Origin of the sequence: Candidatus Competibacter phosphatis, assembly GCF_012939995.1 — a bacterium.
In the GTDB taxonomy this organism is placed as follows: Bacteria; Pseudomonadota; Gammaproteobacteria; order Competibacterales; family Competibacteraceae; genus Competibacter; species Competibacter phosphatis.
The window spans coordinates 1-55,979 of the sequence record NZ_SPMZ01000030.1 but is presented as its reverse complement, the minus strand read 5'-3'; the positions used below and the strand labels follow the sequence as shown (position 1 = coordinate 55,979).

Below are 55,979 nucleotides of genomic sequence, written 5' to 3'. Positions count from 1 at the left end.
ATCAGGGACGCCGAACGGGGACGGGTATTTTGGGCCATGGCGAGGAATCCGTAATCGCTGTTTGAATCACGGTAACGCCCAAACGGATTGGGGCAAGATCGGAAACCCGCCGTCTCATTCCGCCCCTTTTTCCCGTTCTCCGGCCATAAGAAACCCCGCCATTCGGCGGGGTCTGATTGAGAAAATGAGCCGTGGTTCAGGCATGGCACTGGGCTTAAACAATTGGATTGACCCTAGTGTCGAATCGTTGGGTGAGTTCTACTGGGGTGATGAAAACGCTGACGATGCTGGTTTGCCCGGTCTGTGGTTCCCGTGACACCACCGGCCACGGTCGCTATGAGACGGTTCACAACGGAACCCGAAGCCTCCACGCCTGTACGAGCTGTGGAGAGGTCTTTTCGGAGACGACGGGCACCCCGATGCAGGGCATCAAGACGCCGATCAGCAAGGTGGCGGCGGCACTGCGGTTGCGCGGAGAAGGGCTGGGACTGCGCGCGACGGCCCGGATTCTGGGTACCCACAAGAATACCCTCGCCGCGTGGGAACGCCGTTTTGCTGGGATGAAACCCACCTTGATGCTCTACGGGTGGTGCCATGTCTTCATCCAATTGACGTTTGAAGGGGATGAGATTTACACGGTGGTCGGCCAACGGGTTCACCCATCGGACTCGACCGGATGGACGGCCATCATCCTGGAACGGGCCAGCCGGTTTTTGGTGGAGCAGCAGTGCGGTCGCAAAGACGCCATCTTGTTTAAAAAGGTCATGCGCTCGGTGGCCATGTACATGAAGCGGACCCAGGACACCACTTTTCTCTCCGACGGAGAGCGCCACTATGGCAACGCCTTGTTCGAACTCTGTGCCCAGACGGTGCGGACCGGGAAGCGGGGCCGTCCCCGCAAGACGTTGCCAAAAGGCTGTCGGGTACGCCTCAAAAACAAAGGCAGTCAACGGCATCGGCGCGGTCCCAAGCGCCCGAAATATCAAGCCCCCCAACCCGAACATCCCGACACCCCACGCGATATTCCCAAGGCGCTCATCCACGCCAATCATCTGGAAGGCCACAACGCGGCCTTACGGCGGCGCAACAGTGCCTTTCGGCGCAGAACCAACACCTATGCCAAGAACGCCGACGCGCTGCAACGCACTCTGGACGTGCATCTGTTGCAACACAACTTCATCCGTCCACACTGGACCACCGGCGAGGTACCGGCCGTGCGATTGGGCATCATGGCGACCCCCTTGCGCCTTGAAGCGGTCCTGATGATGCCAAAGGCTGCATGATACCCAAGCGACAATAGGTCAGTCTTTCTCTTCCCTTCCCGCCTTATCCAGAGAGGCGGCTTACAACAGTGGCTTGAGCCCAGTGCCCTATTCCCAACGGATTGGGAAATTCCCGCGTTGTCGAAAAAACCCATCCTGGATCGGACCGTTCATCTTGAACCGCATGGACGATGCAATCACCCGTGAAGTTTCTCTCGCAACAACGCCGTGAAGGCGTCCCGCGCCGGATGACGCGACCGATCATGCCGCCAGACCAGCAAGGTTTCGGTGCGGGCGACTGCGGGCGGCGTGGGGTGCGCGCGGATCGTGCCGGCGACCAGATGCGAATCGAGTACCGAGCGCGGCAACAAGCTAAAACCCATACCGGCGGCGACGCACCCGATGATCGCTTCAAAAGCGCCAAACTCGTTGATTCGGTTGACGGTGATTCCCGCGCCGCGCAGCCAGTCGATCAATCGCTGGCGGTAGCTGCATCCCTCGCGAAAGGTGCAGATCGACACGGTATCGAGCTGGCGTGGGTCGGCGACGGTCGGGTGATCGGCGGCGCTCACCAGAATCAGCTCCTCGATCACCGCAACAGCCACGGCCAGTTCCGGGTGATGCACCGGCGCGGCCACCAATGCCAAGTCGATGCGATGATGCAGCACGTCCTGCAAAAGTTGCTGGGTCGGCGCCGCTTGCAGGCGCAAATCCACCTCTGGGTAACGGCGGCGAAACGCCGCCAATAACAGCGGCAGACGGGCAGCGGCGGTGGTCTCCATGGAACCCAGACGCAGCAATCCCTTGGGGGTATCAAAGGCGCGAATCGCCTCCCGTGCTTCCTCGGCCAGCACCAGCAAGCGTTCGGCATAGTCCAACAATAGGCGGCCCGCCGGAGTGATGACTAGTCGGCGGTTGATGCGGTCGAACAGCGCGATATCCAGCAGTTCCTCCAACTGGCGGATGCGGGTGGTGACGTTGGATTGCACGGTATGCAAACGCTCGGCGGCGCGAGTCACACTCCCTTCTTCGGCGACGGCGCGGAAAACACGCAGGGCAGCGAGATCCATGATGTTCTCTTCAAGAGATGAATTTGATCAAATCAATTCATTTTACGCGAATAGTGATCAGGCGCTACCTTAGACGGCATCGTCAACGCAGCTCGGAAGGCGCCGCCATGAATAGCCAGTGTTTGCCTTTGATCCCTGACCGTGCCCCGTCACCGGCCATGATCGCGGTCGCCGGGTTGTCCGTGCTGGCCTTGGCCATGGGCATTGGCCGTTTCGCCTTCACCGCCCTGTTGCCTTTGGCTAAAGAACAGGGTTTGCTGACTTTGAGTTCGGCGGGCTGGTTGGCGGCAAGCAACTATGGCGGCTATCTGGTGGGGGCTTTGTGGGTCGTGCGCAGTCGCTCGGCACACGCGGCACGACGCTTGGGTATTGGACTGGTGTTCAGCGTCGTGACGACGCTGGCGATGGGTTGGGAGCTTGGCTCGGCGGGGTGGATGGCGGTGCGGTTCGTCGCCGGCGTAGCCAGCGCCTGGGTCTATATCTATGCGACCGGAATCATGTTGCGCGCCCTGGTTCATGCCCACGCCAGCGGTTGGAGTGCCCTGCATTATCCAGGGGTCGGCGCGGGCATCGTCTTTTCCGCGTGCGTCGCTCAGTTTTTGCTCAATCGGGGCGCGGCGACCGCTTGGGGCTGGTGGACGCTTGGCGGTTTTGCCGCGCTGGTGGCGCTGCCAGCCGCCGCCGTGCTGATTCGAGCCGAATTGTCCATCACGGCGACGCATTCCGCGCCGACCAGCGCGGCTCATGGCGTGACAGTTCATCCGCCCTTGGGCTGGATGGCGGCGGCTTATGGTTTGGCCGGGTTTGGCTACATCGTCAACGCCACTTTCTTGCCGACCCTGCTGCGCACGCAACCCGGCGTGGCCGATGCGGCGTTGACCGGTTGGCTGGTGGTCGGGTTGGCCACGTTACCGGCAACGGCGCTGTGGATTCGTCTCGGGTTATGGATCGGCGCTTATCCGGCCTTGATCGCATGCACTTTGCTTGAAGCCGCCGGTGTCGCGTTGCCGGTCCTCTGGCCGGGACAACATCTGACCGCCTTGGCCGGCGCGGCGTTGCTGGGCGGCACGTTCATGGGGATCGCCGGCTTGGCCCAGTGGTTGGTGCGAGTGCCCGATCCGCAAGCGACCAGTCGGCGCATCGGTTTCGTCACCGCCTGTTATGGCATCGGCCAAATCGCCGGCCCGCTAGCAACCTCTGGATTGGCCCAAGGCAACGATCTGACGGTACCCGTGTTGCTGGCGGCGGGCGCCCTGGTCCTCAGCGCCGGCCTGTTCGAAGTCTCCCGGCGCGTCGAGCGTCTGGTCTAAATCGCTGTTTGGAGGAAAACGACATGCCTTACGTCAATATCAAGATCACCCGAGAAGGCGTCACGGCGGAGCGGAAAGCCCGGCTGATCGCCGGTGTGACCGAGTTGCTGCGCGAGGTGCTGGACAAGAATCCGGCCACCACGGTGGTGGTAATCGACGAGGTGGACACCGACAACTGGGGGATCGGTGGCGAAACGGTGACGGTGCGGCGCGCGCGTGGATTTTGAATCCGACTTCGGCCAGATTTTTCCTTCGGCATGCTGGGCCGTGGCAAAGATTGGGGGCAACGCCCGCACCTAGCGGTGACCAGCCGGCGAACGCTGAAACGCCGGCATCTTCGCGAGGATTTCACGCCGGATACAATTCCGGCAATACCTGCCCTTTCGGTCCGTCCTTCATACGCGCTGCCTTCGCCTGCAACACATCTGAAACATCACGATAAAACGTCTCGCCATTCCAAGAACGCCCACCGTCCTGATACAAGCAGCGATCGAATGTCGTCAACGCATGACGCACGTCGTGATGATCGATCCGCTCGGCGATGCCCAGCACTGATCGCGGTGGCTGATCCGGCCATTGCATTCTTGCCCAGTGTAGAAGAGCGTTTTTTCGTCCGCTCCACGTCATTGGCCTGACAGGCTTTTTTTGAGTTCACGCAGGGCCTCCCGTTGAGATAGACCCATTTCTTGTGCATCCGCCGACGGTGAAACAGTTCGCACCTGGCTGCGCGCCCGCCACCAGAGCAGCAACGTCGCAATCCAGGCGACCAATAACGCCAGCGCGATCCAAAACCAATAGGAAGCACCGCTGGATAATGTGTCCGACAAACGTGGTGACGGTGTCTTGACGGTCGGCGGTGGTGATTTTTGAGGCGCGGGCTTAGCGTCCGCGCTCGGTTCCACGGGAACGGCCGGCGTTTTTTGTCGCTTGTTGTTGTACTGGAGCCGACTGGGCTGGTGTCGATGGAGCCGGAACGCCGGTGACGGTGATCTTACGGGCGGGGACGATGGCTTCGCGTGGCGCATCGGCTTGGGTATCCCACCAGGGAATGCGAATCTCCGGCAACTGGAACGTACCGGGGCGCGTGGGGACGAGAGCGATCTTCTGTTCGCGCTGTCCCACTACAACACCGGTATTGGCTTGGGTATCGGTCGCTGACCGATCTGGATAGAGCTTCAAATCCGCCGATGACGGCAACGGCAACTCCGGAAGCTGGGCACCGGTCAACCCGCGAGCTTTCAGCGTCAAGGTGCGGGTGACCGGTTCGCCGACCCGGAAAGTCGGCGGATCGGACGACCAGGACTCGGTGGCAGTCAGATTTTCCGCCGGCAACCAGGCACCACCACCGGAATTTGATGGGCGCGGCTTCACCGTAATCTGGAACGGCTGACCACGGACTTGTACCGGGCGGACGGTCTGGAACAGGGAGTTGAATGGGTCTGGACCAATAAAACCACCTTGCCCGAAGAAATTATTGCTGTTCGATTGCTGGTGGGTGTCAGGAATCTGAGCGGAGAAAATCGGCGATTCGATGCTGAGCGTGCCGCTACTCTGCGGAAAGATGGCGTATTGCCGTTCGATGACCCCATAACGTCGATCACCACGCTGAGTCGTGTACTGCCGATCATCCCCCAAACGTTCGACGAGCGCATCCGCCGCCTTGGGGTCGCTGAGCTGAGGACCATGCGGCGTCACCGCATAATAAATCCGCAACACATAAGTCAATTGTTGCTGCACGTAAGCAGTATCCGGCTTGACTTCCGACTCGATGAAGATGTCGGGGGTTGCACCGGTCGTGGAAGCCGCACCCGCTTCGGTGACCTTGATCACGATCGCTTGGGTTTGTTGATCGCCCACCGTCAAGGCTGGAATGGTGAGCGATCCGGTTTTTTGCGGTGCCAGCGTCACGATCCAGCGGGTCTTGGCTTCCATGGTGCCGTTCGTGATGTTGACCTGATTGCTCTTGTCCGTACCTAGCACCTGGAAATCTTGCGACAGCAGCGACCAATCGGGGTCACTACTGGGACCGCGTCCAGATACTTCGATGACCAACCGCAAGGTTTCGCCTTCGGCGACCGTATCGCGATCCACGAAGGCATTGACGCCCTGGGCCAAGGCCGGATACACCCATAAACCCTGGACCAAACCCAGCAACAGGATACAAACCCAGCGCTTCATCATCATTCTCCTCTTTGCGCGGCCTGTTGTTGGCGACGTAGATGCTCCAGCATGAATTTTCGCCGCAACAAGCCAGCCGGATCGTCCGGTATGCGCCGCAACCACTGATCCATGGCTTGCCGGTCCTCCGATTGCTCTGGGGATTCCGAGGTGTGGGCGGCCGCGACTTGCCGATCGGCATCCTCCGAATGGTCCGCTGCGGCCTGGGCGGTCGCGTACGCTTGTTCCCGCGATTTCTCATCCGCGTCCGGCGGTTTCGGAGAGGCGGCCGCTTGTTTCAACAGGCTGTCGTCGTCTTCCCGTGATTTCGATTGTGTGGTGGACGGAGTGGAATCGGCCGGCTTCTCCTGAGCTTGGGACGGATTTTGTTCCGACTGTTTCGGCTCGGATTGAGGCTGATGGGCATTGGCTTGGTTCTCCGACGAATTGCCGTCTGTGGATTTTCCACTTTTCGAGTCTGCTTGCTGACCAGACTGTTGCTTATCGTCCTGAGATTCCTGATCATTTTTCTTGTCCGCCGACGATGGCTTGGACGAATCAGCGGATGAGTCCTTCGCGCTTTGCTGGTCTTTCTCGCCATTCTGGTTTTGCTGATTCCGCGAATCATTCTTCGATTGCTGCTGTTGCTGTTGCTGTTGCTGTTGCTGTTGCTGTTTGCTGTTGCTTGAGCAATTTTTTCCACCAGGGTTTTGTTTTTTACGTGCGTCGGCATTGTTCGGGTCTTTTTTTCAATGCCTGATCGTAGGCTGCGTTTGCCTCTTGCAACCGTCCCAGATGAGTCAAGGCATTGCCACGGTTGTAAAGAGCATCGGCGGTGTCCGACTGACTGAAGTTTTCCAGAGCCTTTTCATAATCGCCGGCCTGATAATGCGCGGAGCCTTCCAGGCGGGATCTTGGAACAGCTCAGCCGCCTTTTTTTCCATCGCCTACCTGCAAGGCTTGAACGCCTTGCTGATCGGGACGTGCCCACCAATCCTGCCAACCAGAGGCTGAAGCCGGGTCCGGCGGCAAGGTCAACACGGCAAGCGCCACCACAGTCAACCAACCGCGTCGGAAGGCAAACGCCGCCAATGGCAACAAGACCAGCACCAGCCACGGCCCTTCCTCCCGCCAGCGATCCATCGAATGCCGGGCGGATTCGGGACGAACTTCGCGAACCTGGACTATCGGATTGGATGACAAGGCATCGATGTCGCGATCGTCCGCGCTGAGATGGACGAAATGCCCGCCACCCTGACGGGCCAGTTCGCTCAAAGCCGCCGGATCGAGTCGTGGCACGACGATGGCCCCCGTGGAGTCTTTCAGGAAACCGCCGTCGGCCAACGAAATCGGCGCACCTTCTTCCGTACCGACCGCCAGCACCGAGACTCGCCGCCCGTGGGCGCGTAACGCGGTCACCGCTTCCAAGGTTCCCGCTGGGTCGTCATAACCATCGGTGACCAGGACAATCTCCCCATGGTCCTGAATGCCTGCACGACGCAGTAATTCGTCGGCCATCCGCAATGCCGTGCGCATGTGGTCACCGGAAACCGGCATGAGTTCGGGGCTGAGCGTCGGCACCAAGGCGGCGATGGTTTTGGTGTCGTCGGTCAAGGGCGAGACGACAAAGGGTTCACCGGCAAAGACCACCAGCGCGGTTTGTCCTTCGCGATAGCGATTCAACAGGTCCAGTACCTTGAAGCGGGCACGGGCGATACGCGATGGGCGAAGATCGGATGCATTCATTGAAGGTGAGAGATCGAGCACGATGACTCGGGCCGCCTGAGTTCTATAAACCGGCTCGGGCAGTTTTTGCCAAACAGGACCGGCCAAGGCGATCACCGCCAAGACCCAAGCAACCGCCAATAACACGAGCGGCCAGCGATGGTGCCGGGCGCGACGGATCAGCAATTCCGCCAGCAGATGCGGATCGCACTGTTTTTCCCAGGCGGACAATCGACTTGTCTGACGCAGCAAACCCCAGCCGATAACGGCCAACGGCAACAACGCCCACAGCCACTCCGGGCGTAGCCAATGAAATTCCGACAACGCGTTCACCGACTCACTCCAGCACTCGTCGTTTGACTTTCAACATCGCTGCCTGGCGTCTTTCTCCACCAGGATAAACGGCTCGCGGCGATGACGATCGAAATCGCCAATGCCAAGCCCAGCGGCCAGATGAACAAGGATTGATGCGGCCGGAAATACTCAGTATCGCGAGCGGCGGGCTCCAAGCGATCCAACTCCTGATAGATCGATTCCAGGGATGCGGTGTCGGTGGCGCGGAAATAGCGGCCACCGGTGATTTCGGCGATGTCCTTCAGGGTCCCTTCGTCCAAGTCGGCCGAAGGATTGATGATTCGAGGACCGAAAAAAGTCTCTTGGCGCATCGCCTTGGCGCCGAGACCAATGGTGTAGATGCGTAAACCTTCCTTGGCCGCCAGCTCGGCGGCTTGGCGGGGCGCCACTTCCCCAGTGGTATTGGCGCCATCGGTCAATAGAATCAAGACCCGATCCTTGGCATCGGCCGCTCGCAGCCGCTTCAGCGCCAGCCCGATCGCGTCGCCGATGGCGGTTTCCTTGCCCGCCAGACCCACCACCGCCTCGTTCAACAAGGTGGCCACGGTATCGCGATCGAAGGTCAGCGGGGTTTGCTGGTAGGCTTGCGAACCGAACAGAATCAGACCCAGGCGATCACCTTTGCGCTGCTCGATGAAAGTGCTGGCGGCTGCCTTGACCACTTGCAGGCGGTTGGCCGCCTGTCCGTCGAGCATGAAATCCTCCGACGCCATGCTGCCCGAGACATCGACCGCCAACAGCAAATCGCGCCCGCTGACCGGCAAGGCGACCGGTTCACCGAGCCATTGCGGTTGGGTGGCGGCCAGCACCAACAGCAACCACGCTAGCCACGGGGCCATTTTCAGCCAACGGCGCTGCAAGGATTTTCGTCGGCCGTGCCCGTCACCGAGTACCAAAACCTCCTCAAGAAACGGAACGCGCAGTGCCGGGCCTTCGCTAGCGGGAGCAGGCGGTAGCCAACGCATCGCCAACCAAGGTAAGGGCAGGGCTAGTAACGCCCAGGGCCATTCCAGATGAATCATGAGACGGGCGCTCCTGGTTTACCGACGCGCTTGATCCAAGTTTCGGCCACATTCAGTAGCGCCTCGATCTCGAACGCTTCGGTAGGCCGATAGGGGGCTCGGATCAAGGCGCGTCCGGGTCCTGCGCTGAACGGGTTGCCGCCACCGGTTCGATCCAGAAATTGCAGCCAGGCGTCGCCGACCAGACCGGCCACCTGGGCTCTGGGAAAGTGGGCCAGTGCCAAACGGCGCAACAATGTGGAAATCCCCGCTGCAATGGCGGCTCCATCGCCATCCCGTTGGAAATCGGCTCGAAGTCGCGTCAGTTCGGCAAGCGCCACCCGTCGGGGTGTCTGCCGCCGACGATAGCGCCACAACCACAGCAACCCAGCGACGACGACCAGCGACAGCGCGGCCAACAGCCACCAACCCGGCGCGGGCGGCCACCAGGAAACCGGTTCGGGGAGATGGATATCCCGCAAGTCTGCTAAAGGGTTTGTCGCGGGCATGGAACTACGGACGAGTGGTGCGGGCGCCGGGACGCCGATGATGGACGATCAGACCACGACGCAACGTTTCGGGCACCGGTTGGCTGGTCGCCAATGTCAAGAAATGGCTCCCGTGACGATGGCACAAGGCGCGAACCGCGTCGCGATGGAATGCGAACCGATTGCGGTAAGCTTCAACCACCGTTGGATCGCCGGTGTCCAGAACGGCAAAGCGCTGACCGTCGCTCAAAGGATAACGACCGGCAGGTGGCGCGGTGGCCTCGACGGGGTCGAATACCAGAATGGAAACCACATCGTTGTGGGCGACAAGACGAGCGAACGATTGCTCAGCCTGTTGTGGTAGCCCGCGAAAATCACTCAGCAGAAAGATCAGACTGCCAGGGCGGACGATACTGGTCAGCCGCCGCAGAATTTCCACCCAGTGGCCGTTCCCTGTTTCTGCCGGCATGATACCGGTGGGTTGCATGTCGACCAGTGCCTTGAGAAAAGGCAACAGGCCCCGTTCCCGCCCGGCGGGCCGCAGTTCCCGATGCTGCTTTCCGGCAAACACGATGCCACCGATGCGATCGCCGTTGTCGCGGGCCGCCCAGGCCAGCAGTGCGGCGGCTCTGGCGGCCACCACCGACTTGAAGGCAATCCGGGTACCGAAAGCCATGTTCGGTCCCAGATCCACCAGGAACAATACCGGCCGTTCGCGTTCTTCCCGAAACAACTTGGTATGCGGCCGACCCGTGCGCGCGGTCACTCGCCAATCCATGTTGCGGATGTCGTCACCCGGTTGATAAGCACGCACTTCTTCGAATTCCATGCCGCGACCCCGATACGGTGAGACATATCCCCCCGCCTGAGTCGATAACACCCGGCGCTGGGGAGAGAAACCGAGTCCAGCCGCTTGGTCGCGCAACCGCAGCAACTCTTCGATGGAAACAGCGACTCCTCGGGTGCCGGTCGGTGAAAGTGGAGCGGGAGATTGCAAGGACGTCGAGTCGCTCGCTATGAAACCTTGCTGGATGCGTTTGCGGATTTCTTTCAACATCGGAAGTAATTAGAGGCGGGGCAGGAATATTTCAGTTTTCGACGCAGTGCCTCTCAAGGCACGGGAACGCGGTCGAGCAACTCGGTAATGAAGCGCTCGGTATCGATACCGTCGGCTTCCGCCTCGAAAGTCAGCAGCACGCGGTGACGCAGCACATCGGGCGCGATGGCCTGAATGTCCTCGGGACTGACGTAGTCGCGGCCATGCAGCCAAGCATGGGCACGAGAACAGCGATCCAAGGCGATGGTTGCTCGCGGGCTGGCGCCGTACCGAACCCAACCGGGCAGTTCCGTGCCATACGGGGCCGGATTGCGCGTGGCCATCACCAGCGCCACGATGTACGACTCCAGCGCCGGTGCCAGGTTCAGCGTCAATACCTCGCGCCGCGCCGCGAACACGCACTGTTGGGAAATGCGCACGGTTCTTTCAGCGGTGGTGCCGTTTTGTAAGGCCTGCTCGCGCACCAGTCGCAGGATAGCGTGCTCGGTTTGCGAATCGGGATAGCCGATACGCACATACAGCAGAAAGCGATCCAGTTGCGCTTCGGGCAGCGGATAGGTGCCTTCTTGCTCGATGGGATTTTGCGTGGCCATCACCAGGAATAATTCGGGCAACGGATAACTGGTGCGACCTACCGTCACCTGGCGTTCGGCCATGGCCTCCAGGAGGGCGGATTGTACTTTGGCGGGCGCCCGGTTGATCTCGTCGGCCAGCAAGAGGTTATGAAAGATGGGACCTTGCTGGAACTGAAAGGAGGCTTCTTGAGGCCGATAGATCTCGGTACCAGTCAAATCCGCCGGCAACAGATCTGGCGTGAACTGGACGCGATGAAAATCGCCCTCCAGTCCCGCAGCCAAGGTTTTGATGGCCGTCGTCTTGGCCAGCCCAGGCGCGCCTTCGACCAGCAGGTGTCCATCAGCCAGCAAGGCGATCAACAGCCGCGTATTCAACGCGTCCTGACCGAGAATCCGTTGGTTCAGATAATCGAGTAAACCTCTGATGTCTGGTAGAACCGAAGAGGTTATCGAAGTTTGCGTCGATGGATCGGCGTTCATGGCGTCCTTCGTGGTTTGAAATACGAGAGTACCTACTCGCTGAACGAGGCCGAGTCCGTTTCCAACTCGGTACGTCGAGAATGGTAGGTGGTTTGGCTTAAGCGAATCTTAAGAGAACAGTCGGTCGCGGTGTAAACTCGAAGCCGGCTCCCGACGGCATTCTTGAGAGGTTTAGAGTTTTTCGAAAGTGCCGCGCGGGGTCACCGGAAGCCCATCTGCTTCAGACTCGAACTTCGACCGCCAACCGCCGCCGCGAACCGGCCAGCCACAGGGCCAGTCCGATGACCGCGATGGGATAGGCTGCCGAGAACTGGTAGATCTGTTCCAGAGACAGCCATTCTCGCAGCGGGCCGATCACGAACGAACCGAGCCCCACGCCGACCATCAGCGCGGCGATGAGCATGGACGAAACCCAGGCCACATGCTCGGGGAATCGCTCCGAAGCCAGCGTAATGGTCAGCGGAAAGAAAGCCGAGCAGGCCAAACCCGCCAACGCGAACAACCCCAGGCCCAGCGCTGGCGTGGAGGCGCCCGGCAGCAGCAGAAACGCCGCGATCATCAGAACCGGCAACGCCAGCCAGATCGTCAGTGGCGCGATGCGGACCACCAGCACCGCAACCAGCAGCCGACCGACCACCATCGCGCCCCAGAACACCGATAGAGCCAGCGCCGCCACCACCGCCGATAGATCCTTGGCCTCGCGCAGATAAATCACCGCCCAATTACTGAAGGTCCCTTCGGCGAAGGCGTAGAGTACCGCGATGGCGGCGAAGATCCAGAACGCCCCGGAAATCAGCGGCGGATTCATCTCGACGCGGCGCTCCTCCATCTCGCCGCCGGCCTCCGACGGTAAACGCACGGTCGCAGCGGCCAACGCCAGCAACGCGCTTAACCCCAACAGCGACAGCGGAAACCCGACCCACCAGCCGGCCCGGCCGAAACCGTCGGCCAGCAGCGGCCCCACCATCAAGCCGAGCCCTAGCAGGGTATGCAAGGCGACTACGGCAGCCGGTGCTCGCCGGGGAAAGAATTGGGGCGGATAGCTGTTCAGCGGTGCACCACCCAAGCCGAAACTCCATCCCAGCAGCGCCGTTCCGGCCAAAATGACCGGAAACGCCAGTGCCGGCATGACCCAAAGGCTCGCCGCCAACGCCAGTTGCGACAAGCCGTTGCCCGCCGCCGTCAACCAGAGCAACGGCTGCAAACCCAGACGGCGGGCCAGCGTCCCGCCAGCCACCGCGCCCAGCACCGCCAGCGCGACTTGCGGTAGAAAGATCGCGCCGTACTGGGCGTCGGTGAAACCGTGCATTTGCCTCAGCACGGCGCTGCTGGCGGGGAAGCTGACCAGCGTCAAGCCCTGTAGGAATGCGATGAGATACACCGCGAGCACTGCCGGCACGTTCGGCGACGTTTGCTTGATCATGTCGATGCTCCTTACTCTTTGCCGCCGGTGATGAGCCGAGTGCCGCGCTTGTAGGTGAGATAGGCCCAGAACCACTCGATGGCGACCGACAGACGCTTGCGAGGGTCCACCAAGAAAAACATGTGCGCGACGCCCCACAACCACCACGCCAGCGCCCCGCTCAATTTGAACCAGCCGAAATCGACGACCGCCGCTTGCCGGCCGATGGTGGCGAGATTGCCGAGATGGCGATAGCGGAACGGCGGCAGGCCAGTACGTCCTTCCAGGCGAGCCTTGATCGCCCCAGCGACGTAAGCACCCTGCTGCTTGGCTGCGGGCGCCAGTCCTGGCACCGGCTTGCCATCCCAAGCTTCGCTCAGAGCGGTATCGCCGACGGCAAACACGTTGGGTAGGCCGGGCACGCTCAGATCCGGCCCCACTTTGAGGCGGCCTGCCGAATCGGCGTCGGTCTTGAGCCATTGCGCGGCGGGCGAGGCCATCACCCCAGCCGCCCAGAACACGGTGCGGGAACCGATCCGCTGGCCGGACACCAGCGCCCCTTCAGCGTCCACCTTCTCCACCCGGCTCTTGGTCAGCACTTCCACGCCCAGCGCCCGCAACGATTGCGCCGACACTTCCGAAAGCGATTCGGGAAAGCTCGGTAGCAGGCGCGGTGCCGATTGCACTAGCAACACTCGTGCTTGGGCCGGGTCGATATTGCGGAATTCCCCGGTCAACCCGTGTTGGGCCAACTCGGCGATAGCGCCGGCCAGTTCCACGCCGGTGGGACCGCCGCCGACGATGATGAAGGTCAACAGCCGTTGCCGTTCCTCGGGATCGGCGCAGTTCTCCGCCTGTTCGAAGGCCAGTAGCAGGCGGCGCCGGATAGCGGTGGCGTCGTCGATGCGCTTCAGGCCCGGTGCGTAGGGCTCCCAGTCGTCGCGTCCGAAGTAACTGTGACGCGCACCGGTCGCCAACACCAGATAGTCGTAGCCGATGTGGGTGCCATCGCTCAGGACCACCTGACGCGCGGTGGCGTCCACGTCCGTCACCTCGCCCAGCAACACCCGCACGTTGTGCTGGTCGCGGAACAGCGCCCGGATCGGGGTGGCAACATCGGCCGGCGACAGGCTGGCTGTCGCCACTTGATACAGCAGCGGTTGAAACAGATGGTAGTTGCGCTTGTCGATGACCGTGACCCGGCAGGCGGCCAGCCGCAGGCCGTGCGCTGCCTTGATTCCACCAAAACCAGCGCCGACCACCACCACATGAGGTACGTCGGTCAGTGCGGCGTCGGACCAGCTTTCCAACGGCGGGAACCAGCGGGCGAGCTGCCGTTGCAGGATGGCATCGGCAGAAATCGGTCCCGATCCGCGCAGCGCGATCAGGCCGAGCAGGAAAAGTTGATAGAGCCGGTTGATCGTCTGGATTTCGTCCGTGCCCATGACGCCGGAGCCGAGCAGCGCCAGCGCCGCGCCGATGGCGGCCAAGCGGGTTGCCAGCCCCAGCGCCAGCAGAGGACTGACGAAACCCAACACGGCCTCCAGGAACGAACGCCCTATTAGCACCGGTGCGAACCATAGGCTCGCCAGCCACAGGCGCAGCCCGAGTTGATAAACTGGGCCGAGATAGCGAGTCAGCGAAGCGTACAACCGGCCCAGCGGTTTGACCAACGGCAGTGCCGAAGATGCCAAACCGGAAGTCAGCAGCCGATCCAGGGAAATCGGTCCCGCGCCCATGACGATGTACCAACCGAACAGCGCGACCCAATAGAGGTGTTGATCCAGGGCGCGGTATTCGAATTGGATCACCAGCGTCAGGATCAACAGCGGAATCGCGGCCAGCCGGGTGGCGAGCCCGAACGCCAGCAGCATCGAACCCAGCACCTCGATGGTGACGCCCAGCACGGCAGCCTTGAACGGGTCCAACCAGGGCACCGGGTATTCGTAGGTGGCGAGCGTCAGCGCGGTATCCCAGTTGGCCAGCTTGAGCACGCCGGACACCCAGAACGCCTGCGCCAGCCATAGCCGGATTACGAGGTCTAGAAAGGGATAGAGCGTGACTTCGGCGACGCGCAGCGCTTCATCCACGCGCTTGAGGAACACCGCGATGACATTGGCCCGACGGTGCCGGACGGCGGCGACGGTTGCGGTCAGCATGGCTCAACCCTCCACTGCGCTCGTGGCTGAAACCGCCCTCACCCCCAACCCCTCTCCCTCGGGGAGAGGGGTGTTGTCGGCTGCCATTTGCTGACTCCAATAGGCCGGGATATCGCGCCGGTAGCGGCGCATCACCAGATTCGCCAGCAGGCCGGTCCAGCCGGTCTGGTGAGCGGCGCCCAGCCCTTGGCCGGTGTCGCCGTGGAAGTATTCGTAGAATTGCAGCAAATCTTGCCAGTGCGGATCGTGCTGGAACGGGCTGCCGGTGGGGAAAGCGGGCGTCCGTCCGTTCGCGTCGCGGCGGTAGATGTCCACCAGCCGCTCGGCGATCAGCGTGGCGATTTCCTTCAAGTTCAGCTCGCGATTGCCCAGGCTGGGCACGGCAATGGTGAAATTGTCGCCCAGGAAGCGGTGGAACTTCTCCAGCGCCTGCACCAGCGTGTAGTTGGTCGGTAGCCAAATCGGGCCGCGCCAATTGGAATTACCGCCGAACAGACCAGAGTTGGATTCGCCGGGCACGTACTCGATGATGGCTTCGCCGACGCCGGGCAGCGTGCCCAAGTGCTTATGCGTGGCGTGGATGCGGCTGACGCTGCGGATGCCGTGCGGCGATAGAAACTCGTCCTCGCGTAGCAACCGCTTGAGGATGCGCGGCAACATCCGGTTGGTGACCAGCGAAAGCAGATGTTCGCCCCGCTCGTTTTCCCAGTCCGGGCATTGGCAGATGATGCTGCCGTCGAACACACCGTGCCGGTGCTGGCGCAGCAGTTCGCGAAACCGGGGGACCTTGGCCAGAATGCGCTGATCCACCACCTCGCAGGCGAACAACGGAATCAATCCGACCCAGGAATAGACGTCGATGCGCTGGCTTTGGCCGTCGGGACCGGTCACCAAATCCTTGAAAAAACCGGCTTCCGGGTCCCACAGCGGCACTTCGTGGCCGGAGTGGCCGGCGATGGCGTTGGCGATGGCGAGAAACTGCTGGTAAATCTGGATGGCGATGGGTTCGTAATCCGGGTCTTCGGTGGCCAGTTCCAGCGCGATGACCGTCATGTTGAGCGCGAACATCGCCATCCAGCCGGTGGCGTCGGCCTGCTGGAGGGTATAGCCAGCCGGCAGCGGGTGAGAACGGTCGAATACCGAGATATTGTCCAGCCCCAGAAAGCCGCCCTCGAACACGTTGTTGCCATCGACATCCTTGCGGTTGATCCACCAGGCGTAATTCAGCAGCAGTTTGTGGAACACTCGCTGTAGAAAGTTATGATCACTCTGACCGCGCTGCACCCGTTCGGCCCGAAATGCCTTGAGAGCGCCCATCGCGTGCACCGGCGGATTGACATCGCCGAATGCCCATTCGTAGGCAGGAATCTGGCCGTTGGGGTGGAGGTAATTTTCCTTGAGTACTAGTTCGATCTGGTCTTTGGCGAAATCGACATCCACCAGCGACAGCGCGGCGCAGTGGTAGGCCAGATCCCAGGCCGCGAACCAGGGATACTCCCACTTGTCGGGCATGGAGATGATGTCGGATGCTTTAAGGTGCCGCCAAGCACGGTTGCGGCCTCCTTTTCGACTGTCGGGCGGCGGGAATTGGTCGCCATCGAGCCAGCGGGCCACATCGTAATGAAAGAACTGCTTGCTCCAGATCATGCCCGCCGATGCTTGGCGCAGGATGCGCCGGTCTTCGTCGGAGGCTTCGGGCAACAGGTCGCGGTAGAACGCATCCGCTTCGGATTGACGGTTGGCGAACACCGTTGCGGTAGCGGCGAAGGGTTGAGCGAGCGGCGCGGCGCTCAACACCAACTCGACCTCGGCCTGTTGACCGCCTGCCACGGTCAATACATACCAGGCAGCAAACTTGGTGCCTTCCTGCGCGGGATTGACCGCGTCTTGCTCGCAGTTGACCACTCGACGGTGGAAACTGTCCTTGACGTAGGGCGTGGCGTTGGTCAATCCCCACAGCCGCTGAACATTGTGTTCGTTCTCGGTATACAGCGGCTCGGCGGATTGCCGGCCGTACAGGTGGTACGCGCCCAGCGCTGGATATTCGGCACGCACCGCCCAAGTCGCGCCGGTTGGCGCTGGAATCGCGTACAAGATCGGTTTGGCCGGTTTCTGGTCGGGCAAAACCGGATCGCCCCGCAGTTCGGCCAGTGCCCGCTCTTTCTCCTCGTCGCCCCAAGCCCAAGTGTTGCGGAACCACAGTTGCGGCAACAGGTGCAGGGTCGCTTCTTCGGTTCCCCGGTTGGCGACCGCGATGCGGATGTGGATTTCATCCGGGCCGGCCTTGGCATAGGACACATCTACATCCCAGTAACGATTGTCCTGAAAAACGCCGGTATCCAACAGGTTGAACGGCGGGTCTAACCGGCCCCGGCGGCGGTTTTCTTCCACCAGCCTGCCGTAGGGATATTCGGCCTGCGGATATTTGTACAGATAACGCAGATAGCTGTGGCTAGGCGTGGCGTCGAGATAGAAGTAATACTCCTTCACATCCTCGCCGTGGTTGCCTTGATTGCCGGTCAGGCCGAATGCCCGTTCTTTCAAAATCGGATCGCGGCCGTTCCACAGGGCGAGCGTGAAACACAACCGCTGTTGCTCGTCGCAGATGCCGCCCAAACCGTCCTCGTTCCAGCGATAGACGCGGGAGCGGGATTGATCGTGGTCGAGATGTTCCCAAGCTTCGCCGTGGGCGCTGTAGTCCTCGCGAACCGTGCCCCAAGCCCGTTCCGCGAGATACGGCCCCCACAGCCGCCAGTTTTCCTGATCTTGGTGCTGTCGTTCCAGGCGCAAGCGCTCGGGGTTGTCGATGGGAATCGTGGCTTTCATGGGGGTTTCTCCAGAATAGGGGTTGCGGGTGTTGAGAGGTTGTTCGTGACCGATGAGCCATTACGCCATTTTTGGGCAAATTCCTTGTCAGAGAATGAAATAGCCCGATCGATCCGGTGTTCTCCACTCGAATCAGCAACACTTATGCCACTGGAGAAATTTAAAATAACTTATTGATAATTAATAATATAAATTTGGAATGCTAAACTTTGGCCGAGGACGAGGGCTGCGAAATATCATGGAGCCGCTAAATGCAGTGGCTTTGGCTGTTATTCTCGAAAAGCGGCCAAACCTCGCCCGCCCTGCTGGCGAGAGCTATATACTTGTGACAGCAGTCCAGATGAAGGCGCGGCCGCTGGCGAGAATGCGGACGTTACCTGGCTGGGATGGTTTGCAGCGCGACCGCGCCTCGTAGCGATGGGCGAGTTCTTGGGAACGGCGAGCGGGGTGGAAGTTCCGGGGTTGGAAGGCTGGCGGTGAATGTTAATTGCTGGCGGGCGCTTCACGCCGCACAACCAGCGGATCAAGCCGACTCCGGGCGAAAAACTGTGGCTTTCCCATCCTTGTGGCGTACTCGCCACCCCGTTAAGCACTAAAATCGTTGTTGGTGTAATTAGCACCATCGAAGATAAACTGTAACTGGCATTACTGTTGGATTCTACTATAGGAAAAGTATGGTGGTTATAAAAAAATGGTAGTCGTAGTTCAGATGAATTTGTGACGATGAGAAATTATACGTTAACATAATTGTTAGGTACCTATCATGTCTTTGAGAACAAAACAAGACTACTTTGATGTGGCTGAGCGACTCGGTCTCCCAAAACGCTGCCCTGTATTCGAATGGTGTGAGCGGCGGGCAGATACAGTAGCAGTATTTAATGAGCTGGACTTCGAAGTAGCGAAAAAGTCGGTCAATCTGAAAGAGCCTATCGTCAAGCGGATCGGAGAAAGTGCTGGCCGCATAGGAGGTCCGAACTACTATAGCTGCTCTGGATTATGTCCTGAAGTTTTCTCTTTTTTGAGCGGACGCTGGCTTTGCCCGATTATGCTGGGTATCCAGCGACAAGAGGAAACTATGATAAAGACCTCAACCCACACTTCGAACTCCTTGAAACGGGACACTATACGGAATGTGCTGAGTACTGTGGTTACATAGAGAGTCGTAAGATGGATAAGCGCGTTTCTTCTGGAAAATCTAGAACACCGAAAGAAACTTCTAAAAATTTGTCTGTGAGCGAATTCCACTTATGATTGGGGAACTTCGTACTCGTCATGACAATAGAAGCACCTTAGATGTGAAGGACGAATATGATGTGCAGGATTTATTGAGAGGCCTTCTGCAATTGTTCTTTGATGACGTTCGACCAGAGGAATACACACCCAGCTACGCTGGCAAGTCTACGCGAATGGATTTCCTGCTTAAAGATGAAGCTACTGTAATCGAGGTAAAGATGACTCGAAACGGGTTAGGGGCGAAGGAGCTTGGTGAACAATTGATTCTTGACATAGCTCACTACAAATCCCATCCAAATTGCCGAGAGCTCTATTGTCTTGTCTACGACCCCGAGGCACGCATCAAAAAATCCGCGTGGAATAGAAAAAAGATCTGTCCGAGAGGAGTAATGGACTACAGGTTTACATATTTATTGTGCCGAGAATGCATGAGTAGGTCTCCCAAAAGGCGGATACGGGCTACCGCCCTAACCCGCCCTACGATAATTTGCCGTTCCAAAGGGAACAGGTAGAGAAAAGCACAACCCGTCCAAGTGGGCATTGCGCCGGAGCGGATTACGATTGCCCGTCTCCAACTATTTAATTTCATTTGTAGAATTCCATGACTAATCAAACATCTATCAATATTCCAGATGATCTCGTCGCCGAGTTGTATCGGCGAGCACCCCAACCAGATGCGCGCACTGCTCTTGTAGCAGAAGCTCTCCGTTGCTTTTTCGCCACGCATGATGTCGCAAGTAGCGACCTTGAAATCTTAAACCGCTACGCGGACGAGCTAAACCAAGAAGCGGAAGATGTGCTTGATTATCAGGTGATTCCTTGAAACGCGGCGATTTATACCGGGTTCCGCATCCATCGACCCGTGATCTAAGGCGATCCAGAGTTTTCGTTGTGGTGAGTCGCCAAGTGCTGATTGACTCAAAATTTTCTACGGTGATTTGTGCGCCGGTTTACAGTGCTTATCACGGTCTTTCTACCCAAGTTCTTGTTGGAATCGAACATGGCTTGAAACATGACAGCAGCATCCATTGCGATGATTTGGTGAGTCTGCCCAAATCCGTCCTAACGGATTATGTGGGTTCATTGTCACCCGCAAAACTTGCCGAACTTAACCAAGCTCTTCGAGCAGCTTTGGATATTGGAAATGCCTAACTGGTCGTTGTATCCGACCGTGCTACGCACAGCAGGTTAACGGAATCGTTGCACGGCGCTCCGCGCCGCACAACCACGCGGATCAAGCCGACATCGGCCGTCAACGCCTTCAGAAGTTTCCGTCCTCGTGGTTTATCTTGAGCATGGCAGTTCGAAACAGTGAGGGTTCCATATGACATCCCCCCTTCAGCAGACCCTAGAGGAGCTTTTTGCCGCCAACCGGATTCTCGCCGGCGAGGGCGTCATCGACGGATTTGGTCACGTCTCGGTTCGCAGCCCGCTCCAGCCCGACCACTACTTCATGACCCGAAGTAATGCGGGCGGCCCGGTGGAGGAGTCGGGCGTGGTCGAGCTCGATGCGGAAAGCGATGTCATTCGCCCGGCCGATGTCCGACCCTCGATCGAGCGCTTCATCCACGGGGAGATTTACCGTGCTCGGCCCGACGTGATGGCCGTGGTGCATACCCACGCCCCGGCGCTCATCCCGTTCGGTGTAAGCCCGACGCCGCTGCGTCCGCTGTACCACATGTGTGGCTTCCTTGCGGCGGGCGCGCCGGTATTCGATATCCGCAAGGGTCACGGCATGACCAATCTGCTCATTACGCGGTCTGATCTTGGCCGCGCCCTCGCGGCGACGCTGGGGAACTGTGCGGTGGTGCTCATGCGCGGCCACGGCGCGACAGTGGTCGGCTCCTCTGTGAAGGAAGCAGTCTTCCGGGCCGTATACACCATGGTCAATGCCCAACTCCAGCCTATTGCAATGCAACTCGGCGAGCCCACCTATCTTGCGCCCGAGGAGGCCAGGCTGGCGGACGAGCTCCACCACGCCGTCCTCAATCGGCCCTGGGAATATTGGCTGGAAAAGCACCCAATCCACTCAAGAGAGAGACAAACATCATGACTGAAAGAACTGGTCATTGTCTTTGCGGCGCAGTGAGTTTCAAGCTTGTCACGGAACCGCTGGCCACCCGCATTTGCTGGTGCCGCGACTGCCAACACCTCGCGGCCAATGGGTCGGTGAATCTGCTGGTCCCCGCGGACGGACTCAGCTTTTCCGGGGTGCTTTCCGAGTACACGAAGATCGCCGACAGTGGCGATGAAGTCACTCGTCAATTTTGCCCGAAGTGTGGCGCGCATCTGTTCGCCAAATCCTCCAACCGCCCAGATTTCCGCGTGGTCCGTGCGGGCAACCTGGATGACCCTTCCTCTATTCAACCGAGCATGAACATTTGGGCGGCGAGCGCACCGGGTTGGGCTTGTCTGGACCCGGCGCTTGAGCGTGAGGAGCGGCAACCGATGCCACCTAAATAACAGCGTATGGGTTGGGTTGCCGTGATTTCTGGCAACCCATCCACAAGCTGGGACGTTGGCACATAAATCACATATATATGATTTTAATAAATATTATTGTTTATTCGATTTTAGGGCAACAATAAATCTTCAATTAGGCGACAATCATTCAGTCGCCAACCAGCGCCACTCTGAACCATGCATCGAGGACGGACGGATGAGTATATTTTTACTGGGACTGGTCATTTTCTTCGCCGTGCATTCCGTATCGATAGTGAACGCACCCTGGCGGGACCGCCAAGCGGCGAAACTGGGGGAGGGACCGTGGCAAGCCACCTATTCGCTGGTGGCCCTGATCGGATTCGGGCTGATCGTCTGGGGTTACGGGCTGGCCCGCCACGATCCGGTGATTCTCTACTGGTCGCCCACCTGGTTGCGCCATCTGGCGCTGTTGCTGCTGGTTCCGGTCTTTCCGCTGCTGCTCGCCGCCTACCTACCCGGACGCATCCAGACCACCGTCAAGCATCCCATGCTGGCGGCCATCAAGCTTTGGGCCGCTGCTCATCTGTTGGCTAACGGCACGCTGGCCGACGTGCTGCTGTTCGGCACTTTCCTGGTCTGGGCGGTCGCGGATCGCATCTCGTTGAAGCGCCGCGCGCCGCGGCCGGTTCCCGGCGCGCCGCCCTCCAAGGTGAATGACCTGATCGCCGTGGTCGGTGGTTTGGCGCTCTACATCGCTTTCGTGCTCTGGTTGCACCTTTGGCTGATCGGCGTCTCGCCCATCGCGCGCTGAGGCTCTCGTCGCACCGACCGTCGGCGATCCATCCCCGCCTTATGGAAACGCGGGGATGGTCGGTTCCGTGCCTTCGGGGTGCGCCTCCGGGTGGTGGGTCGACACCAGCTCGGTGATGCGCGCCACTTGGTCGCGCGGTACGTCGATCATCATGAGCAATTCGCCGCGCTCGATCGCCGCCTCGAAATGTTTCAACCGGGAATTGTCCACGCTCAGCCCCACCATCCCGCTCAGCCACGCCCCCACGCCGGCGCCGGCCAGCCCGCCGGCCAGCACGATCCCGCCTCCCGCCACCACCAGACTGATCGGCCCCAGCGCAACGGCGATCAGGCCGGCCAGCGTGCCGACCGTGCCGCCGACCGCCAAGCCTCGCTCCATCGCGGGGATGAAATCGCTCTTTTGCAGCAACGAGGCTTCGGGCAGGTCCTCCAGCGGCGTGCCGTGCTTGGCCAGAATGTGGATGTGGCGCTCCTCGATACGCGCGAGCAGCAGCTCATCGACGATGGTTTTCGCGATCTCGACCGTTGGAACCAGAAAATATATGCGTTTCATGTTGCTCTCCTTAACCGTTCGCCCTCGGTCGTCGGGGCCGGTGGGCGATGCTGGCACGAGTCGGATGCGGGATCGGTCGCACCGACGCCTCTTCCCTGTTCTTCCCACCGGTCCACACGTCTGCGTGAACCGGCGGCATCCACCGTGAATTCACTTATTGATTGTAGTTAATTGCATTGGTTCGTACCTGAGCCGCCGTGAAGCGCCATCCGCCCCTTTCCACTATGCTTGATCCGGCAAAACCACCGAGAAGGTCGATATGCGCCGGCCTGGATTCAAGCGCGAACGGAGAAATGACCCATGACTCAAGACGAACAACACGCCAGCGAACTGGTTGCCACCTGCGCCAAGGAGGCTAGCGCTCACATTCTCGCCTACGCCCGCGAGGCCGAGATGGAACCCCTTTCGTTTCTGGTGAACGTCGCCGCGGTACTGGCTTCGTCCGCCCTGGCCGCGCAACCGGAAGACCGGTTGCTGGAAGCGTCCCGCCATATCCAAAACGCCTTGGGCTTGGTGCATTGCCTGCGCGACGACGAAGCGGCGGCGTGATCGGGTCAGGCGCCAAGTCGGGTGCAGGCATCCGGCAGGCAACTTCCGCCGTCACAGGCGTCGGGACAGGCGTCGGGACAGGCGTCGGGACAGGCATCGGGTAGACAGTCGGGCACAGCCTCGCAGCCGCGTTTCTTGCGCTTCCCGTCGCGATCCCGATCGGCGCTCAACTGTCGCGCCGCCGCTCGGCAGGCCCACAACCGGTTGCGGATCGTGCTCAGGGCCGACCACAGCCCGTCGCGGGTGATCGCTTGGCGGGCAAGCGCCGAACAGGAAGGTCCGCCGTGTAAAGCCCGGTGAGCGCAGCAATACCCCTTGCGCGGAGATAGATGGCGCTGGTAGAGCGTAAGCGCGGCCAAGGCGAGACTGTCGAGCGGATTCATGGCACCAGGGGCGTGATAGCGATTCGGTCGAGGAAAACCGCGCGGTCGGTGGGAAATGTCACCGCCCCGCCAACCTGAATGCTGGCCCGCTGACCGCTACTGTTGCTTGGAAGAATCGCGCGGTACCACATATTCCAGCCGCTCGGCGGTGAGAGTCGCGGCGCTGGTGCAGACTTGAATCTGATCGAGCAGGCTGTTGATGGCATCTTCCAGTTCGGCGGCGGTATTGATGCCATCCATGCCGTAGAACTGGGAGTGGCCCATCACCTGATGCGCCTGTTCAGCCGTTTCACGCGCCGCGCGGAGCTGACGCGCCGCACTGTTCAGTAGGCGCACCAACTGGTGCCGGGTGTCTTTTGGGATCAAGTTCGGGTTCATGGCTGCTACTGGGTGCTGTCCATCACTTTCCAAGTGGTGCGAAAGCTCGGTAACCGAGGGGCAAATCGAGTATAGACAGGCGGGATTTGCCCAGCCTCTAAATCTTGCGCTCGAAGGCGGTCAGCACGCGGTTTGCCAGCCGGTAAAGTTGCGCCGGCCGGTGCGCGCCGATCCGAAACTGGCTTGGGACCGGATCGATGATGCCCTGTTCCAGGATTTTGTGGCGGAACGATGCCTTGTCGAGGCGAACGCCGATGGTCTGCTCATAGATGCGATGCAATTCGTTCATGGTAAATGTCGCCGGTAGCAGAAAGGCTGGTAAGGAGGAATAGGTTGCCTTGCCGCGCAGCCGCTCGATGGCTTTGGCGACGATCCGGTCGTGGTCGAACGGCAACGCCGGCAACGCCTCTACCGGAAAGGCTTCGGCGGTTTGACTCCGATCCAGCAGGGAAGCGGGAATCAGAGCGTAGTAGGCGACACTGACCGACCAGCCCCGAGGGTCTCGGGTGGCCCCGGAAAACGTGAATAACTGTTCGAGATAAGGCGCGTCGAATCCGATCTTGCCGCAAACCACTCTTCGGGCCGCCGCCTCCGTATCCGCGTCCTCGTCGACATGCACGAATCCACCGGGCAGCGCGAGTTTCCGCTCGAATGGTGGCTCCTTGCGCTGGGTCAGGAGCAGACACAGGCGCTCGTCGAGAATGGTGAACAGCGCTGTGTCCACCATCACCAAGGGTCGAGGAAAGGAAGGATCCATGGTCGGCATGCTCCTGACGATGCGCTTGATTGTTAATAACAATTAACAATGATTGAATATATCATGAATCCGGCCAGGGGCAACTCTTCCTGTGCGGCATCGCGCATGATTCTCGGATTCGCGCTTCAGGTGCATGCGGGGAATGGCAAACCCGGCGGCAGAGAGGACGATGTGTGTCGCCGGGCGCGAAACGGAGGATGTTTCAGACAGCCATCCGCGAAGAACTCATCTTATGCTTGCTTGAGCACGGTCATGGCCTTTGCGGCATCCTCGTCGGAATCCAGGCCAACATACAGGACGAAACGGCTCCCGAGCACTGCCGCCGAAAAGCCGCGCAGGTTGATACCCGCCGCTGCGAGTTTCAAGGCCAACGCAGCGGCGATTCCAGACTGATTCTCCCCTTCGACCCGTATCGAATGCACTCGCGTGGTGACGTTGAAGCCCAGGGTAGCGGCGGCTTCGAGTTCGGCATCGCCGTTCAAGGGAGTGACGTAGACGACCGACTTGCCGGCTTGATCCGGCTCTCGCCGGGCGAGTATGAAGTTGAGATCGGCGCCGGCTTCCCGCAAGCCGGTTAGGACATTGGCCAAACTGCCGGGCTTATCTTCGATACCGGCAGCCCATACTTCGACACGTTCGGTGATCAGTTCCATGATATCCTCCTTTGGGTTCAGAGGCATGCAACTACTTTCCGCTGTATCCCGCGACATCATGAAATTCATGATAAAGGTCTGGGCGGCGCAGCGCCCAGACGGTTTGCCTGGATCGCGGAGCCATCCGCATCGTCAAGATCCGGATAAGCTAAAGTGTAGTTCCAAACTGAGTTTTTACCGCTCCAAGCCGTTCATCCCGGTCTCGCGAAGCGGTGTTTTCCACGAGGGATTCCCTCCCCACCGTCTTGCCGCCTTCAATCCCGACCCACCCGCAAGGACAACGGCCAGGTCACCCGCCGCCGAACCGACGGATCGCCCCATGGCGACGCGAGTTCCACCGCCAGATCGTTCACCGGGTCCGTGCCGCGCGCGGCGAGGTAACGTCCCGTCGCCGACCAGCTTCGCAAGTAGCCGAGCAGTTCCGGCAAAGTCCAGGTCGCGGTCATGTGGAATTCCGGCGCCGGAATTTCGCGAAACGGGAACGGCAAGCTCCGGTAACCGCTTTCGACATGGCGGCGTTCGGGTGGCCAGTAGGGTCCCACCGTGTCCCGATAGAAGGTTTGCACACAGGCATCGACGCGAGCCTCGTCCACCGTCTGTACGCCATAGCTCCACGTCGCCAGGATGCCGCCGGGTTTCAGAACCCGACGCACTTCCGCATAGAAACAGTCCAGCTCGAACCAATGTAGGGCTTGCGCCACCGTAATCATATCCACCGTCGCTTCGGGCAAACCCGACGCCTCGGCGGGCGCAACTCGGTATTCGACGTTCGGATGGGGCGGCGCTGCGTCGATTTGCGCCCGGCTGGCGTCGGTGGCGATCACGCGAGTGAAGTGCCGAGCCAGATCGAGCGTGGCTTGGCCGCTGCCCGCCGCGCAATCCCAAGCCAGTTCCCGCGCGGGGGCGATGGTCGCCAACCAGTCGAAAAGCGCTTCGGGATAGGTGGGGCGAAACTGAGCGTAATGGGTGGTAACCGGCGTGAAGTGATCATTGAATGGAAGGTTCATGGCGATTTCCCAGAAGTATTCCACCATTTGACACCGGAGCCCGGTGTCGAAATCCGGCGGTCCGGCTACGGTTTGACGAAGGCGACGCCGGTCGGACCTGTTCCCGCTTCCTGATAGATCACCTCACCGTCTTTCGCCCAGAGGTAATGCGGGACACCCTCCGGCGCCACGTAAACCCCGCCTGTCGGCACGGCGACGACTCGCGATTCCATGAAGGTTTCGCCGAATCCAACATAGAGTGTACCCGTCAACACCGTGCTGTTGCGGGCGTCGGGGTGGGTGTGAGGCGGAATCCGGGCGCCATCAGCGAGTTTGACTCGTATCAGATAGGGCGTCGGCTGCTTGGGGTCCCCAAGGATCTGAGCAACCTGTATTCCCGACAACCCCGGTGGGCTGACGAAGGGGATACGGTCGGGCAACAAAGGCGCGGGCGCGCGGTCTTGCGCGACGGCGATGCTCGAGCCCAGGATGAATACGATCGCCCAGATGGTACCGAATTTTTTCATGATGTGACTCCCGGTGTGGAAATCCCCCAATCCCCTCCATGAAGCAACGAAATCCTCGCCACCGTGAAATATCTCGGAATCCGCCATAAAAGACATCCCAGTACAACCAAAGCCGTCTGGGACGATAAGCATATTATGGAAAGGCGTTCACGGCGCTGCACCGGAAATATCGCGTAAAGCCTGTGCCGCTTCCGGTCGCGACGGTTGGGCCAGTTGCAGTTCGATCAGCAGCGCGCGGGCAGCGACGGCATTGATGCGCCCGAGCACGGTTGCCATCCGCAACAATGGATCGTATGCGGGACGAAATTCCGGGCTGATACGTAGCACGGACAGGAGCGGTTCGCGCACCTGCGCCAACATGCGCCGCACGTCGGAGGTGGGTCGTACATCGCGGCCCAGCTCGATGAAGCGATTTCGGGCCGCCCAGTACGCGAACAGTCGCGATGCCCAAGCAGTGTCGCGAGGCGCCGCGAGCAGTTCATCCGGGCTGATCTCGACTTCGCGCAGCAAGGCAATCAGCCGATCTCGCGGCAGGGAATCGGAAACATAGGCGATGCGCGGCGCGAGATAGGCGACCACCGGATGGTCGTCGGTGTTAAGCGGCGCGTTGCCGGCGAAACGCGCCAGCGCGCGCGGACCGGCGATAAAGCTACCCAGCAACGCGAATTCGTCGGCAATCCCGAACTCGCCGGGGCCGTGCTTCATCGCCACGCGGGTCAAGCGCTCGCGCACCTGTTCGATATCGAAGCGCTCCCCGTCGCGACGCGCGACCAGACCCAGAACGGGCGTGTCCAGGCTGTTGGTGGCCAGCATCGCCCAGCCGCGCGGAAAAACGGTGAGGAAGGTCCGTACGATGCCGCGCAGGGTTTCGAGATCGAGTTGATGCAAGGGCAGCCATTGGCAGAACAGGCCGCCCGCGGCAAGCCGATCTTGCACGGCCTTGAAATGCTCGACGGTGTAGAGCGAACCGGAGCCACTGCGCGCCGGGTGGAAGTTGTCGGAGACAATCAGGTCGTAGCGCTCGCGGGTGATTCGCACAAAGCGTCTTGCGTCGGCGGTCATCAGGTGCAGGCGCGGGTTGCGCGCGTCGTCTCCGAACATGCCGGTGAAATACGTCGATGCGTCGATGACTTCCGGCAACAGTTCGACGGCATCGACCTCCAATTGCGGATCTTCAGCGGCCGAAGAGGCGGTGACGCCGGTGCCCAACCCCAGGAAGAGCGCGCGGCGCGGCGCGGGGTGGAGCAGGACTGGCAGCAGCGCTTGTCGGGCATCGGCGAACAATGTTGCGCTACTGCCTTCCTGCTGTCGGTTGTTGATATGCAGACTGGCCACGCCATTGGCGTCCTCCACCACGCTGACCGCCGCCATCGCCCCTTCCGCATAACGAACGATCCGCCCGCCCTCGGGAACATTCACGATCGCCAGGGACGGTGCCCATACGGCCAGCGCCAGCGTCGCGCCCGCCGTGATCCATTGGGTCATGGCGAACCATGCGCGTCGCGACGACAAGGCGAGATAGCCAGCGGCGACGAGCAGCAACGCGAACTTCGATCCGACCCCCGGCACGAGCACCACTCCGAACAGCCATGGTGCGACGGCGGCGCCCAAGGTATTGACGCCGAGCGCGCGCCCGAAGCCGATGCCGGCCGCGCGCGCGCTGGTGCCGAGGTGGCTGAAGAGCGCACCCATCACGATGGTGGGCAGCAGAAACGCCGCCGTCGCCAGCACCGCTTCGGCGGCCAGCGCGGCTCCCATGCCGTTTCCCAACGCATACAGCACCGACGCCTTGACGGTTTCGGCGTCCGCGAGGATCAGGACGCTGAGCAGGCAGGCCACCGCCAGCATGCGCAGTAACCGATCGCGCGGCTGTTCCACCCCATTCAGGCGATGCGACCAACGGTCATACATGGCGGCACCAAGCGCCGTACCCACCAAATACACCGCCAGCAATAGCGCGAAGGTATAGACGGTGTTCTCGGCGACCTGACTGAGAACCCGAACGACAAGCACCTCGTAGCCGATGCCCAGCAGCCCGGTGACGGCCAGCACCATCAGAACGCCGGGCGCATCCGATCGCACTGTTGCCGGTGCCTCGTTCTCGGGTTCGACGAAGAGCTTTGCCGCCGCCACGGCGCACAGGAAGTTCAGCGCCGCGCACACGCTCGCGGTGCGGGTCAGGCCCCATTCCGGGATGAGCCAGAACGCGGTGGCGAGGACTCCAAGGACGGCACCGAAGGTATTGCCCGCGTACAGCGCGGCGATGGACGCTCCTTCACGGTGCATCTTCGCCAGGACCCGCTCCATCGCCGGCAGTGTCGCGCCCATGGCCGCCGTCGCGGGCAGCAGCATCAGAAAGGTGCCGCAGAAGGCCACGGTCCATTGCCATGTCGGCGCTGGTTGCACACCGGTGAGATCGAGAATCCAACCGGTGACTGGCGCCATGAGGAACGCGAGCATCAGGCTCCATACTCCGATCACGGCTTCACAGGCCGCGTACCAGTAGGCCGGCTTGGCGCTGCGATCGATGCGGGGACCCAGCGCCAAGGCGCCTACCGCCAGGCCGCCGAAGAAACCCGCCACCACGGCGAGCACCGCCGCCGCTTCGTGGCCCAGCCACAGCGCGCTTTGTTGCGTCCAGACGATTTGGTAACCGAGGGCCGCGAAGCCCGAAGCGACCATCAGACCGAGAGCAAGACGCGTCGTGCTTCGCCAGGCCGCGATACGAGCGTTGTCTCGACGCCGGACGCCGACACGCTACCGTGTTCCATGCTCAGCCGCTGAAGGTGATTCGGTAACCCCAGGAATCCAAGTGGGTAGGAATCGCGTTGAAAGCCAGGGTGATGCGGCGTTCGCCCGGGTTTGGCGGCACCGCGTGCATGAGATAGCTGGGAAACAGCACGACATCGCCCGGTTCGGGCGCTGGGCTGATCCATTTATCGGCGTTATAGGGGCTGGTGATCACCCCGGCATGATCGTTCTTGAAGGCGAAGTCGGTTCCGCCGGGTGATTTCATGAACACCGTCCGTGCGTCCGGGTGGGTAGGGGTGAGGTACACGACCCCGGAGATGAAGCTGTTGGCGTGGTTATGCATCGCTTGGCGACCGCCGGTATCCAGCACGTTGACCCACATCTCCTTCAAGGACCATCCCAGGCGCTCGCCGAACAGCAGCGCGCCGAATTCCGCCAGCAGCGGCGTGACAAGGGCCGCCGCCTTGACGAGAAGGGGACTATCGCTGGGACGCAGCATGGCGGTGTGGGACAGATGGGCCGATGAGTTGTTTTCCTGGCGGGCCAGCGTACTGAAGTGTTCGACCAATCCGCCGACCAAGTCGCGATCCAGGGCGCCCGGTACCCGCATGAAGGGCGTGGGGAAGAGTCCGATGATTTCGGGCATGGGGGCGATTACTCGGATGGGTGACGACGGGTTGCGGCGCCACGGCAAAAGAATCAGATTACCAGCACGATGATGACAGATTCATGACCAACGCCTTCCTGACTCCAAGGGGCTCGGAAAGCAAGCGCTTTTCCTGCTAAAGCGTGAAAAAACGCCTTCCATTGGTTGTTCTCCATGGCCAAGACCCTTGTTGTATTATTTTTGTTATTTAATGCATCATAACTAAATCATTTTTGTAGAATTTTTTTACACAAAAAATCTTCATACTTAGTCATTAAAGTGTCATGTACGGTCATTACGATTCCGGCCCGGAAAACTTAGCGATTTGCTAAGGCATTAATCATCACCCATCGGTCCGGTCGGAGGAGTTTCCTGGATGAGCCACGAATTTAGCAAAAGCCAGATCGTTCTGGCCATTACCGCAGCGCTTGGTGCCGCCACCTTAGCCGCCGCGCCCGGTATCGCTGGAGCCGCGAATACCTCTGGAACCTACGTTACGGGGGACTTCCACAATCACACCACCTGCTCGGACGGTTCGATCTCCATGCAGAAGCTGGTCAAGAAATCGACCGACAAGAGTGATGGTACTTTCGGCCTGGACTGGTTCGTGCAAGCCGGCCACGGCGGTAACGGTAACCGCAACTGCACCTTGGTGGAAGACGCCACGCTGGACACACCGGCCTATCCGTATGTCGATGGCTATGGTCCGACCACGACCTGGCAGAACACGCCGGCCGAAGTGGGGGGGCCGATCGAGCCCAAGGGCGATCTTTCCTTTTCCTGCCCCTCGGGCTCTTCCGCCCCTTGCCCTCCCTACCAGAACATGTGGCGCTGGCAGGCGATCCAGCAGTACCAGTACCCGCTTCAGGAATATCTCAACGCTAAATTGGACCGGCCGCTGTTCATGGGCGTGGAGTCGGTGGTCGCCGGTCACGAGCACACCTCCATGTCGGTGATCACGGGTCAGATGCCTGCCGCCATCAATCGCCAGAAACTGCCGAAGAGCGTGGGCTACACAGCGATCGGCAATGCCGATGGTCTGGCGCAGTGGCAGTACTGCTTCGATCGCGGTAATTCCGACACCAGTCGCGGCGCCGCGAATCAGTGGGATTGCTCAGTTTCCGGCAGTCCGAACAGCGGCAGCCCGGACTGGAACACTACGGCCGCCAAGCTCAATGGCGCCAGCGGTACCTTGGGCCACACCAAGACCGTGGAAGGGCTGAAGTGGATGGACGAGTACCACCCGGACGCCAGCTACTACGTGCCTGCCCACCTGGAGCGTGCCGGACCGTTCAACCCGAACGGCAACAACGGCTTCAACGTCGAATCCCTGCGCGACTTCAACAACACCGCGCCCCAGGTGGCCTTCGGCTTCGAGACCCAGCCCGGTCACGGTGCCTCCTCCGACCGTGGCGAGTACTACCCGGTGCGCAACGACTTCAAGACCGACAACTTCCCCGAACCGCTCAAAGGGGGCACCTTGGTCAAGGTTGACTCCGTCGGCGGCACCACCTACGGCGGCACCGGCGTCTACGGCGCCCTGATCGGTGGCGTGTGGGACGCCCTGCTAGGCGAAGGCCGCGCCTGGTGGTTCTTCGCCAGCTCCGACTGGCATAACCGCGGCAGCTTCGGTCCCGATGATCGCCGCTCCACCCAGGACTTCTACCCCGGCGAATACCAGCGCGACTTCGTGATGGTTCGGCACGACGACAATAGTGGTAGAGGTGACAAGAGTGGCAAGAGCGGCAAGCTGACCCCCCAGGAGATCGTCAATGGCCTGCGCAGCGGCAACAGCTTCGTCGCCGGCGGCCAGTTGGTCGACCGCCTGGCCTTCGTCGCCTGTATCGGCAACCCCGCCCCGCACGGCCGCAACGAATCGGCGCTTGAATCGTTGGCGTTGAACGCGGCTATGGACAACACTGACCTCAACTTCGAGGGCTGCGCCACCATGGGCGAGAAGCTGGTGGTGCCGAAGGGTAAGGACATCGTCGTAGCCATCGTGGTGCGCGACCCCGCCGGTACCAACTATTCACCCTACACTTTCGAAAACCCATCCCTGCTGCAAGTCGGCATCCACCGGCCGCTCAACAAGCCGGTGCTTGACCATGTAGACGTCATTCGTGGCATGGTGACTGGTTACAAAACCTCGGGAGCAGCGGATTACGCCGGCGAGTGGCCCCGCAACACCAACTGGCTGAAGGCCGATGGCACCACCTACGACCTCTCCGTGGTTCCGGCAGCCGCCAAGAACATCACGGCGGAGCTGTACAAGACGTTCAACGACGCCACTTGGTCGACGGTCAAGCGCAATCGTGAGTTCAAGACCATGGTGTTCCGCATCTCGGCGGTCAAGGATTCCCAGTACCTGCGTCTGCGCGGCAGCAACCTGCCGCCCAGCGTGCCATACGAAACCGACGCCAACGGCAATCCGCTGTCCGACCTGTACACCAACGCCAGCGATCCGACCATGCTGCGCATCCCGTGCACGGCGTCTCACACCGCCAATAGCCAGTTCGACGGCTGCCCCGACCATTTGGAGACGGCAACCAGCGGCACCAACAAGGTTGGTCTGGCGGTGACGAACCCGATCGAAGGCCAGAAGGCCGTGTCGTATGACGTGGCGGCCTGGTCCGACCTGTGGTTCTACAGCAACCCGATCTATATCGAAGTCAACGGCTCTACAAAAGTTGCTGGCGTCGAATAGTCGCGAAGCACCGTAAACGGAGCGCCGCGCGATATCGCGCGGCGCTTTCGCATTTTTCCATCCCTTTACCCTGAGATACTCAATGTCCGCCGTGCTGCCGACACCCTTTTCGGGCGAAGCAAAATCTTCCCCTCGCGCCGCGACATGGTCCAATTGGCTGCGCGAGCCGTTACTGCACTTTCTCCTGCTGGGTGGCTTGTTGTTCGCCATCGATCATTTCATCAACGGTCGGGTCGACGATCCGCGCACGATCGTCGTGGATGCCGCCGTCGACAACCAGGCCCGGCAGGTGTTCAAGGCGGCCCGAGGCCGCGAGCCCAACGAGGACGAACTCTATGTCCTGCGCAAGGTTTGGCTGGACAACGAGGTGCTGTATCGCGAAGGTCTGGCGCTCGGAGTCGACAAGGGCGATACCGCCATCCGCGAGCGGGTGATCTTCAAGGCGCTGAGCATCATCGATGCTAACGTCAAGCTGCCGCCGGTGGACGACATGAAGCTGCGTGCCTGGTTCGAGAGTCATCGCGATAAATACGACGAGCCGGCCCGCTACGATTTTCAGGAAGCGGTGCTTTCCGGCGACAACTCCGAAACCGCCGTGCGCGCCTTCGCGGCGGCCTTGAACGCAGGCACACCGGGTGAGGCCAAGGCGGGTCTGCGTATCTTCAAGGATCGGCCGCAAAACAATATCGTCCAGAGCTATGGGGGGGGAATTCGCCGAAGCCTTGCGGCAATCACCCACCGATTTATGGCAAGCGTTGCCAACGCGCAATGGCTGGCGGGCGATACGCCTCGAATCAATCACACCGCCAAAGCCGGCCGATTTCGAAGTCTTGCGTGGCGTGGTGTTGCAGGATTGGAAAGATGCCACCGCCTCGGCATTGCGCAGCGACGCCGTGCACACCTTGGCAAAGAAATACACGATCAAGGTCGATGGAGAAGCGGAATGAAGGCTGGGCTCCGCGCATTTTTTTCTGGCGACCCTATGCTGCCTATTGACGAGTGTTGCGGTGGCGCACGAGATGAGCATGGCCGAGATGGAACTGCGCCAAATCTCGCCCACCGAATTCCAGTGGCAATGGACAGCCAGCGGCAATCGTCCGGCGAGCGAAGTCCTAAAGTTGGTGTGGCCGGAAGGCTGCCACGCCGAGGAGGATCGGGTGCGCTGCGGCAGCAACGGCATGACGGGCAAGTTGAGCGTCAAGGGGGTTGGCAAAGCCTACTCCGCAGCCATGGTGAAGGTGTTATGGCTCGACGGCCAGTCCCATGTCTACGCTCTCACCGGCAGTCAACCTTCAGTGCACTTATACGGGTCGGCTGAAGCGACCCCCAGCGGCGCCTGGTCTTATCTTTATCTGGGTATCGAACACATCCTGTTGGGGGTCGATCACTTGCTGTTCGTTCTCGGGCTGCTGCTGATCGTCCGTGACCGCTGGATGTTGATAAAGACGGTGACCGCCTTCACGGTGGCGCATAGCATCACCCTCGCCGTGGCGACGCTCGGCGTCGCCCACGTCGCGCCGGCGCCGCTCAACGCCTCGATCGCGCTCTCGATCCTGTTTCTCGGGCCGGAGATCGTGCGGAGCTGGCGCGGCGAAACCAGTTTCACCATTCGCCACCCGTGGGTCGTCGCCTTTGCCTTTGGCCTGCTGCATGGCTTCGGCTTCGCAAGCGGGCTGGCCCAGCTCGGCCTGCCCGAAAGTGAGATTCCGCTGGCGCTGCTTCTGTTCAACGTCGGTGTCGAAATCGGGCAACTCGCGTTCGTGCTCGGCATCCTGCTGCTTGAGCGCTCGTTCCGCCTGCTCGCATTCCATTGGCCAAGGCTGGTCGAGCGGTTTCCGGGTTATCTGGTCGGCACACTGGGGGCGTTCTGGACGATCCAGCGGGTTGCGATTTTGTTGCGAGGGGTTACATGACCATGAACATGAAACGGGCGGGAGGTCACATGACAACGAATACGAAACGCTGGAAGTTTCACGCGGTGCTGGGCGCGGCGATGCTCGCATTCGTGCCGGCGATCGCGTTGGCGCATCAGGAGGCGGGCCAGGCCGCCGGCTTCCTCTCTGGATTCATGCACCCGATTTCGGGCTTCGACCACGTCCTTGCGATGGTTGCCGTGGGGCTCTGGGGGGCCGTGCTCGGTTCCCCCGCGATTTGGGTGCTACCGGTGGCGTTCCCGGTGGTGATGGCGTTCGGCGGTCTCATGGGACTGCTCGGCATCCCGGTTCCCGGCGTCGAGATCGGCATCGCCGTTTCGGCGATCGTGCTCGGCGCGATGGTGCTTGCCCAGTTGCGTCCTCCGCTGTGGTTGGCGGCGACGCTCGTCGCGTTCTTCGCGATCTTCCATGGCCACGCCCACGGTCGGGAACTGCCCGAAGGCACGAGCGCGCTCCTCTACAGCCTCGGCTTCGTCGTTGCCACGGGCTTGCTCCATCTGGTCGGTATCCTACTCGGCGAAGCGCACCGTTGGGCGGCGGGACGCCAGGCGGTACGGGCCGCCGGTGGCGGCGTCGCGCTGGCGGGACTGTTCTTCCTTTGGCGGGCGATCGCATGAGGCGAGCGATACCCAAGCTCATCGTCGCGTTGACGGCGGTCGTCGCGACTCCGGCGCATGCCCACCTGGTCGAGACCGGCTTCGGTGCCTTTTACGACGGCATCGCGCACGTCGCGGTGACTCCCTCGGATCTGCTGGTCGTGGTCGCGCTCGCGCTGCTTGCCGGCCAGGGAGGGACGCGCGCGGCGCGATATGCGGTGTTCGCGCTGCCGGTCGCGTGGTTGATCGGCGGCCTCATCGGCGCGCGCTGGCCTTCCGCGGCGACGTTGCCGTTGCTCACCACCCTATCGTTCGCCATCGCCGGCGCGCTGGTCGCGCTGAACGCGCGGGTGCGCGATATCGGCGTCACCGTGTTCGCCATCGTGGCCGGGGGGGCTGCATGGCTTCGTGAATGGCGCGACCATGGCCCAGGTGGGTGTCGGCGGACTGGCGCTGGGAGGCGCGGTCAGCGCGATCTTTTTTTCTGACCGCCATTCTGTCGGCCGAAGTCACGGCGTTACCGGTTGGCCGGCCGCGAATCGCCGTGCGCGTCGCTGGAAGCTGGATCGCCGCGACCGGTCTACTGATGTTCGGTTGGTTGGCAAAATCGGTGTCATGAAACCACGCGAGTTGCGGAAAGTAATAGTGCCTGCCAACCGCCTCTCTTGATCTTGCCAGCCACGGCGCCCAACTCGATCTCAGGTCGAGCTGGGTCCAATACGCACCGGCTTTTGCCTTGGCGTCGCGATAGGTATCGCGCCGCCGTTCCCGCACGGTCTGGAGCGGCCGACCGAAAAGCCAAACCCATCACCATCGGCTGGCTCAGATGGGAAAAGCGCCTGGCGATTTCCACGCGCCATCAATCTCGCCTCTGAATAACCGGCGATTTTTCCGCCAGTATCCTCCCTGCTGCTTTTCTCCAAGCTCGCCGCGAATGGAGGCCACGTCATATCGCGGCGGCCATGAAATAACACGGCTCAGGAAAACCCTCTCGCCAGGCATCCAACCATCGATATCACATAACATATTGATTTATATCTATTAAAATAGAATTTTCGAGCTTGGCACGGGGTTTGAAACAGATCAAGCGGGTCGCCGCCACTGGTTGAAATCCCAAAACGAATCCGGGGCATCCAGTGAGCGGCACATCCCTTCTCTTGCTAATCCGTTTAACCCTGAAGGAGCCTTGTGTCATGAACAGCAAAACCCTCGTGAATTCCGCCCTGGCCAGTGTTTTTGCCCTCGGTTTGGTTGCCGTCGCCAACCAGGCGAGCAGTCAGCCGGTGCCCGAACAGAAAGGCGCCGAGAAGTGTTATGGCGTCGTCAAGGCCGGCAAGAACGATTGCCAGACCAACGCCCATGCCTGTGCTGGCCAGGCCAGCAAGGACGGTCAGGGGGATTCCTGGATCTATGTCCCCAAAGGCAGCTGCGAGAAGATCGTCGGTGGCAGCCTGAAGCCAACAGCTTAAGGATATCCCCGATGAGCGCCAAGCCGGCAACATCCCGGCTTGGTCCCAGTTCGATTCCGGTTCGCGCCGGAATCGGCCTGCGGGCCGAGCACTACGACGCGATACTGGAAACTCGGCCACCGGTGGGCTGGCTGGAAGTACACAGCGAAAATTATTTCGGAGCGGGCGGTAAGCCGCTGGATTATCTGGAGCGCATCCGGGTTCATTACCCCCTCAGCCTGCACGGTGTCGGCCTGTCGATCGGCTCGACCGATCCGCTGGACAAACCGCATTTGGCCAAGCTCAAGCATCTGATCGAGCGGTTCGAACCGGCGTTGGTGTCGGAGCATCTGTCCTGGGGTTCGGTCGGTGGGCGTTATCTGAACGATCTGCTGCCGCTACCCTACACGCAAGAAGCGCTCTATCACCTAGTTGCACGGGTCTCCCAGGTGCAAGACCTGCTTGGCCGGCAAATCCTGATCGAGAACATCTCCAGCTATCTGCAATACGTGGAATCGTCGATTCCGGAATGGGATTTCTTGGCCGAATTGATCGAACGCGCCGGTTGCGGGGTGTTGCTAGATGTCAACAACATCTACGTCAGCGCTCGCAATCACGGCTTCGACCCCGGTGCTTACCTGCGGGGGATTCCGCGCCACGCCGTCCAGGAAATCCATCTGGCTGGATTTACCGTCAACCGTTTCGAGGATGGCGAGATCCTGATCGATACCCACAATCGGCCCGTCCATCCGGCGGTCTGGATACTCTATCGCCAGGCGGTGCAACGCTTTGGCCCCATTCCCACCCTGATCGAATGGGACAGCGATTTGCCCGAATTGGCGGTGCTGGTGGGCGAGGCCCAACAAGCGGACACCATCCTGGAGGAACGCCATGCTCGCGCTGCATGAATTGCAACGACGCTTCGCCGCAGCGGTATTGGACAGCGACAGCAGCGGCTTCGAACACCACATTCGCGCGGCGGGTTTGTCCGGCGCACGGCGCTTGCGGGTCTACCGCAACAATACCCGGCTGGGCCTGACCGGTGCGCTGGAAGCGGTCTACCCGGTGGTGAGCAAGCTGGTGGGCGAGGGGTTCTTCCGCTACGCCGCCGCCGAATACATCGCCCGCCATCCGTCCCGCTTGGGCGATCTGCACGAGTACGGCGGTTTTTTTCCCGGCGTTTCTGCGTGCGTTCGAACCGGCCGCCGAGCTGGTGTATCTGCCTGATGTCGCTCGGTTGGAATGGAGTTACCACCAGGTTTTTCATGCCGCCCGCCACGCGCCGCTGGACCCAAGAGCGCTGGCGAGCGTGCCGGCCGAACGACAAGGGGAACTGCGCTTTCAGTTGCACCCCGCCGCGCGCCTGCTGGAATCGCCCTTTCCCATCCTGCGGATCTGGCAGGGCAACCAGGAAGACGCCAACGAGGCTTCGCTCATGGATTTATCCGAGGGCGGCGTCAAGCTGCTGGTGTTCCGGCGCGAGACCCTGGACATCGAATTTCAGCCCCTGCGGGACGGGGAATTCAACCTGCTGCGCGCTTTCGACGAAGGCTGTGACTTTACCGGTGCCTGCGAACGGGCCATGGCCGCGCAACCGGATTTCGACTTACCGGCCCACTTTGGCAGCCATGTCGCGCGCGGTGTCGTGACCGCCTTCGAACTGCCCGACGATCGTTTTTCCACCTGACCAAGGAAACCATCATGATGACCGCCGACGCATTCGCCAATTCCCCAGCTCAGCGTTCTTGGTGGACGAAAACCGGACCTGTGTTGTGCAAGGCTAACGCTTTGTTTCACAAGACTGCGGATTTGTTGACTCCGGTCGCCGATTTTCTAGCCCGCTACTGGGTCGCCGCCGCTTTCTTCAGCTCTGGGCTGACTAAGACCGTGAGCGGCAGCTTTACGCTGTTCGGACACAGTTTCAGCTATCCGCTGAGTCTGCTGCCGACCGAGACCACCTTCACGCTGTTCGAGTACGAGTACCACGTACCTCTGCTGCCGTCCGCGTTGGCAGCTTACATGGGTACAGCGACGGAATTGCTGCTGCCGGTGTTCCTGTTCCTGGGTCTGGGAACGCGCTACGCCGCGCTGGTGCTGTTCGTGTTCAACATCGTGGCGGTCCTGTCCTATCCGGACCTGAACGACGCTGGCTTGGCGCAACATCAGGTGTGGGGTTTGCTGCTGCTGATCACGCTTTGCCACGGTCCCGGCAAGCTGTCCCTGGATCATCTGATCGATCGATGGATCCGCCGTTGACCGACCTTACCCATCATACCGAGGAGGATTAAGCCACCATGAGCCATTTGGCCCAGGCCCCCGACGGCGAAGCGGTTGCCGTGGCCGCTCTACCTTGGTTTCCCGATCAAGACGACATCGATCTGCTCTGGCACATCGGCCTGTTTTCGGCGGACGACGCGCGCGCGCTGCGCAAGGTCTGGCGGATTCTGAAGGGGCAGACCGACGATTATCTGGACCGGCTGCTCGGCATGGTGGCGGCCTACCCGGCCTTGGCCACCGAGCTGGCCGTATTGCACGGCGAGCGCTGGCGGAAGGAAACAACCGACGATTCCGCCACCTTGCGCCGCTGGTTCCGACAGTGGTTGTTCGAAACCTGTCTGTTTCCACAAGAGCCTCCCTGGCTCCGGCAAGTCGATGCGAATTCACCGGAGCACTCAGAACCACCGTTGCTCCGATTTCGCTACATCGTTGCCTTGGCTTTTCCGTTGGCGGTGACGGTGCGCCCATTCCTTGCCACCGGTGGCAACGATCATCACGAAATTGAGCGGATGCAGCATGCCCTGCTCAAGGCCATCCTCCTGCAAGCCGCGCTGCTGAGCAAGCTCTATGTCAAGGAAGGGCTGTGGTAGCCAACCGAAACGCACGAAGCCGACGATCAGGCAGCGTGTTCAGCGCTGGCCGAGAGGATGGAGCAACGCCCCCGGACAATCGGGAAAGGTCGCCGGGGGGATCGATCAGCAGCGACCGCGATCGGAAATCCGCGGTCGTTGCGGGCGTGGGAGCGGTTGCGGCCCGCGTTTGGAGAGTTGAGCAACACTCTTTTAGCCCTGAAATTCACCTATACCTATCGATGAGGTCAATGAAGATGAAAATTTTTCGCATCATGAATGTAGCCTTGGTGTTATTGCTGAGCGCCATGGCTGTTCACGCCCAAGGGTTCAATATGAAAAGTTTCCCAAACGGCCTGGGAAAGTCGGACATGATGTACCGGTTTCTCGTGCCTGAGGGCGTCACCGTCACCAACAAGAAAGGGGAGGTCATGAAGGGAGGTTCCATCGTGACCGTGCCCGGCTCCAGCATCAAACTGCTGGAACCCGCCCAAGCCCAGAAACAGGCCAAGAACAACGCGTTCATGTCGAGCTTCATGAACGCTTCCCAATACTTCGCCATGCCGGAGGAGAAGGCGCGGGATCATGCGGTGATCGCGCTCAAGGTTCCCGAAGGCGTGACCGTTGAGGGCTATGGCAAGACGGTGAAAGGCGGGGAGGAATTGGTGCTGATGGTCGCCAATACGGGATCGGAAGCCATGCAGGACACCAACCCTCCCGGCTACTGGGACACCGCCGGTTGGGACATGAAGTAGCGGTATTCCAAAAGCCGTACCACACCTCTCTCTCCCTTGGGGGAGAGGTCGAGGCGAAAGGCTTGCCTCTCAGCGGAGTCCATGATCATGCGAATTTTCGATTTCTGGCGGTTAGTTCTGATCGGCGGCTTGTTGTTCCTGGGGGTGTACGCGCCCGCTCGCGGAACCGAGCAGCCAGCGGCCGGCGGTGAGCCCGCCAAGGCCACCTTCGCCGGCGGCTGCTTCTGGTGCATGGAACCGCCGTTCGCGTCGTTGCCCGGCGTAATCTCGGTGACCTCCGGTTACACCGGCGGTCACAAAGCGAACCCCACCTACGAAGAAGTCTCGGCCGGCGGCACCGGGCACGCCGAAGCAGTCGAGATCGTCTACGATCCCGCTCAAATCGGCTATGCGCGATTATTGGAGATCTTCTGGCATAACATCGACCCGCTCGATGCCGGGGGACAGTTTTGCGACCGGGGCCAGCAATACCGTCCGGCGATTTTCTATCACGGCGACGAACAAAAGCGCCTGGCCGAGGAATCCAAGCAGGCGCTGGAACAATCCGGGCGGTTCCAGCAACCGGTGGTGGTGGCCATCGAACCGGCATCGACCTTTTATCCGGCCGAGAATTACCACCAGGACTATTACCGGAAGAATCCCGTGCGCTATAAATTCTATCGTTATTCCTGCGGCCGGGATCAACGGCTCGAAACGCTTTGGGGCATGGCCCATTGACGCGGCTCGCGGCCGTGCCCAAGTTTTCTGGATTCGGCAGGGTCCGAGAGTATCTGTGAGGGTGTGTGTATGAATGGAACAGTCGCGCAATCCTTGAGTGAGCCCTTTGTCCTGGAGAACGATGCTAACCTGAATATGCCCGACGGGCAGGACGCCATGCAGCAGGCCCTGCGTGCCCTCGTCGAAGGGACCGCGACCGCCACCGGCACGGACTTCTTCTACGCCCTGGTGCGGGAACTCGCCCAGGCCCTCAACGTGTGCTACGCGTTTGTGTGCGAACTGCTGCCCTGCAAGAGGCGGGTGCGGACGCTAGCGTACTGGTTCAACGGGCGGTTCAAAGACAACTTCGAATTCGACTTGGACGGCAGCCCCTGCGAAGTCGTGATCCGGGGTGAGACGGTCTACTACACCTCTAAAATTTACGCGATGTTTCCCCGTGACCAAGGACTGGTGACGCTGGGCATCGAGAGCTACTTCGGCGTGCCCTTGGTGTCCGAATCGGGCAACGAGATGATGGGGCACTTGGCCATCTTCCACGATCAGCCCCTGGTCAAGGAATTTCGCGGCATGGCGCTGCTGAAGATTTTCGCGGCCCGCGCCCGTGTGGAATTGGAGCGCAAGCGGGCCGAACAGGCCCTGCGTCAAAGCGAGGAACGGCTGGCCAGCGTGCTCGCCAGCGCCATGGACGCCATCGTCACCCTCGACGCCGAACAGCGCATTACCCTGTTCAATCCAGCCGCTGAAAAAGTGTTTCGCTGCCAAGCGGCGGACGTCATCGGTCAATCGTTCGAACCGTTTCTCTCCAAGCGCTTTGGCAACCTGCTCAAGGGCTATTGCCTGGCGGTCCAGCCCGCCACGGTCAATTCCCGGCAACTGTGGGCGCCGGAAGGCTTGACGGCCCGGCGCGGCGACGGCGAGGAATTCCTGGTGGAAGCCACGCTGTCGCCGCTGGAGCTCGGCGGCCAGCACTTTTACACCCTGATCCTGCGCGACGTAACCGAGCGCTGGCATTCCGAGGAAACCCTCAAGCAGTTGCAGTTGGAAAACCTCTACCTGCACGAGGAGATCAAAACCCGGCAAACCCCCGGTCACATCGTCGGCGACTCGCCGGCCATGCGGGAGGTGTTCGCCCACGCCGAGCCGGTGGCCGGCACCGACTCCACCGTGTTGCTGACCGGAGAGACCGGCACCGGCAAGAGCGTCATCGCCCGCATGATTCACGATCTCAGCCCGCGCCGCGACAAATTGTTCGTCAACGTCAACTGCGCCGCCCTGCCCGGCGAGTTGGTGGAAAGCGAGCTGTTCGGCCACGAAAAGGGCGCGTTCACCGGTGCCACCGCTCAACGCAAGGGTCGCTTCGAGTTGGCCGATGGCGGCACCCTATTCCTGGACGAAGTCGGCGAGCTGACCGCCAGCGCCCAAGCCAAGTTGCTACGGGTGTTGCAGGATCAGGAATTCGAGCGGGTCGGCGGCACCCAGACCTTGAAGGTCAACGTCCGGCTGGTGGCCGCCACCAATCGCGATCTGGTCCGAATGGTCAAGGACAGTCAGTTCCGCGCTGACCTCTATTATCGGTTGAACGTGTTTCCCATCCGGCTGCCGTCCTTGTGCGAGCGTCCGACCGATATTCCGCTGCTGGCGCGCTATTTTCTGGACCAGTTCGCCAAAAAGATGGGCAAGACGATTCACGATCTCTCGCCCCAAGCATGTGGGCAACTGCTGCGCTATTCCTGGCCCGGCAACATCCGGGAGCTGCAAAACGTGATCGAACGGGCGACCATTCTCGCCCAGGGTCCCCTATTGGAAATTGGCAACGCGCTGGACCCGTGCTTGGAGGCACCGGACACCGCCGGGCCGGTGGCGCTGGAACCGGTGGGCTCGCTTGAAGCCATGGAACGCGCCTATATCCTCCAAGTGTTGGAGCGTACCCGCTGGGTCATCGAGGGCGAGCAGGGCGCGGCGGCGATTCTGGATCTCAATCCCAGCACCTTGCGCTCGCGGATGCAGAAACTCAATATCCGCAAGCCCAAGGCCGTGGTTTGAAACCCTGTTACGCTTCGCAACCCTCCGTATTTAGCAATTCCGCGATGTATCGCGGATGTCAGGACTTGGGCACTGACAGGGCCATCAGCACAATATTACGCATTGTCGATGCGTAAGCACCACGGACATGGAAAACAGAGGGTGCCGACACGACACGCCCAATCACCCCGACCATCATATTTAACAGTCCCTTCGACATGTCACGGCCCCGCAAGAGGATCGAATGCCAAATATATATCAATAATATGCTGATATATATCGATATTTATCTGATTTATTGATCTGGCATAGGTGTTGCTTATCCTGGTGGTATGAGGTTTTTCCATCCAGCCCACTGCCAGCACCCGAGGAATAATTTCCATGAGCGACACCCAAAAACCAGTTCTGAAAGGTCAGCGTGCCCTGGTGACTGGTGCCAGTTCCGGCATCGGCGCCGCCATCGCCAAAGCGCTGGCGGCGGCCGGCGCGAAAGTGGTCGTCAATTACGCTGGCGGCGCGGATCGGGCGCACGCTATGGTCGAGAAAATCCGAGCCGCCGGTGGTGAAGCGATGGCGATTCGCGCCGACGTCAGCCGCGAAGACGAAGTCGAGGCGATGTTCGCCGAAATGATCGAGGCTTGGGGCAGCGTCGATATCCTGGTCAACAACGCGGGCCTCCAAAAAGATGCACCGCTGGTCGAGATGAGCTTGGCCGACTGGCAACGGGTCATTGACATCAATCTGACCGGCCAATTTCTGTGCTCCCGCGCCGCCGTTCGCGAATTCCTCCGTCGCGGCGTGGTACCGGAACTGTCGCACGTCGCCGGCAAGATCATCTGCATTTCATCGGTGCACGATGTCATTCCGTGGGCGGGGCACGTCAATTACGCCACCTCCAAGGGCGGGGTGAGCATGATGATGAAAACCATGGCTCAGGAACTCGCGCCACAGCGCATCCGCGTCAACGCCATCTCGCCCGGTGCGATCAAGACCCCGATCAATACCGCCGCTTGGATGACCCCCGAGGCCGAGGCGGAACTGCTCAAGCTGATTCCCGCCCGTCGGGTCGGCGAGCCGGACGACATCGCCCGCGCCACGGTGTGGCTAGCCTCCGACGATTCCGACTACGTGACCGGCGCCACCTTGTACGTGGATGGCGGCATGACCCTCTATCCGGGTTTCGATCAGGGAGGCTGACATGAAGCGGATCGTATCGTGCCATACCATGCCCCTGCGAATGGTGCTGCTGGGCCTGTGTCTGGCTCAGCAACCCAGCGTTTGGGCTACCAGCGAAGCGGGAACGCCGACCCATTCGGATTCTCGCGCCGACCCTTCCGGCTTGCCCGCCGACGTACAGCCCTGGTGGCCGAGCCGCTATGGCGCGGACGATCAGCTCGGTACGCTCAACGAGATCACGCCTGACGTGGTGCGAGCCGCGACCGCTCTGGTGAAGACCGGCACCATCGTCGATCTGGGACGGATATTGGATGACGACACCCCGAAGTTTCCCGGCCGCTACTGGCACCAGACCGCCGACGTTTCGCCGCATTTCACCAACTTGCGCCGCCCAGATGTCGATGGCAAGGGTTGGGGCAAGAACCAGATCAACTGGATCACCGAGATTCAGGTGGGAACCTTCCAGGTCGGCACTCAGTTGGATTCCATTGGCCACATCCAGATCGGCGACCGGTTCTACAACGGTTGGACCACACGTGACGTGGTGGAGTCGTGGGGCTTGAACCGCTTCGGCACTGAAACCGTGCCGCCCATCGTCACCCGGGGCGTGTTGATCGACATCGCCGCCTACAAGGGTGTGGAGCGCTTGGCCAAGGGCTACGTGATCGGCTTGGCCGACGTGCAAGGCGCGTTGAAGAAGCAGGGCGTTACGCTGCGACCCGGCGACGCAGTGCTGTTTCACACCGGCTGGGGCGGGCTGTGGGGCAAGGATAATGCCGAGTTTCTTTCCGGCGAGCCCGGTCCCAGCTTGGATGTCGTGAACTGGTTGTACGCCCAGCGCATCGCGTTGACCGGCGCCGATACCTGGAGCTACGGTCCGGTGCCCGGCGAAGACCCGGAACGCCCCTTTCTGGTTCCTCAAACCATGTACGTGAAAATGGGAATGTTCGGTCTGGAGAATCTAGCGACCGAAGAGTTGGCGCGGCACGGCGTCCACGAATTCCTGTTCACTGTCACCCACGCCAAGACCCGCGGCTCCACGGCGGCGGTCATCGCCCCGGCGGCGGTTTTTTGAGAAGGCCACACCATCATGAACGAACGTTATGACACTCTCATCGTCGGTTCCGGCGCGGGCGGATCGGCGGCGGCTTATGCCTTGGCGCACGCCGGTCGCCGGGTGCTGCTGCTGGAGAAGGGTCAGGAACTCCCGCGCGACGGCAGCACCCTGGATGTGGATAAGGTGATCCGGCAGGGGATTTTCAAGAGCAAGGAGCACTGGCTGGACAAGAACGATCGAATCTTCGAGCCGGAGGAATATTTCAATCTGGGCGGCAAGACCAAGTGGTATGGCGCGGCCCTGGCGCGATTCGAACCGCACGAATTCGAGGCTGAACCGGCGCATCAATGCTTGCCTTGGCCGATTGCGTATCGGGAATTGCTGCCTTACTACGAGCAAGCGGAAATCTTGCTGGGCGTCCATCGATTCGAACCGGAACCGGATCTGCGAGCCATCGTCGGCAAGCTGACTCGCAATAGTGCCGGTTGGAACGCCCGGCCCCTGACGCTGGCCTTGGACCCCAACATCGTCGAACATCCCGAAGAAGCCGCGCACTTCGACGCTTTCGCTTCGGTCAAGAACCTGAAGGCTGACGGCCAGCACGCTTTGCTGGAGCGAGTTCAACATCTGCCCAACCTCACCATACTGACTGGGCAGGCAGTTCGCGATTTCGTCGCCGATCCCGATCGGCCCGAGCGACTGCTCGGGGTTCACACTGAAGACGGCGGCAAATTCCGGGCCGACGCGGTGCTGCTGGCGGCGGGCGCGCTGCACTCGCCGCGTTTATTGCAAGGCTATCTGGCCGATAGTGGTTTGGCCGAGCGGCTGCCGTGCGCGGATGCAGTGGGACGAAATTACAAATCCCACCTGCTCAGCGCCGTGTTGGCGTTTTCCGCCACGCCCAAAACCGATCTGCTGCGGAAAACCCTGCTGCTGTTGAACGAACGGCTGCCGCACAGCAGCATCCAGCCCTTGGGTTTCGACGGCGAATTGCTCAGCACCTTGATTCCGGGCTTCGTGCCGCGCGGGTTCGCCCGTGCGCTCGGTCATCGCGCCTACGGCTTCTTCTTGCAGACCGAGGACGGTTCCGATCCCGCCAACCGTGTCGTCGCCCAACGCAATGGCGCGCAGTATCCCCAGCTCGACTACGACCCGGCGCGCTTGCCGGCGGCACGGGAGGAACATCGCCGGCTGGTGCGTGACTTCAATCGCTCGCTGTGGAAAATCGGCCTGCCGGCGGCGGCCAAGGCGATTCCGTTGGCTGGTACCGCGCACGCCTGCGGTACACTGGTCGCGGGCAGCGATCCCCGCACCTCGGTGGTGGATGCCGACGGCAAGGTGCATGGTCTGGACAATCTGTACGTGGTCGACGGCAGCGTCCTGCCGCGCTCCAGCCGGGTCAATCCCTCGCTGACCATCTACGCCTGGGCGTTGCGGGTGGCGGAACGGCTGCAACAAGGGGAGCGGTCGGCATGAATGGCGCGCTACCCAGCTTTATCCGATATTGTCAACGTATCAAAAGGAGGGGTAGTGGCTCAGTTTGCCTCCTTTCGATAAGCTGACAATACCCCCGAGTGACTTCTCCAGAAGGGGAAAACGTGACCGAACAGAGTGTTCGGCTGCTGGTATTCGCCGTCCGGCGCCGGGTCGTGCTGAAATATCTCGGCGTGCTGTTGCTGTCGATGGCACCGATGGCGGCCGTGCCGGTGCTGGTCGCTCTGCACGGCGAGGCATATGAGAGCGCGAACCGTTTTGCCCTGGTCGCCCTGCTGCTGGTGATCGGCGGAGGCGGACTGGCGCGGATCGCCGCGCCGCAAAAAATCCAGATCAACGAAGCGCTGGTGGTCACGGCGCTGGCCTTTCTGATCGCGGCGGCTTCGATGGTTTGGCCCTTGATGGCGGACGGCTTGGCCCCTCTCGATGCCCTGTTCGAGGCCACCTCCGGCGTGACCACCACCGGCCTGTCGGTTCTGCCGACCGTCGAGGGTCACAGCTCCACCTTCCTGTTCGCCCGCGCCTGGTTACAGTGGTATGGCGGGCTGGCTATCACGGTGCTGGCGCTCGCCTTCATCTTGGCGCCCAGCGTGGCCACCCGTCGGCTGGCCGGTATCGAAACCGACGCGGCGGAACTGGTGACCGGCACCCGTTGGCGTGCCCGGCAGGTGCTGGCCGTGTACGTCGCACTGACCCTCGCCGGGGTGGCCTTGCTGTGGCTGGCCGGGGCGGCGCCGTTCGATGCGCTGATTCACATACTGGCGGCGGTATCCACCGGCGGTTTTTCCGGTTACGACCGCTTGAGCAGTCTTGGTCCTTGGCCCACCCTGGCGGTATTGGCGCTGATCATGTTGTTCGGCGCGACTTCCTTTTCCCTGCAATACCGTGCCTGGAGCATGGGGTCGCGTCTGTTGTACGCCGATCTGGAAGTGCGGGCGCTGTGGCTCGGTTGCCTGATCACCTTCGCGGCACTGGTGGCCTGCTTTGCCTTCGCCGGTCCAGTCCGGCTGGCGGACGCCGCGTTTCTGGCCATCTCAGCCCAGACCACCACCGGCTTTGCCAACACCCCGGTGTCCGAATTGCCGGCGGCGGCCCAATTGGTGTTGATCGTCAGCATGGGCATCGGCGGCGACATGGGCTCGACCGCCGGCGGCATCAAGATTCTGCGCTGGCTGGTGCTGATCCGATTGCTGCGATTGCTGTTCGCCCGCACCGCCGTGCCGCGTCACGCCGTCATCGAACCGTATGTCGCGGGGCGCCGTCTCAACGACGTGGAATTGGAGGCGGCGATCGGCATCGTGACCGCCTACGCGCTGGCCGCGCTGCTGTCCTGGCTGCCCTTCCTGCTGTACGGCGTCGATCCGCTGGCAGCTCTGTTCGAAGTGGTATCCGCGCTATCGACCTGTGGCCTGAGTGCCGGGGTCGCCAGTCCCGAGCTACACCCGCTACTGAAAATCGTGCTGTGCGCGGATATGCTGATGGGGCGGGTGGAGGTGATGGCTTTCCTCATTTTGGTTTACCCGCGAACCTGGTGGGGCAGAACGACGGAAGAAACATGAGAATCGCGTTGATCGGAGCGGGCCTGACCACGGTCGGCGCGGCGGAAATTTTGATCCGCCGCCGAGCGGAGGTGGTAATTGTCGAGCAGGACAAGGAGCGTATCGAAGCGCTGGTGGATACGCTCGACTGCGGTTTCATTCATGGCGATGGTTCGAAGCCGGCGGTGCTTCGGGAGGTCGGACCCCAGCACACCGACGTGTTGTGCTGTTTCACCGACAACGATCAATCCAACATTTTGGCCAGTCTGGTCGGGCGCTCGCTTGGCTTTCGTCGGATTTTCACCAAGATCGACGACGCGGAATTCCAACCGATCTGCATCGAACTGGGCCTGACCGATCTGATCATTCCGCACCTGCAGGCCGCCCGCGCGCTAGCCGATCTGGCGTTCGGCACCCTGCCCGAAGATTTCGCCGAGTTTTTCAAATGCGGGTCGCGGCTGTTTTCCCTGATCGTCCGCGAGGAGGAGGTGGGTCCGGTCGAGGACCTGTCGCTACCGAAACGCTGCGCGGCCATCTGCGTCTACCGCCACGATGAGATGCTGCTGCCCAAGGCGGGTTTCGCGCTCAAGCTCAAGGACGAGGTGGTGGTGCTAGCGCACGAAGACAGTTTGCCCGAGCTGCGGGAGCGTTGGGCGGTGCCACCTCCCTCGCCGGCGGCCGAGCCGGAATAGGGACGCACGGCGCGCGCCGGCAGGGTGCGATCCGGCGTGGGATCGTGGACTAGATTTCGTCGCCCCACATGGCGGCATCCCGACTGTTCACCGGAATGTCGCTCACGTCGCGCTTGTCGACCAGTAAGTAAAGCCAATTTTTGGCCGGCGATCCGCTCACGTCGTTGCCGCAGCGCAGCACCCGGTTGGTGGCCTTGTTGACGACGCCGCCCCGGAACTGAGCCACGGCGGTGGCTTCCAGGTTGTGAAAACTGTCCGAGACGATGTTGATCTCTTCCTTGTAGATGGCGCACATCAGAGTGTACTCGGGCCGCTCGCGCTCATGTTCGCGCCGCCGTCGCTTCAGGTCGTTGGTGATGCCGATGTAGAATTTGTTGCAATCGGCCTTGCTCGCGAACACGTTCAGCACTTCCCGCAAGTGACCGATCACGGCGGCGTGGTTGGTGACGCTAGCCGGCAGGCGATAGTGGTAGGTGAGTTTCAACGCCATGAGTGTTTCTCCCCTGGTAGGCCGCGCCAAGCGTCATGCGGGATACCGCCGTGGTGGTGGTCTCCAGTTCGTCGATGGTGGTGAGTACCGATAAATGATAGACAACGTCAACGCGGGAACCCAGCGCCCCACCGATCCAGACCGCCGCTTTCAGGGTGGCGTGGAGTCCGAGCGTCCCTGAGCATACTCACGGCACGCCCGATGCAAAAAATCCAGTTGCTTGCGGAAATTATTGCAGCCCGCGCACATCAGCAGGTGCAGTTTGAGCGGGAGGCGTTCTCGCCACTGGAGTTCGCGTTCCTGCATCTCGGACAGCAGGTGCGTGACTTGCTTGCAGTTCAACATCGATCAGCCCTCCGATCCGAACCAGCGTTGGTCCAGGCAGAGTCGGAGCCCCATGCGGGCGCGGTGCAGAATGACGTGGCAATTGCTGGTGGCGATGCCCAGCTCCCGACAGATTTCAGCAGTGTCGAAACCGAGAAATTCGCGCATCATGAACACGCGGGCGGTGTTGTCGGGCAACTGCGTCAGACAGATTTCGAAGACCGCCCAGAACTGATGCTGGGCAAAAGTGGATTCCGGGTTGCCCCAGTCGTCGGGATGCTCGTCCGGTCGCCAGAAGCCCTTGCGGTCAAACAGGTGCTCGTCGAAATCCGCCTCGTCGGCGGCTTCCCGCGCCAAGCTGGCCGCGTCCACGATGCGCCGGCGCTGGCGCAGGTGGTCCGCGATCTTGTTCTTGAGGATGGCGAACACCCAGGTTTTCAGGGCGGCGCGGCCGGAAAAACGCGCCTGGCCGCTGACGGCGGCGGCAAGCGCTTCCTGGGTCATGTCTTCGGCGGCGGCCGGGTCGCGTAGTTGCAGTTCCGCAAAACGAAGCATGTCGCGGCGCAAACCCATTAGGAATCTCTCGTCCCTCAGTAGCTGCGAAGGATCGTTCCCGCTGACTGAAGAGTTGCTGGCAACGCTCATTCCCCTTTCTCCGGCGTCGAAGGACCCGCGAACGCGGGCCATCGGGCCAGATGATGGCGTCATGACCGGAGAGTTGCAACAACCGGGTCGGGTGCTCTCGATCCTTGTTTTCCCCGGAGTCGCGGCTTGCTTGGTCGGTTCTTGTCAGACCGTGGCTTTGGCCTTTTGGGTGACCGGTTCCGCCATACGTCCGTCAGGACCGCGCCGCCAGGTGTGAAAGCGCTCCACCCAAGCCAGCAGTTTCTCGGGTGCATGGGCTTTCTTCCAGACGCCGGCCGCGTACTTGTTGGCTTCCGCCAGGGTCGGGTAGATGTGGATGGTGCCGAGCATCTGGTTCAGGCCGATGCCGTGGCGCATGGCCAGCACATACTCGGCCAGCAGATCGCCGGCATGTTCGCCGACGATGGTCGCGCCCAGAATCCGATCCTTGCCCGGCACGGTCAGTACCTTGACGAAACCGTGGGCCTCGCCGTCGGCGATGGCGCGGTCCAGATCGTCGATGCCGTACACCGTGACCTCGTGAGGGATACCCCGCGCCTTGGCTTCCTGCTCGTTCAGGCCGACCCGAGCGACTTCGGGATCGACGAAGGTGGACCAGGGAATCACCGAATAATCAGCCTTAAACTTTTTCAGCGGATCAAACAGGGCGTTGACCGAAGCGTACCAAGCTTGATGAGCGGCGGTGTGAGTGAACTGGAACGGTCCGGCCACATCGCCGGCGGCGTAGATGTTGGGGTAGAGGGTTTGCAGATATTCGTTGGTTTCCACCGTGCGGGCGGGTGTGGTGGGGATGCCGAGTTCCTCCAGTCCATAGCCCCGAGTATTGGCCACCCGACCGACCGCGACCAGCACCTGATCGAAAGGGATGCGCACGTCCTGACCATCGTGCTCGGCGATCAGCACCTTTTCGCCGTTGTCGATTTTGAACCGTTTGGCCTTGTGGTTGACCAGCACTTCGATGCCTTCCTCGCGGAAGCGCCGGGTCACCAGTTCCGAGACTTCCGGGTCTTCCCGGATCATGATGCGCGGCGCCATTTCCACCTGGGTGACCTGGGCACCAAGACGGGCGAAGGTTTGGGTCAGTTCCGAGCCAATCGGCCCGCCGCCTAGCACCACCAGCCGCCGGGGCAGTTCGCGCAGTGCCCAGACATTGTCCGAAGTGAGGTAGCCCGACCTGTTCCAGCCCCGNAATCGGCGGCACGAAGGGCCGGGCNCCGGCGGCGATGACGATGGCGCGGGTGCTCAGGGTCCGTGTCCCGTCCGCCGTGGCCACATCCACCGTCCACGGCGAGGTGATCGTCGCCGTGCCTTCGATGACTTCCACACCCAGGCCGGTATAGCGCTCCACCGAGTCGTGCGGTTCGACCGCCTTGACCACTCGTTGTACCCGCTCCATGACTTCGGCGAACTCGAATTCGGCCTCGGCCTTGCGGATGCCGAATTCCTGGGAGCGGCGCATGTGGGACAACAGCTTGGCGGAACGGATCAGCGCCTTGGAAGGCACGCAGCCGGTGTTCAGGCAGTCGCCGCCCATCTGGTGCTTCTCGATTAGGGTCACCTTGGCCTTGACCGCCGCGGCGATGTAGGCGGTGACCAGTCCGGCGCTGCCGGCGCCGATGACGATCAGGTTGCGATCGAAGCGGGCGGGTTTGGACCAGTTGGCGTAGACGCGCCGTGCCTGGATCGTCGCGACGATTTTCTTGGCGATCAGCGGAAACACCCCGAGCAGAACGAAGGAGGCCAGCAGACCCGGCGACAGAATGCCTTGCAGGGAGTCGATTTGCGCCAGTTGGGTACCGGCGTTCACATAGACCAGGGTACCGGCCAGCATGCCGACCTGACTGACCCAATAGAAGGTCCCGGTGCGAATCGGGGTCAGGCCCATCACCAGGTTGATGACGAAGAAGGGGAAGATCGGCACCAGCCGCAGGGTGAACAGATAGAAACCGCCTTCCTTTTCCACCCCGGCGTTGATGGTTTTCAGCCGCTCGCCGAACTGGTCCTGCACCCAGTCGCGCAGCACGAAACGCGAGGCGAGGAAGGCCAGGGTGGCGCCGATGGTGGAGGCGAAGGAGACGATGAGCGTGCCCCACCACAAGCCAAAGATGGCGCCCGCGACCAAGGTCATGATCGCCGCGCCCGGCAGCGACAGGCCGGTCACCGCCACGTAAATCGCGAAGAAGAGCCCGGCGGTCAGGGCCGGTTGCGCCGCGCGATAGGCTTCGATGGCGGCCTGCTGGGATTTGAAGAAATCCAGGCTGAGGTAGCGGCCCAGATCGAAGGCGAAGAAGGCGCCGACCAGCAGAACAAGTGCCGCGATCAGCAGAAGCTTACGAAGGTTCATGTGGGCTCCGGTTCCCGTGGTGCGGGTGGTGGTTCGGGGAAAAGCGTTTTGGGATTTAGTCGAAGCGGGCATCGAAACCTTACAGCGGCGCGAAGATGGTCGATTTTTACCACGCTGCTATTCCAAGACCGATCGGTGAACGACCATCACGGCGCTTGCGTCTCGCGCCTCGGCGCCACCGGCGGGTTGGGTCGGATCGAACCGATACGGCTCACCGGGCGGGTCCATTTGAACCTCTAACGACCGATTCCGTGTTGACAAATCGCCGAGCCAAGGAAAAATCGTTACATTTCAGTGTCTGAAAAATTGGCATGGGATGTGTCTGCCGATTGACGACCCTTCATGGCCACATCAAGTCGCCGTGGGTTGACCCGACTTTCCCTTCTGCTATAGAGGTGGCGATCATGACCTACGAAATCAAAGTGGTTCGCGGCGAGAATCAGGGAACGCTTTCCTTCAATTCAGGCTCGATTTCCGTCAGCACTCCCTGCTGGTGGGACCCGGCGGTCAAAGTCGAAGCGGGCACTTATGCAGGGTATGCCACTTGGATGGCCGACAAGATCGACTCGGGCTCGCCGCCCGATAACAAACCGTGTCCATGGAAGAATAATCAGAAACGCCGGGTCGGCATTTATCTGGGCAAAGGCGTGCCGGTGGTCAACCGCACGCGTCATTCGGATGACATTTTCATCCACAAGGGGACGGACGCGAGTTGGTCGGACGGGTGCATCGTGGCCGACAGCGGTGAAGTCTTGAAGATCTGGAACGCGATTACGCCCAAGGATTCCCAGAATGTCACGGTGATCGTGGAAGACCAAAAGCCGGCGGCGAGCCCCCCACCGCCGGGAGGGAAGAAAAGCTACAACCCTTTTCTGATCTGGGGCGAACGCTGCGGATTCATCCCCTAGCGAACGGCTGGCTGCCGATCCGGGCACATCACCGGAACTCGTTGCCGGATGGGATAGGGGCGTCGAGCTTGATCATCGCTTGGCGCGGCGCTGCGGGCGCTATCGGCCAGGCTGCTGGACGACTTGAAGGAAGCCCGGGACAGACCGGACAACAGCTCGTGGCCGCCGAACAATCGGGCGTCGGTGGGAACGGGGAGCATCCCCTGAACCGACTGACGGGCCGGTTGACCATTCAGCCGCGCCAGTCCCTGCACCGCCTAGCAGTTTTCGCGATCCCCCAGCGCACTTGATCGCTAGCTCAGCGCAACCACTATGCATGGTATGTTCAATAGCCAACGCAACAGACTCGGGAACCTCAACATGTTGATGCTCTTACTCGTTGCCGTTTTATTGATCGCGCTGACGGTAGTCCTCCACGCCATGGGAACCACCTATTGGATACGTTACGCAGTGCGGCGCTACGGCGATCATAATGGCAATTTCAAGCCACACACGGCGTTGCCAGCGGTGATGTGGACCGCGATTGTCCTCATATTGCTGCATATCGTGGAAGTCACGCTGTGGGCATTAACCTACGTCCTGCTCCCTGGCGATCAACTCGATACCTTTGAAAAGAGCCTGTACTTTTCCGTGGTCAGCTTCACTACCCTGGGTTATGGCGACATTACCCTGACGGACTCCGAATGGCGTCTATTGAGCGGGATCGAGGCGCTGGACGGCATCCTATTGGTGGGATGGTCAACAGCCTTGTTGTTCATCGTCGTACAACGGAGTTGGAAGCATCTCGGGCCGGAATGAGATATGGAAGCGAGCGATTTCTCGCTTCCAGGGTAGGTTGTCCTAAGAACGTGTTCACGATCTTCTGCTGAGTCTGCGAACATCGGGGGATGCGTACGAAGAGATACCCCAGTGACATCAGTAGAGAACAGTTTGGGCCCATTTTGCCGCTGCTGGAGCAGGCCAGGCGCAAAACCAAGCCCAGGACGGTAGACCTGTACGAGGTGTTTTGCGCCGTGCTGTACCTGCTACGCATGGGCTGCCAGTGGCGAGCGCTGCCCAGTGACTTTCCCCAGTGGCGCACGGTGCATGCGTACTTCGCCCAGTGGAGCGAGCCGGGCCAGGATGGCGTGAGCCTGCTGGAGCAGGCATTAAAAAAATCAGGTTGGCGCGGCCCGCGAGAGACAGGGGCGCAACGCCTCCAGCACGCTCTTGATCGTGGACGCACAGAGTGTGAAGAACACGGACACAGCGGGCCTGAAGGGCGATGACGCCGGCCAGAAGATCTCGGGCATCAAGCGCCGCATCGCGGTGGACACCCAGGGGTTGCCGCATGCGATGGCGGTGACCACGGCAGAGGTCACTGACCGCAAGGGCGCCTTGCAGGCCTTCAAACGCTGCAAGGCAGCGCTGAACCGAGTGCAAAGCGTACTAACCGACAGCAGCTACACGGGCGAGCCCTTTGCGCGGGGCGTGCGCGAGGTGTTGGGCGAGCAGGTCACTGTGCAGATTGCCAAACGCAGCGAGCTGCACACCTTGTACTGCCCCAAAAAAGACTTCCGATAGTTAAGAGAGTATAGCGGCCACCTCGTCGGCCAAAACGGTGGCGGGCGGACGATACTCCAAATGGCTGTGCAACCGGCGCTCGTTATACCAATACTGGAATCCAGGTAACAGGGTCTTGAGATCAGCCAGGGTACTGACCTCGTGACGAAAGACGAATTCGTGCTTGAAGGTGCGGTTCAAGCGCTCCAGGATGCCCATGCCCGCCGACCG

General features: G+C 61.0%; 60 protein-coding genes and 2 pseudogenes (1 of these 62 running past the window's edge). 31 read left to right on the top strand and 31 right to left on the bottom strand.

The window, feature by feature from the left end; all coding sequences use genetic code 11:
- Positions 1–38 carry the 5' end (the start) of an N-6 DNA methylase gene (locus E4P82_RS11340; RefSeq protein WP_169248987.1) on the bottom strand. 691 nt of this gene lie to the left of the window's left edge, so the window shows 38 of its 729 coding nt (coding positions 1–38); the start codon lies at positions 36–38; its stop codon lies off the left edge, out of view.
- A 231-nt stretch (positions 39–269) separates the two neighbouring features.
- Between E4P82_RS11340 and E4P82_RS11335 the strand changes: the two genes are divergently transcribed.
- Positions 270–1,283: a hypothetical protein gene (locus tag E4P82_RS11335; protein WP_246327535.1), complete on the top strand. Its 1,014-nt coding sequence runs from the start codon at positions 270–272 to the stop codon at positions 1,281–1,283.
- Positions 1,284–1,459: 176 nt separating this feature from the next.
- Here E4P82_RS11335 and E4P82_RS11330 read toward each other — a convergent pair whose 3' ends face one another.
- On the bottom strand, positions 1,460–2,332 hold the full coding sequence (locus E4P82_RS11330) for a LysR family transcriptional regulator (protein WP_169248986.1): 873 nt from the start codon (positions 2,330–2,332) through the stop codon (positions 1,460–1,462).
- Positions 2,333–2,439: 107 nt separating this feature from the next.
- Between E4P82_RS11330 and E4P82_RS11325 the strand changes: the two genes are divergently transcribed.
- A complete protein-coding gene (locus tag E4P82_RS11325) occupies positions 2,440–3,642 on the top strand; it encodes a YbfB/YjiJ family MFS transporter (RefSeq protein ID WP_169248985.1) in 1,203 nt (400 codons plus the stop codon).
- Positions 3,643–3,665: 23 nt separating this feature from the next.
- Entirely contained in the window at positions 3,666–3,869 is a 204-nt protein-coding gene (locus E4P82_RS11320) for a 2-hydroxymuconate tautomerase family protein (protein ID WP_169248984.1), read from the top strand.
- A gap of 121 nt (positions 3,870–3,990) precedes the next feature.
- Here the strand turns inward: E4P82_RS11320 and E4P82_RS11315 are convergent, their stop codons facing one another.
- From E4P82_RS11315 to E4P82_RS11260, 12 genes are all read right to left on the bottom strand, one after another.
- Entirely contained in the window at positions 3,991–4,269 is a 279-nt protein-coding gene (locus E4P82_RS11315) for a BatD family protein (protein WP_478219228.1), read from the bottom strand.
- Positions 4,270–4,521: 252 nt separating this feature from the next.
- On the bottom strand, positions 4,522–5,820 hold the full coding sequence (locus E4P82_RS11310) for a BatD family protein (protein WP_169248982.1): 1,299 nt from the start codon (positions 5,818–5,820) through the stop codon (positions 4,522–4,524).
- Positions 5,821–5,822: 2 nt separating this feature from the next.
- Positions 5,823–6,101: a hypothetical protein gene (locus E4P82_RS11305; protein WP_169248981.1), complete on the bottom strand. Its 279-nt coding sequence runs from the start codon at positions 6,099–6,101 to the stop codon at positions 5,823–5,825.
- A 415-nt stretch (positions 6,102–6,516) separates the two neighbouring features.
- On the bottom strand, positions 6,517–6,705 hold the full coding sequence (locus E4P82_RS23685; protein WP_169248999.1) for a tetratricopeptide repeat protein: 189 nt from the start codon (positions 6,703–6,705) through the stop codon (positions 6,517–6,519).
- Positions 6,706–6,723: 18 nt separating this feature from the next.
- On the bottom strand, positions 6,724–7,857 hold the full coding sequence (locus E4P82_RS11295) for a vWA domain-containing protein (RefSeq protein WP_169248980.1): 1,134 nt from the start codon (positions 7,855–7,857) through the stop codon (positions 6,724–6,726).
- A complete protein-coding gene (locus tag E4P82_RS11290) occupies positions 7,854–8,900 on the bottom strand; it encodes a vWA domain-containing protein (protein ID WP_169248979.1) in 1,047 nt (348 codons plus the stop codon). Before E4P82_RS11290 ends, E4P82_RS11295 begins: the two co-directional genes overlap by 4 nt.
- A complete protein-coding gene (locus E4P82_RS11285; RefSeq protein ID WP_169248978.1) occupies positions 8,897–9,388 on the bottom strand; it encodes a DUF4381 domain-containing protein in 492 nt (163 codons plus the stop codon). The genes E4P82_RS11290 and E4P82_RS11285 overlap by 4 nt, the downstream gene beginning before the upstream one ends.
- A 4-nt stretch (positions 9,389–9,392) precedes the next feature.
- A complete protein-coding gene (locus E4P82_RS11280; protein ID WP_169248977.1) occupies positions 9,393–10,424 on the bottom strand; it encodes a DUF58 domain-containing protein in 1,032 nt (343 codons plus the stop codon).
- 53 nt (positions 10,425–10,477) lie between these two features.
- Positions 10,478–11,479, bottom strand: coding sequence for an AAA family ATPase (locus tag E4P82_RS11275; RefSeq protein ID WP_169248976.1), 1,002 nt, complete (start codon positions 11,477–11,479; stop codon positions 10,478–10,480).
- Positions 11,480–11,699: 220 nt separating this feature from the next.
- Positions 11,700–12,902, bottom strand: a complete 1,203-nt coding sequence (locus E4P82_RS11270; RefSeq protein WP_169248975.1) for an MFS transporter — start codon at positions 12,900–12,902, stop codon at positions 11,700–11,702.
- 11 nt (positions 12,903–12,913) lie between these two features.
- Positions 12,914–15,040, bottom strand: coding sequence for an FAD-dependent oxidoreductase (locus E4P82_RS11265; protein WP_169248974.1), 2,127 nt, complete (start codon positions 15,038–15,040; stop codon positions 12,914–12,916).
- Positions 15,041–15,043: 3 nt separating this feature from the next.
- Positions 15,044–17,866 (bottom strand): MGH1-like glycoside hydrolase domain-containing protein, encoded by a 2,823-nt coding sequence (locus E4P82_RS11260; protein WP_246327534.1) that lies wholly within the window; start codon positions 17,864–17,866, stop codon positions 15,044–15,046.
- Positions 17,867–19,113: 1,247 nt separating this feature from the next.
- Between E4P82_RS11260 and E4P82_RS11255 the strand changes: the two genes are divergently transcribed.
- From E4P82_RS11255 to E4P82_RS11230, 6 genes are all read left to right on the top strand, one after another.
- Positions 19,114–19,611, top strand: coding sequence for a PD-(D/E)XK nuclease domain-containing protein (locus E4P82_RS11255; RefSeq protein ID WP_246327533.1), 498 nt, complete (start codon positions 19,114–19,116; stop codon positions 19,609–19,611).
- A gap of 89 nt (positions 19,612–19,700) precedes the next feature.
- Complete coding sequence (locus tag E4P82_RS11250; protein WP_169248973.1) at positions 19,701–19,922, top strand: hypothetical protein; 222 nt, start codon at positions 19,701–19,703, stop codon at positions 19,920–19,922.
- Positions 19,919–20,251, top strand: coding sequence for a type II toxin-antitoxin system PemK/MazF family toxin (locus tag E4P82_RS11245; RefSeq protein ID WP_169248972.1), 333 nt, complete (start codon positions 19,919–19,921; stop codon positions 20,249–20,251). The genes E4P82_RS11250 and E4P82_RS11245 overlap by 4 nt, the downstream gene beginning before the upstream one ends.
- A gap of 172 nt (positions 20,252–20,423) precedes the next feature.
- Positions 20,424–21,152 carry a class II aldolase/adducin family protein gene (locus E4P82_RS11240; RefSeq protein ID WP_169248971.1) on the top strand — a complete coding sequence of 243 codons (729 nt, stop codon included), beginning with the start codon at positions 20,424–20,426 and terminating at the stop codon, positions 21,150–21,152.
- A complete protein-coding gene (locus E4P82_RS11235) occupies positions 21,149–21,562 on the top strand; it encodes a GFA family protein (RefSeq protein WP_169248970.1) in 414 nt (137 codons plus the stop codon). The genes E4P82_RS11240 and E4P82_RS11235 overlap by 4 nt, the downstream gene beginning before the upstream one ends.
- A gap of 196 nt (positions 21,563–21,758) precedes the next feature.
- Positions 21,759–22,334, top strand: coding sequence for an NnrU family protein (locus tag E4P82_RS11230; protein WP_169248969.1), 576 nt, complete (start codon positions 21,759–21,761; stop codon positions 22,332–22,334).
- A gap of 39 nt (positions 22,335–22,373) precedes the next feature.
- On the opposite strand, the gene E4P82_RS11225 is transcribed toward E4P82_RS11230, so the two are convergent.
- A complete protein-coding gene (locus E4P82_RS11225) occupies positions 22,374–22,886 on the bottom strand; it encodes a DUF1269 domain-containing protein (RefSeq protein WP_169248968.1) in 513 nt (170 codons plus the stop codon).
- 300 nt (positions 22,887–23,186) lie between these two features.
- Here E4P82_RS11225 and E4P82_RS11220 point away from each other — a divergent pair, with 300 nt between their 5' ends.
- Positions 23,187–23,435 carry a hypothetical protein gene (locus E4P82_RS11220; RefSeq protein WP_169248967.1) on the top strand — a complete coding sequence of 83 codons (249 nt, stop codon included), beginning with the start codon at positions 23,187–23,189 and terminating at the stop codon, positions 23,433–23,435.
- A gap of 5 nt (positions 23,436–23,440) precedes the next feature.
- On the opposite strand, the gene yidD is transcribed toward E4P82_RS11220, so the two are convergent.
- From yidD to E4P82_RS22840, 9 genes are all read right to left on the bottom strand, one after another.
- Positions 23,441–23,818, bottom strand: coding sequence for a membrane protein insertion efficiency factor YidD (yidD, locus tag E4P82_RS11215; RefSeq protein WP_169248966.1), 378 nt, complete (start codon positions 23,816–23,818; stop codon positions 23,441–23,443).
- A 96-nt stretch (positions 23,819–23,914) separates the two neighbouring features.
- Positions 23,915–24,184: a hypothetical protein gene (locus tag E4P82_RS11210; RefSeq protein ID WP_169248965.1), complete on the bottom strand. Its 270-nt coding sequence runs from the start codon at positions 24,182–24,184 to the stop codon at positions 23,915–23,917.
- Positions 24,185–24,293: 109 nt separating this feature from the next.
- Positions 24,294–24,953 (bottom strand): NUDIX hydrolase, encoded by a 660-nt coding sequence (locus E4P82_RS11205; protein ID WP_169248964.1) that lies wholly within the window; start codon positions 24,951–24,953, stop codon positions 24,294–24,296.
- A 230-nt stretch (positions 24,954–25,183) separates the two neighbouring features.
- Entirely contained in the window at positions 25,184–25,606 is a 423-nt protein-coding gene (locus E4P82_RS11200) for an amino acid-binding protein (protein WP_169248963.1), read from the bottom strand.
- A 254-nt stretch (positions 25,607–25,860) separates the two neighbouring features.
- Positions 25,861–26,613, bottom strand: a complete 753-nt coding sequence (locus E4P82_RS11195; RefSeq protein WP_169248962.1) for a class I SAM-dependent methyltransferase — start codon at positions 26,611–26,613, stop codon at positions 25,861–25,863.
- Between the two features lie 65 nt (positions 26,614–26,678).
- Entirely contained in the window at positions 26,679–27,119 is a 441-nt protein-coding gene (locus E4P82_RS11190) for a cupin domain-containing protein (protein ID WP_169248961.1), read from the bottom strand.
- Between the two features lie 147 nt (positions 27,120–27,266).
- Complete coding sequence (locus tag E4P82_RS11185; RefSeq protein WP_169248960.1) at positions 27,267–29,801, bottom strand: fused MFS/spermidine synthase; 2,535 nt, start codon at positions 29,799–29,801, stop codon at positions 27,267–27,269.
- Positions 29,802–29,892: 91 nt separating this feature from the next.
- Positions 29,893–30,516: a putative 2OG-Fe(II) oxygenase gene (locus E4P82_RS11180; protein ID WP_169248959.1), complete on the bottom strand. Its 624-nt coding sequence runs from the start codon at positions 30,514–30,516 to the stop codon at positions 29,893–29,895.
- 53 nt (positions 30,517–30,569) lie between these two features.
- On the bottom strand, positions 30,570–30,692 hold the full coding sequence (locus E4P82_RS22840; RefSeq protein WP_281383687.1) for a hypothetical protein: 123 nt from the start codon (positions 30,690–30,692) through the stop codon (positions 30,570–30,572).
- 200 nt (positions 30,693–30,892) lie between these two features.
- Here E4P82_RS22840 and E4P82_RS11175 point away from each other — a divergent pair, with 200 nt between their 5' ends.
- Entirely contained in the window at positions 30,893–33,220 is a 2,328-nt protein-coding gene (locus tag E4P82_RS11175) for a hypothetical protein (RefSeq protein WP_169248958.1), read from the top strand.
- Positions 33,221–33,389: 169 nt separating this feature from the next.
- Here E4P82_RS11175 and E4P82_RS11170 read toward each other — a convergent pair whose 3' ends face one another.
- Positions 33,390–34,139, bottom strand: a complete 750-nt coding sequence (locus tag E4P82_RS11170) for a hypothetical protein (protein ID WP_169248957.1) — start codon at positions 34,137–34,139, stop codon at positions 33,390–33,392.
- A gap of 106 nt (positions 34,140–34,245) precedes the next feature.
- Here E4P82_RS11170 and E4P82_RS11165 point away from each other — a divergent pair, with 106 nt between their 5' ends.
- The 17 genes from E4P82_RS11165 (at position 34,246) to E4P82_RS11085 (ending at position 49,495) form a co-directional block, all read left to right on the top strand.
- Positions 34,246–35,133 carry a HupE/UreJ family protein gene (locus E4P82_RS11165; RefSeq protein WP_246327532.1) on the top strand — a complete coding sequence of 296 codons (888 nt, stop codon included), beginning with the start codon at positions 34,246–34,248 and terminating at the stop codon, positions 35,131–35,133.
- A gap of 80 nt (positions 35,134–35,213) precedes the next feature.
- On the top strand, positions 35,214–35,771 hold the full coding sequence (locus E4P82_RS11160; RefSeq protein ID WP_246327537.1) for a HupE/UreJ family protein: 558 nt from the start codon (positions 35,214–35,216) through the stop codon (positions 35,769–35,771).
- Positions 35,768–36,238, top strand: coding sequence for a HupE/UreJ family protein (locus E4P82_RS11155; RefSeq protein ID WP_169248955.1), 471 nt, complete (start codon positions 35,768–35,770; stop codon positions 36,236–36,238). Before E4P82_RS11160 ends, E4P82_RS11155 begins: the two co-directional genes overlap by 4 nt.
- 705 nt (positions 36,239–36,943) lie before the next feature.
- Positions 36,944–37,219 (top strand): BufA1 family periplasmic bufferin-type metallophore, encoded by a 276-nt coding sequence (locus E4P82_RS11150; protein ID WP_169248954.1) that lies wholly within the window; start codon positions 36,944–36,946, stop codon positions 37,217–37,219.
- Positions 37,220–37,230: 11 nt separating this feature from the next.
- A complete protein-coding gene (gene bufB, locus E4P82_RS11145) occupies positions 37,231–38,106 on the top strand; it encodes an MNIO family bufferin maturase (RefSeq protein WP_169248953.1) in 876 nt (291 codons plus the stop codon).
- Positions 38,090–38,425 (top strand): HvfC/BufC N-terminal domain-containing protein, encoded by a 336-nt coding sequence (locus E4P82_RS11140; protein ID WP_169248952.1) that lies wholly within the window; start codon positions 38,090–38,092, stop codon positions 38,423–38,425. The genes bufB and E4P82_RS11140 overlap by 17 nt, the downstream gene beginning before the upstream one ends.
- On the top strand, positions 38,412–38,885 hold the full coding sequence (locus E4P82_RS11135; RefSeq protein WP_169248951.1) for a hypothetical protein: 474 nt from the start codon (positions 38,412–38,414) through the stop codon (positions 38,883–38,885). Before E4P82_RS11140 ends, E4P82_RS11135 begins: the two co-directional genes overlap by 14 nt.
- Positions 38,886–38,899: 14 nt before the next feature.
- Positions 38,900–39,454 carry a DoxX family protein gene (locus E4P82_RS11130; protein WP_246327531.1) on the top strand — a complete coding sequence of 185 codons (555 nt, stop codon included), beginning with the start codon at positions 38,900–38,902 and terminating at the stop codon, positions 39,452–39,454.
- A 38-nt stretch (positions 39,455–39,492) separates the two neighbouring features.
- On the top strand, positions 39,493–40,065 hold the full coding sequence (locus tag E4P82_RS11125) for a protoglobin domain-containing protein (protein WP_169248950.1): 573 nt from the start codon (positions 39,493–39,495) through the stop codon (positions 40,063–40,065).
- 236 nt (positions 40,066–40,301) lie between these two features.
- Entirely contained in the window at positions 40,302–40,799 is a 498-nt protein-coding gene (locus E4P82_RS11120; RefSeq protein ID WP_169248949.1) for a hypothetical protein, read from the top strand.
- An 87-nt stretch (positions 40,800–40,886) separates the two neighbouring features.
- Positions 40,887–41,516 carry a peptide-methionine (S)-S-oxide reductase MsrA gene (msrA, locus tag E4P82_RS11115; RefSeq protein ID WP_169248948.1) on the top strand — a complete coding sequence of 210 codons (630 nt, stop codon included), beginning with the start codon at positions 40,887–40,889 and terminating at the stop codon, positions 41,514–41,516.
- Positions 41,517–41,609: 93 nt separating this feature from the next.
- Positions 41,610–43,559, top strand: coding sequence for a sigma-54 interaction domain-containing protein (locus E4P82_RS11110; RefSeq protein WP_246327530.1), 1,950 nt, complete (start codon positions 41,610–41,612; stop codon positions 43,557–43,559).
- A 360-nt stretch (positions 43,560–43,919) separates the two neighbouring features.
- Positions 43,920–44,735: an SDR family oxidoreductase gene (locus E4P82_RS11105; RefSeq protein ID WP_169248947.1), complete on the top strand. Its 816-nt coding sequence runs from the start codon at positions 43,920–43,922 to the stop codon at positions 44,733–44,735.
- 1 nt (position 44,736) lies between these two features.
- On the top strand, positions 44,737–45,789 hold the full coding sequence (locus E4P82_RS11100; RefSeq protein ID WP_169248946.1) for a cyclase family protein: 1,053 nt from the start codon (positions 44,737–44,739) through the stop codon (positions 45,787–45,789).
- Positions 45,790–45,804: 15 nt separating this feature from the next.
- Positions 45,805–47,247 (top strand): FAD-dependent oxidoreductase, encoded by a 1,443-nt coding sequence (locus E4P82_RS11095; RefSeq protein WP_169248945.1) that lies wholly within the window; start codon positions 45,805–45,807, stop codon positions 47,245–47,247.
- Between the two features lie 122 nt (positions 47,248–47,369).
- Positions 47,370–48,824 (top strand): TrkH family potassium uptake protein, encoded by a 1,455-nt coding sequence (locus E4P82_RS11090; protein WP_312914778.1) that lies wholly within the window; start codon positions 47,370–47,372, stop codon positions 48,822–48,824.
- Positions 48,821–49,495, top strand: coding sequence for a potassium channel family protein (locus E4P82_RS11085; RefSeq protein WP_169248944.1), 675 nt, complete (start codon positions 48,821–48,823; stop codon positions 49,493–49,495). Before E4P82_RS11090 ends, E4P82_RS11085 begins: the two co-directional genes overlap by 4 nt.
- 49 nt (positions 49,496–49,544) lie before the next feature.
- Here the strand turns inward: E4P82_RS11085 and E4P82_RS11080 are convergent, their stop codons facing one another.
- The 4 genes and pseudogenes from E4P82_RS11080 to E4P82_RS11065 form a co-directional block, all read right to left on the bottom strand.
- Positions 49,545–49,985, bottom strand: coding sequence for a GIY-YIG nuclease family protein (locus tag E4P82_RS11080; RefSeq protein ID WP_169248943.1), 441 nt, complete (start codon positions 49,983–49,985; stop codon positions 49,545–49,547).
- 150 nt (positions 49,986–50,135) lie between these two features.
- Positions 50,136–50,330 (bottom strand): zf-HC2 domain-containing protein, encoded by a 195-nt coding sequence (locus E4P82_RS11075; protein WP_169248942.1) that lies wholly within the window; start codon positions 50,328–50,330, stop codon positions 50,136–50,138.
- Between the two features lie 3 nt (positions 50,331–50,333).
- Positions 50,334–50,954 (bottom strand): sigma-70 family RNA polymerase sigma factor, encoded by a 621-nt coding sequence (locus tag E4P82_RS11070; protein WP_211203122.1) that lies wholly within the window; start codon positions 50,952–50,954, stop codon positions 50,334–50,336.
- Between the two features lie 144 nt (positions 50,955–51,098).
- Positions 51,099–53,298 (bottom strand): annotated as a pseudogene (locus tag E4P82_RS11065) (FAD-dependent oxidoreductase).
- 329 nt (positions 53,299–53,627) lie between these two features.
- Between E4P82_RS11065 and E4P82_RS11060 the strand changes: the two are divergent.
- Positions 53,628–54,206: a hypothetical protein gene (locus E4P82_RS11060; RefSeq protein ID WP_169248940.1), complete on the top strand. Its 579-nt coding sequence runs from the start codon at positions 53,628–53,630 to the stop codon at positions 54,204–54,206.
- Here E4P82_RS11060 and E4P82_RS11055 read toward each other — a convergent pair.
- Positions 54,203–54,406: a hypothetical protein gene (locus E4P82_RS11055; protein ID WP_169248939.1), complete on the bottom strand. Its 204-nt coding sequence runs from the start codon at positions 54,404–54,406 to the stop codon at positions 54,203–54,205. The two genes, E4P82_RS11060 and E4P82_RS11055, sit on opposite strands and share 4 nt — an antisense overlap.
- Positions 54,407–54,566: 160 nt before the next feature.
- Between E4P82_RS11055 and E4P82_RS11050 the strand changes: the two genes are divergently transcribed.
- Together E4P82_RS11050 and E4P82_RS11045 are read left to right on the top strand one after the other, a co-directional pair.
- On the top strand, positions 54,567–55,004 hold the full coding sequence (locus E4P82_RS11050) for a potassium channel family protein (RefSeq protein WP_169248938.1): 438 nt from the start codon (positions 54,567–54,569) through the stop codon (positions 55,002–55,004).
- A gap of 89 nt (positions 55,005–55,093) precedes the next feature.
- Positions 55,094–55,739 (top strand): annotated as a pseudogene (locus tag E4P82_RS11045) (IS5 family transposase); the annotation flags it as partial.
- Positions 55,740–55,769: 30 nt separating this feature from the next.
- On the opposite strand, the gene E4P82_RS11040 reads toward E4P82_RS11045, so the two are convergent.
- Positions 55,770–55,979, bottom strand: a 210-nt coding sequence (locus E4P82_RS11040; RefSeq protein ID WP_169248937.1) for an integrase core domain-containing protein, incomplete at its 5' end; no start/stop codon positions are given.

Coding starts and splice junctions, on each gene's coding strand:
- E4P82_RS11335 (WP_246327535.1), top strand. CDS start 270: ATGAAAACGCTGACGATGCTGGTTTGCCCGGTCTGTGGTTCCCGTGAC.
- E4P82_RS11330 (WP_169248986.1), bottom strand. CDS start 2,332: ATGGATCTCGCTGCCCTGCGTGTTTTCCGCGCCGTCGCCGAAGAAGGG.
- E4P82_RS11325 (WP_169248985.1), top strand. CDS start 2,440: ATGAATAGCCAGTGTTTGCCTTTGATCCCTGACCGTGCCCCGTCACCG.
- E4P82_RS11320 (WP_169248984.1), top strand. CDS start 3,666: ATGCCTTACGTCAATATCAAGATCACCCGAGAAGGCGTCACGGCGGAG.
- E4P82_RS11315 (WP_478219228.1), bottom strand. CDS start 4,269: ATGACGTGGAGCGGACGAAAAAACGCTCTTCTACACTGGGCAAGAATG.
- E4P82_RS11310 (WP_169248982.1), bottom strand. CDS start 5,820: ATGAAGCGCTGGGTTTGTATCCTGTTGCTGGGTTTGGTCCAGGGTTTA.
- E4P82_RS11290 (WP_169248979.1), bottom strand. CDS start 8,900: ATGATTCATCTGGAATGGCCCTGGGCGTTACTAGCCCTGCCCTTACCT.
- E4P82_RS11285 (WP_169248978.1), bottom strand. CDS start 9,388: ATGCCCGCGACAAACCCTTTAGCAGACTTGCGGGATATCCATCTCCCC.
- E4P82_RS11280 (WP_169248977.1), bottom strand. CDS start 10,424: ATGTTGAAAGAAATCCGCAAACGCATCCAGCAAGGTTTCATAGCGAGC.
- E4P82_RS11275 (WP_169248976.1), bottom strand. CDS start 11,479: ATGAACGCCGATCCATCGACGCAAACTTCGATAACCTCTTCGGTTCTA.
- E4P82_RS11270 (WP_169248975.1), bottom strand. CDS start 12,902: ATGATCAAGCAAACGTCGCCGAACGTGCCGGCAGTGCTCGCGGTGTAT.
- E4P82_RS11265 (WP_169248974.1), bottom strand. CDS start 15,040: ATGCTGACCGCAACCGTCGCCGCCGTCCGGCACCGTCGGGCCAATGTC.
- E4P82_RS11260 (WP_246327534.1), bottom strand. CDS start 17,866: ATGAAAGCCACGATTCCCATCGACAACCCCGAGCGCTTGCGCCTGGAA.
- E4P82_RS11255 (WP_246327533.1), top strand. CDS start 19,114: ATGATTGGGGAACTTCGTACTCGTCATGACAATAGAAGCACCTTAGAT.
- E4P82_RS11250 (WP_169248973.1), top strand. CDS start 19,701: ATGACTAATCAAACATCTATCAATATTCCAGATGATCTCGTCGCCGAG.
- E4P82_RS11240 (WP_169248971.1), top strand. CDS start 20,424: ATGACATCCCCCCTTCAGCAGACCCTAGAGGAGCTTTTTGCCGCCAAC.
- E4P82_RS11235 (WP_169248970.1), top strand. CDS start 21,149: ATGACTGAAAGAACTGGTCATTGTCTTTGCGGCGCAGTGAGTTTCAAG.
- E4P82_RS11230 (WP_169248969.1), top strand. CDS start 21,759: ATGAGTATATTTTTACTGGGACTGGTCATTTTCTTCGCCGTGCATTCC.
- E4P82_RS11225 (WP_169248968.1), bottom strand. CDS start 22,886: ATGAAACGCATATATTTTCTGGTTCCAACGGTCGAGATCGCGAAAACC.
- E4P82_RS11220 (WP_169248967.1), top strand. CDS start 23,187: ATGACTCAAGACGAACAACACGCCAGCGAACTGGTTGCCACCTGCGCC.
- yidD (WP_169248966.1), bottom strand. CDS start 23,818: ATGAATCCGCTCGACAGTCTCGCCTTGGCCGCGCTTACGCTCTACCAG.
- E4P82_RS11205 (WP_169248964.1), bottom strand. CDS start 24,953: ATGGATCCTTCCTTTCCTCGACCCTTGGTGATGGTGGACACAGCGCTG.
- E4P82_RS11200 (WP_169248963.1), bottom strand. CDS start 25,606: ATGGAACTGATCACCGAACGTGTCGAAGTATGGGCTGCCGGTATCGAA.
- E4P82_RS11195 (WP_169248962.1), bottom strand. CDS start 26,613: ATGAACCTTCCATTCAATGATCACTTCACGCCGGTTACCACCCATTAC.
- E4P82_RS11190 (WP_169248961.1), bottom strand. CDS start 27,119: ATGAAAAAATTCGGTACCATCTGGGCGATCGTATTCATCCTGGGCTCG.
- E4P82_RS11185 (WP_169248960.1), bottom strand. CDS start 29,801: ATGGTCGCTTCGGGCTTCGCGGCCCTCGGTTACCAAATCGTCTGGACG.
- E4P82_RS11180 (WP_169248959.1), bottom strand. CDS start 30,516: ATGCCCGAAATCATCGGACTCTTCCCCACGCCCTTCATGCGGGTACCG.
- E4P82_RS22840 (WP_281383687.1), bottom strand. CDS start 30,692: ATGGAGAACAACCAATGGAAGGCGTTTTTTCACGCTTTAGCAGGAAAA.
- E4P82_RS11175 (WP_169248958.1), top strand. CDS start 30,893: ATGAGCCACGAATTTAGCAAAAGCCAGATCGTTCTGGCCATTACCGCA.
- E4P82_RS11165 (WP_246327532.1), top strand. CDS start 34,246: ATGGCCGAGATGGAACTGCGCCAAATCTCGCCCACCGAATTCCAGTGG.
- E4P82_RS11160 (WP_246327537.1), top strand. CDS start 35,214: ATGCTCGCATTCGTGCCGGCGATCGCGTTGGCGCATCAGGAGGCGGGC.
- E4P82_RS11155 (WP_169248955.1), top strand. CDS start 35,768: ATGAGGCGAGCGATACCCAAGCTCATCGTCGCGTTGACGGCGGTCGTC.
- E4P82_RS11150 (WP_169248954.1), top strand. CDS start 36,944: ATGAACAGCAAAACCCTCGTGAATTCCGCCCTGGCCAGTGTTTTTGCC.
- bufB (WP_169248953.1), top strand. CDS start 37,231: ATGAGCGCCAAGCCGGCAACATCCCGGCTTGGTCCCAGTTCGATTCCG.
- E4P82_RS11140 (WP_169248952.1), top strand. CDS start 38,090: ATGCTCGCGCTGCATGAATTGCAACGACGCTTCGCCGCAGCGGTATTG.
- E4P82_RS11130 (WP_246327531.1), top strand. CDS start 38,900: ATGATGACCGCCGACGCATTCGCCAATTCCCCAGCTCAGCGTTCTTGG.
- E4P82_RS11125 (WP_169248950.1), top strand. CDS start 39,493: ATGAGCCATTTGGCCCAGGCCCCCGACGGCGAAGCGGTTGCCGTGGCC.
- E4P82_RS11120 (WP_169248949.1), top strand. CDS start 40,302: ATGAAAATTTTTCGCATCATGAATGTAGCCTTGGTGTTATTGCTGAGC.
- msrA (WP_169248948.1), top strand. CDS start 40,887: ATGCGAATTTTCGATTTCTGGCGGTTAGTTCTGATCGGCGGCTTGTTG.
- E4P82_RS11105 (WP_169248947.1), top strand. CDS start 43,920: ATGAGCGACACCCAAAAACCAGTTCTGAAAGGTCAGCGTGCCCTGGTG.
- E4P82_RS11100 (WP_169248946.1), top strand. CDS start 44,737: ATGAAGCGGATCGTATCGTGCCATACCATGCCCCTGCGAATGGTGCTG.
- E4P82_RS11095 (WP_169248945.1), top strand. CDS start 45,805: ATGAACGAACGTTATGACACTCTCATCGTCGGTTCCGGCGCGGGCGGA.
- E4P82_RS11085 (WP_169248944.1), top strand. CDS start 48,821: ATGAGAATCGCGTTGATCGGAGCGGGCCTGACCACGGTCGGCGCGGCG.
- E4P82_RS11080 (WP_169248943.1), bottom strand. CDS start 49,985: ATGGCGTTGAAACTCACCTACCACTATCGCCTGCCGGCTAGCGTCACC.
- E4P82_RS11075 (WP_169248942.1), bottom strand. CDS start 50,330: ATGTTGAACTGCAAGCAAGTCACGCACCTGCTGTCCGAGATGCAGGAA.
- E4P82_RS11070 (WP_211203122.1), bottom strand. CDS start 50,954: ATGAGCGTTGCCAGCAACTCTTCAGTCAGCGGGAACGATCCTTCGCAG.
- E4P82_RS11055 (WP_169248939.1), bottom strand. CDS start 54,406: ATGCTCCCCGTTCCCACCGACGCCCGATTGTTCGGCGGCCACGAGCTG.
- E4P82_RS11050 (WP_169248938.1), top strand. CDS start 54,567: ATGTTGATGCTCTTACTCGTTGCCGTTTTATTGATCGCGCTGACGGTA.